The organism is Dietzia sp. Die43, from assembly GCF_024519835.1.
Taxonomy (GTDB): Bacteria; Actinomycetota; Actinomycetes; order Mycobacteriales; family Mycobacteriaceae; genus Dietzia; species Dietzia kunjamensis.
In genome coordinates, this window is the sequence record NZ_JALJRF010000023.1 from 1 (window position 1) to 56,526 (window position 56,526).

Here is a 56,526-nt window from a genome sequence, read left to right on the forward strand (position 1 = left end):
GAGTCCGCCCCGGCCAAGAAGTCCTCCGGAGGCGGGGGCGGCGGCAAGGGCACCGACGTCGTCATGCCCGAACTCGGCGAGTCCGTCACCGAGGGCACCATCACCAAGTGGCTCAAGTCCGTCGGCGACACCGTCGAGGTCGACGAGCCCCTGCTCGAGGTCTCCACCGACAAGGTCGACACCGAGATCCCCTCCCCCGTCGCCGGCACCCTGCAGAAGATCGTGGCCGAGGAGGACGAGACCGTCGACGTCGGCGCCACCCTCGCCGTCATCGGCGACGGCGACGCCGCGAGCGACTCCGACGACGACTCCGGCGATTCCGGCTCTGACTCCGGCTCCGCCGATGAGGCCGACGACTCCGACGATCAGGCCGACGAGGCCGACGAGTCGGATGCCGCGGACGAGCCCGTGGACGACGAGCCCGCCGAGGAGTCCGCCCCGGCCAAGAAGTCCTCCGGAGGCGGGGGCGGCGGCAAGGGCACCGACGTCGTCATGCCCGAACTCGGCGAGTCCGTCACCGAGGGCACCATCACCAAGTGGCTCAAGTCCGTCGGCGACACCGTCGAGGTCGACGAGCCCCTGCTCGAGGTCTCCACCGACAAGGTCGACACCGAGATCCCCTCCCCCGTCGCCGGCACCCTGCAGAAGATCGTGGCCGAGGAGGACGAGACCGTCGACGTCGGCGCCACCCTCGCCGTCATCGGCGACGGCGACGCCGCGAGCGACTCCGACGACGACTCCGGCGATTCCGGCTCTGACTCGGACGAACAGTCGGCCGAGGAGCAGAACGCCACCGACGCCAAGGACGAGGGCGTGGACGCCTCCGACGAGGACGAGGTCCCCGAGGACACCCCCGAGACCGAGAAGAAGGCCGCCGCCAAGGCGGAGTCCGGGTCCGGGTCGACGTCCGGGAAGAAGGCCGAGCAGAAGAGCAAGAAGAAGGCCGCGAAGCCGCGCGGGTCGGAGAAGTCCGACAGCGGGCCCTCCGGCGACCTGCCCGAGCGGGCCGAGCCCGCGGCGGCCGCCAAGTCCGGGAGCTCGCCGTACGTCACCCCGCTGGTGCGCAAGCTCGCGCAGGAGCACGGCGTCGACCTGGACTCGGTCAAGGGCACCGGCATCGGCGGCCGGATCCGTAAGCAGGACGTCCTCGCGGCGGCCGAGGGCTCGGGTTCCGACTCCGGTTCCGAGACCCCGGCCGAGGAGAAGGCGCCCAGCGGCGGCCCGTCGAAGGCCGGCGTCCGGCCCGAGCTCGCGGAGCTGCGCGGCACCACCAAGAAGGCCAACCGGATCCGCAAGATCACGGCGCAGAAGACCCGTGAGTCGCTGCAACAGACCGCTCAGCTCACGCAGGTCTTCGAGGTGGACATGACCCGGGTGGCGCAGCTGCGCTCGCAGGTCAAGGAGCAGTTCGCCGACAAGCACGGCGCCAAGCTCTCGTACCTGCCGTTCTACGCCAAGGCGGTCGTCGAGGCCCTGGTGTCGCACCCGAACGTCAACGCGTCGTACGACGAGAAGACCAACGAGATCACCTACCACGGGTCGGTGAACCTCGGGATCGCCGTGGACACCGAGGCGGGGCTGCTCTCCCCGGTCATCCAGAACGCGCAGGACCTGGACATCCCGGGGCTGGCCAAGGCGATCATCGACCTGGCCGAGCGGGCGCGGGCGTCCAAGCTCACGCCGGACGACCTCCAGGGCGGCACGTTCACCATCACCAACATCGGCAGCGAGGGGGCCCTGTTCGACACCCCGATCCTCGTCCCGCCGCAGGCGGCGATGCTCGGCACCGGCGCGATCGTGCGGCGGCCCGTGGTGGATGCCGACGCCGACGGCGAGTCGATCGCCATCCGGTCGATGGGCTTCATGCCGCTGACCTACGATCACCGCCTGATCGACGGCGCCGACGCCGGCCGCTTCCTCACCACGGTGAAGGACCGGTTGGAGAAGGCCGAGTTCGACGGTGACCTCGACCTGTGAAGCCGGCTGATCGGTAGGTTCCGCTGACCCCCGCGACGGGCGTCCTCCTTCACGGAGGGCGCCCGTCGTCGTCGTCACACCCCTCGGCCTACCCTGGGGACATGTCGCACACCGGTCAGTCCCTCCGCCGTGACCCGGCGCCCCCGGAGATCCGTCGGCTCGGCACCGTCGAGTACAGCCCCACCTGGGAGCTCCAACGTGCCCTCGCCGAGGAGCGCGCCGACGGGCAGCGGGGCGACACGATCCTCCTCCTGGAGCACCCCGCCACCTACACCGCCGGCAAACGCACGGAGCCGTCCGACCGTCCCACCGACGGGACCCCGGTCGTCGACGTGGACCGCGGCGGCCGGATCACCTGGCACGGACCCGGCCAACTGGTGGGGTACCCGATCGTCGCGCTGACCGACCCCATCGACGTGGTCGAGTACGTCCGTCGTGTCGAGCAGGCCCTCATCTCCACCTGCGCGCGACTCGGCGTGGAGGCCGGGCGCGTCGACGGGCGCTCCGGGGTGTGGTGTGCGGCCTCGGACGGCAGGCCCGAGCGCAAGATCGCGGCCATCGGGATCCGTGTCCAGCGGGGCGTGACGATGCACGGGTTCTCCCTCAACTGCGACTGCGATCTGACCGCGTTCTCGCGGATCGTCCCCTGCGGGATCGTCGACGCCGGGGTCACGTCCCTCAGCGCCGAACTCGGTCGCGTGGTGCCGGTGTCGGAGGTTCTCGACCAGGTCACCTCCGACATGGTGGAGGCGCTGGACGGCCGACTGCCCGTGGCGTGATTCGCGCGTAGGCTTGCGGCCGTGACTGTGACTCCTGAAGGCCGCAAGCTCCTCCGTATCGAGGCCCGCAACGCCGAGACGCCGATCGAGCGCAAGCCGTCGTGGATCCGTACGAAGGCCACCATGGGTCCCGAGTACAAGGAACTCAAGACGCTGGTCAAGACCGGCAGCCTGCACACGGTGTGCGAGGAGGCCGGCTGCCCCAACATCTACGAGTGTTGGGAGGACCGGGAGGCCACGTTCCTCATCGGCGGCGAGCAGTGCACCCGCCGCTGCGACTTCTGCCAGATCGACACCGGCAAGCCCAGCGCCCTCGATCGTGACGAGCCGCGGCGCGTGGCCGAGTCCGTGCGCGAGATGGGTCTGCGCTACTCCACCATCACGGGCGTCGCGCGCGACGACCTGGAGGATGGCGGGGCCTGGCTCTACGCGGAGACCGTCCGCAAGATCCACGAGCTCAACCCCAACACGGGGGTCGAGAACCTCATCCCCGATTTCAACGGGGACCCGGACCAGCTGGCCGAGGTGTTCGAGTCGCGTCCCGAGGTGCTGGCGCACAACCTCGAGACCGTGCCGCGGATCTTCAAGCGGATCCGCCCGGCGTTCCGGTTCGACCGCTCCCTCGACGTGATCCGCGCCGCGCGCGACTTCGGCCTCGTCACCAAGTCCAACCTCATCCTGGGGATGGGCGAGACCACCGACGAGATCGTCGACGCGATGCGCGACCTGCACTCCGCCGGCTGCGACATCCTCACCATCACGCAGTACCTCCGGCCCAGCCCGCTGCACCACCCGATCGACCGCTGGGTCAAGCCCGAGGAGTTCGTCGAGCTGTCCGATCAGGCCCGTGAGATCGGTTTCGCCGGCGTCATGGCCGGACCGCTCGTCCGCTCGTCGTACCGAGCCGGCCGCCTCTACGTCCAGGCGCTGGAGCACCGCGGGCAGGCGGTTCCGGAGCACCTGCAGCAGCTGACGACAGGAGGTTCGGCGTCCCAGGAGGCCTCGAGCGTCCTGGACCGCGAGCGCGCCCGCGTCTGACCCGCCCACAGTCGGCCGGGGCGGGGCACCCCTCGGGTCAGCCGCGGTTCCCGGACCGCGGTGGCGGGCACGTATCCTGATGACCATGGCGAAGAGCGAGCTCACCAAGGCGGACAAGAAGGCGGCCCGGGCCGCTCGGCGGCAGGCGGGCAAGGAACAGCGCGGCCAGATGTGGCAGGCGCTGAAGATCCAGTCCAAGCAGGACAAGCTCCTGTGGCCGCTGATGATCGGTGCGGTCGTCCTGTCGACGGTCGTGTTCTTCCTCCTCGGCATGCTGTGGGGCGGCGAGTGGTGGATGCTCCCCCTCGGTGTGCTCACCGGCCTCATGCTCGCGATGGTGATCTTCTCGCGCCGCGTGCAGAACACGGTGTACGGCAAGGCCGAGGGGCAGCCGGGCGCGGCCGCGTGGGCCCTGGACCAGTTGCGGTCCGGGTGGCGGGTCAACCAGGCCGTCGCCGCCACGACGAGTTTCGACGCGGTCCACCGCGTGGTCGGCCGGTGCGGGATCGTGATCGTGGGCGAGGGCGAGCCGCGCCGGCTCAAGCCGCTCATGGCACAGGAGAAGAAGAAGGTCGCCCGGGTCGTCGGCGACACCCCGATCTACGAGTTGATCGTCGGCGAGGAGCAGGACGCGACCCCCGAGCAGGTGCCACTGCGCAAGCTGAACCGCCGGCTCACCCGATACCCGATGAACATCAGCCGGGCGAAGGTCGACGCCCTCGACACCCGGCTCCGCGCGCTGAGCACCAAGACCGGCATTCAGAACCAGATGCCCAAGGGCCCGGTCCCCCAGGGCGCGAAGGTGCGCAACATCCAGCGCAGCGCCCGCCGCCGCGGCTGAGCCGTCCGCCGTCAGGCTGTCGCAGCCACCGGGCTCACGACGCCCGCCGCCCGTCCCGGGCGGCGGGCGTCGTCTCGTCAGCGGGTACGGATCAACGGGTACGGATCAGAGTGGTGCCGGTGGCGCGGTCGTGCATGCCGCGTCCGTCCTCGTCCTGGATGAGCGGGGGCAGCAGGAAGAAGATGAACACCACGCGCACCAGCGCACGGACGAAACCCACCCGCTCCTCGGCGTCGACCCGTGCCGTGCCGATGCCGACCAGCGCCTGCCCCGGCGTCTGGGCGAACAGCCACACGCAGACCACGCCGCTCACGCCCCACAGCAGCGGCACGGCCCAGCTGGAGACGGCGGAGAACGAGTCGCCCCCCAGCGTCTCCGGGCTGAGCAGCATCACGATGACGGCGACCAGCCCGTAGGCGAGGAACCAGTCCACCGCCAGCGCGCCGACACGAACGCCCAACGGGGCGATCGAGCCCGCGCCGGACGCCGGGAGACCGAGATTCTCACCCTTGTACTTCTGCTCCGGCCCACTGCCGGAGGTGGGGCCGGACAACCATGATCCCGCAACGTCACGCATACTGCCCAGGGTAGCCGGGCGACCTGCCGATCCCCATGTCGGCGATACCCCGCTTCGGGTGACTAAACTGACCCTATTGGGAGGGACCCACCCGGCCGGTGACGTAACACCAGCGAAACATTCGCTTGACGGCCGGGCAACACCTCGCCCATATCGTGAGGTCACCGCACGACGGGAGACACCGGTTTCCCGTCGCACTTCAGAGACGAGGAGCGAATCGTGGCATTCTCCACGCCGGACGAGGTCATCAAGTACGTCAAGGACGAGGGCGTCGAGTACGTCGACATCCGGTTCACCGACCTGCCGGGTAACGAGCAGCACTTCACGATCGCCGCAGCGGCGTTCGACGAGGACATGTTCGAGGACGGCCTGGCCTTCGACGGCTCCTCCATCCGGGGGTTCCAGTCGATCCACGAGTCCGACATGATGCTCCTGCCGGATGTCGCGACGGCCCGTCTCGACCCCTTCCGCAGGGCCAAGACGCTCAACATCAGCTGCTTCGTCCACGACCCCTTCACCCGTGAGGCCTACAGCCGCGACCCGCGCAACGTCGCCCGCAAGGCCGAGGAGTACCTGCTCTCCACCGGCATCGCTGACACGTGCTTCTTCGGGGCCGAGGCCGAGTTCTTCGTCTTCGACTCCGTCCGCTACGGCTCCGGCACGAACCACGGCTTCTACGAGGTCGACTCCAGCGCCGGCCACTGGAACACCGGTGCCTCCCAGGAGGCCGACGGTTCGGCCAACCTCGGCTACAAGGTCCGCGAGAAGGGCGGGTACTTCCCGGTCGCCCCGTACGACCACTTCGTCGACCTGCGCGACGAGATGTCGACCAATCTCACCAACGCCGGTTTCGAGCTCGAGCGTCTGCACCACGAGGTGGCCGGCGCCCAGCAGGAGATCAACTACAAGTTCAACACCCTGCTGCACGCCGCGGACGACGTCCAGCTGTTCAAGTACATCGTCAAGAACACCGCCTGGAAGAATGGCAAGTCGGCCACGTTCATGCCCAAGCCCCTCTTCGGCGACAACGGCTCGGGCATGCACGCCCACCAGTCGCTGTGGAAGGACGGCAAGCCGCTGTTCCACGACGAGTCCGGCTACGCGGGGCTGTCCGACATCGCCCGCTACTACATCGGCGGCATCCTGCACCACGCGCCGTCGCTGCTGGCATTCACCAACCCCACGATCAACTCGTACCACCGGCTCGTCCCGGGCTACGAGGCCCCGATCAACCTTGTGTACTCGCAGCGCAACCGCTCGGCGTGTGTCCGGATCCCGATCACCGGCAACAACCCCAAGGCCAAGCGCATCGAGTTCCGCTGCCCCGACTCGTCCGGCAACCCGTACTTCGCGTTCGCCGCGATGATGATGGCCGGCATCGACGGTGTGAAGAACAAGATCGAGCCGATGGCCCCGGTCGACAAGGACCTCTACGAGCTCCCGCCGGAGGAGGCCGCCGACATCCCGCAGGCGCCCACCTCGCTGCCCGCCGTCATCGACCGTCTCGAGCAGGACCACGAGTACCTCACCGAGGGTGGCGTGTTCACCGAGGACCTCATCGAGAACTGGATCTCGTACAAGCGCGAGAAGGAGATCGCCCCGGTGAACCTCCGTCCGCACCCGCACGAGTTCGAGCTCTACTACGACTGCTGACCCTCATGCCCGCCCTGACCTGCCCCGCGCAGGCCGGGGCGCGCATCGACTTCGGTCGTAGTGCCGGGCGCCGCCCGCGCGGTCATCACCTCGATGGCCGGGCGGGCGGCGCCTTTCTAGCTACTCGCGTGGCCGAAGGTCCACGCATCCACCGACGAGATCCGGACGCGCATGACCGGGATCGGAGCCTTCTCTCCCCTCTGCCAGGCGTCCGTGACGTGGATGAACGAGGCCACCCTGTCCTCCCCGTCCAGTGCCTCCTCGTACTTGGTGATGCCGATCTGCCGGAATGCACTGGCCTGGGCATCAGCCACCTGCTCGGACTTCTCATCACCCGTCAGCGCGTCGAAGGTGGCCGCCTGGATCCGCATGAACTCACCCTCGGTGGTGAGGTTCCCTTCCCAGGTGTTCCCGTCGATCACCAGGGTGATCGGGAAGTTCACGGGAGCCTGCTCGATGCCCTCTGCCATCTGGCGGAGCAGGTAGTCGAGGTCGGTTGCGCCTTCATTGCCGGTAGTCACAGCTCGAGTGTATCGGCGCCGGGCGGGCACACCGCCGGGACGCGGTCGTCCCGCACACCCCGCTACAGCTGCTGAGCCCCTCCGGAGCGCAAAACCCTGAACCGCCCGGCCGTCCCGGCCGGTACGCCTACGGTGGTGGCAGGTAAGCAGCCACTGCCGGGCAGGACGCCGGGAAGGAGCCGGACCACATGGACACCGACGAGTTCGACTTCCGGAGTTCCTCGCCCCGGGCCCGGCCGCTCAAGGTCGTCGCCGCAGCACTGGATCCCGGACACGACCCCGAGACCGACCGGCAGGGACAGGGGCAGGGCTATCCGGTCCTGCTCAAACTGTCGAGGGTGCTGGCCCCCGAGGAGGCGCGCCTGATCCTCGAGCGCAACCCCTTCCTCCACGCCGTGGCCGGTTCCCGGAAGCTCATCGCCATGGACACCTCGGTGGAGACGCTCCGTGAGCAGAAGGACCGACTCCAGCTCCTGCTCGCCGAGGTCGAGGCCGACGCCCTCGCCGAACAGGCGCGGATGCGGATGGAGGAGCACCGCGCGGCCGAACTGCGGCTGGCGGAACTGCGCCGTCGCAACGAGGTCCTCGGCGAGATCGAGTGGTGACAGGGTTCGAGTGGTGAATCCGCGGCGACGTGGGAGAGTTCACCCATGAACTCCCCGATACGTTCTGCCACCCTCTCCGGCGCCGCGCGCTCCGCCGCCGACCATCCCGCGCTCGAGTGGCTGGCCCGCGCCGGATACGTCATGAACGGCGTGCTCCATCTGCTCATCGGCTGGATCGCCGTCAGGATCGCACTCGGGTCGGGCGGCGGCGAGGCGTCCAACTCGGGTGCGCTGGCGGAGATCGCGAGCGCACCGGGCGGTCAGGTCATGCTATGGGTCGGCGCCGTGGGCTTCCTCGCGCTGGGTCTGTGGCAGATCACCGAGCTGGTCCTCGGGTCCGAGGAGACCTCTGACCGGATCAAGGCCGCGGCCAAGGCGGCCGTGTACGTGGTCCTGGGACTGACCACCGCGCGGTTCGCCTCCGGGGGCGGGGGGTCCGATTCCGCGACCGCCTCCGGCGCCACGGCCGGGCTGCTCGGCTCCGGGGTGGGGAAGATGGCCCTGGTCGTCGCCGGGATCGCCATCCTCGCGGTGGGCGGCTACCACGTCTACAAGGGGGCCACCACGAAGTTCGTCGAGGACCTCGACCGCACCGGGTCCGGGGAGGTCGGCCGGGCCATGATCATCACGGGCCGGGTGGGGTATGTCGCCAAGGGCATCGCCTTGGCGATCCTCGGGGGCCTGGTGATCGCGGCCGTCGTGACCGCGGATCCGGAGAAGGCCGGCGGGCTGGACGCCGCACTGCGGGCGGTCGGCGAGCAACCCTTCGGTCAGGTACTGCTGGTGCTCACCGGCGCGGGGATCGCCCTGTACGGCCTCTACTCGATCGGGCGGGCCCGGTACGGCCGGATGTGACCCGGCCGCGCAGGGCGTGACACGGCCGAGCACTCGCCCGCCGGGCGTGACCCGGCCCGGCGTGCCTCAGCCGAGCTTGGGGAAGTTCCCCGGGCAGTAGGTCCCCACCGCGGCGCCGAGGAAGAAACCCTGGCCATCCGCGTCGAGGCGGGCCCGCTCACCCAGCCATCCGGAGACCTCGTCCATCTGCTGCCCGCCGTCGAACCGGCCGCAGGCCTCGGTGGCCGTGGCGACCGGGTCCACGCCCTCGGGCAGGACGACACCCCGCCGCTCGAGCAGGGCGACGAAGTCCCCCGCACCCGGAGCCGGCGGGGCGGGCTCCGCGGGAGCGGGTTCCGGCTCGGGTCCGGGCGCGTCCTCGGGCGGAGGCAGTGGCTCGGGCTCCCCCGGCATCGGCTCCGGAGCCGGTGACTGCGGCGGAGGGGGCGGGACGGGACCGGTGGGCTTCTCCGGCCGCTCCTCGGCGAACGGCGACGACGAGGCGGCCGACGCGGCCGGGTCCGAGGACACCTCCGGGGCCTGACCGTCCACCGTCGCCCCGCCGCACCCCGCGAGGAGGGCCACCGCCGCGGCCGAGGTGACGCCGCTGGCGATCAGGCGGATGCGTGAACTCATGGTGCGCATGCTAGGTCACCGCGCCCGCGGCGCGGGCAGAAGCACCGTCGCGACCACGCCGCGATGGTCCGTCCTGGCCACCTCCACGGTGTCCGTGTCCCCCACCGCGACCGCCCCGCGGGCCAGCACGTGGTCGATCCCGATGAGCGGCGGGATCCGTCGACCCGCCGGCCAGGTGGGCACCCAGCCGTCACTCCCGCCGGAGACGGAGTCGGTGTACCCGAGGCCCCTCAGGTCACGGAACCGTACGTGATCCCAGGTGGCGTTGAAATCCCCGCCCACCACCACCGGCGCGGGTCCGGGAAGGCTGCCGAGGTACCAGCGCAGGCGATCGGCCTCCTCCACGGCGGCGGGGGCGTCGAACACCGGGGCCACCGGGTGCGCGGCCACCACCGTCACCGGGCCGCCCGGCCCCGCCATCTCGGTGCGTACCAGCCCGAGGCTGAAGCCCGGGACCCGCTCGGGCGGGGAGAGCGGGAACCGCGACCACACCGCGACCCCCTGCGTCGTGGGAGCGGTCGAGGCGGCCTCGTGCGGCAGCAGCCCCGTGAGACCCGCCGTGCGCAGCGCGTCCGCCGCCTCCGGGGTCGTCTCCACGGTCATGAGCAGATCGACCCCGCCGGTGCGGACTGCCCGGACCACGTCGTGTGGGGCGGCTCGGCCGAACTCGAGGTTCTGCACCATCACCCGCATCGGGATGCCCTCGTCGTCGTCGATCTGGCGTGGCGGTGCCACGAGGGGCCCGTACTGGACCACCCCGGCACCCACCAACACGACGGCGATGATCCCGAGCAGCACCGACCGCGCACGCAGTGCCGCGATCAGGGCCACCAGGGAGAACGCCCAGGCGGCGACCGCGAAGCTCGCCAGCACCGGTACGGCCGGGATCTCCGAGCGGGAGTGGTGTAGCGCCACACCCGCGCCGGCGACGAGCGCGGCGAGGACGGCGACGGCCCGGGCGACCGGGCGGCGAGGGCTCAACGCAGGAACTTGCGCAGGTCCCCCAGCGCGGCGATCACGCGGTCCAGGTCGTCGCCGTTACGCACCATCGAGCGCACCGTCTCGGCGACCGACGCCACGGTCGGTGAGGACGACGACGCAGCCCCGGGCGCGGCGGGACCTTCCACCGGCTGGCCCACCAGCGCGCCGGAGGCCGCACGGGCCGATCCCGCCCGACGGCGGTCCGGGCCGAGGTCCACCTCGAAGCGGTCGCCCTTGTCGTCGGAACCGAGGCAGCGGACCCGCTCGTCGGCCGGCACCCCGGCGGCGCGGACGGCGTCGACGAACTCGTACAGCTCGCCGTAGGTCACGCCGTCGAGGGTGAGGGTGAGGTTCATGGTCACAGGCATGGACCCAGGTTATCGGCGTGGGAGCCCCCGCCGCATCAGGGACGACCCTGGTCCCGGACCCGGCTCACCCCCGGGGCCGGCGTCAGTCCTCGCCCCAGAACACGTGATCGACCGCCTTGCGACCGAGACGGGTCACGCGCAGGTACTCGTTGAGGAACCCCGCGCCGTCGGCCGAACCGGTGCAGATCATCGCCACCGCCGCCAGGATCGAGCCCTGACCCGGCAGTTGGTCGACCGCCTTGCCGCGCGCCAGGACCAACGCGTTGCGGGCGTGGGCGGCCATGAGCCACGAGTCGACCAGCGCATCGCGCTCGGACTCCGGCAGCAACTCGGCCGAGGCGGCGGCGTCGAGTGCCTCGAGGGTCGACGTCGTGTGCAGCCCGGGCACCCTGGCGGCGTGCTGCATCGTCAACAACTGGGCGCTCCACTCCACGTCGGCCAGGCCACCGCGGCCGAGTTTGGTGTGGGTGGCCGGATCCGCGCCACGCGGCAGGCGCTCCGAGTCGATCCGCGCCTTCATCCGGCGGATCTGCTGCACGACCTTCGGGGGCACGCCCTGCTCCGGGTAACGGAACTCGTCGATCATGTGGAGGAAATCCAGCCCGAGCTCGCGGTCCCCGGCGGCGAACGAGGCCCGCAGCAGCGCCTGCAACTCCCACGTCTCGGCCCACTTGGCGTAGTAGGCACGGTAGGAGGCCAGGGTGCGCACGAGTGGGCCGTTGCGGCCCTCCGGGCGTAGGTCGGCGTCCAGGTCCAGCGGGGGATCCGACGACGGCGAGGCCAGCAACTTGCCCACCCGCTCGGCCACCTGCGTGGCCCACCTGACCGCCTCCTCCTCCTTGGCGCCCTCGACCGGGTCGCACACGATCATCACGTCCGCGTCGCTGCTGTAGGACAGCTCGTCCCCGCCGAGCCGCCCCATCCCGATGTAGGCGAGGCGAGCCGGCGCCGCACCGCCCTCGGGCATCATGTCGCGGACCACGGCGGCCAGGGACGCCTCGAGCACCGCCCGCCACACGGCCGACAGTCGCCGCCCGACATCGGGTACGGAGATCATCTGCAGGACGTCGGCGGCCCCGATCCGGGCCAGCTCGGCGCGGCGCAGCGACCGCGCCGTGGCGATGACCCGCTCGGGCGTGGGGTGCCGGGCGGCGGAGGCGGTGAGCGCGGAGGCGATGTCGGAGACCTTGGAGGCCACGAGCACCGGGCCCTGCGCGCCGTCGGTGAGGTCGGGGATCACCTCGGGGTTGCGCATGAGCAAGCCCGCGACGAACGCCGAGGTCCCCAGCACCCGCACGAGGCGGCGGGCCACGATGCTGTCGTCCCGCAGCGTGCGCAGGAACCAGGTGATCTCCTCGTTCTCCTCGCACAACCGCCGGTAGGCCAGCAACCCCGCGTCCGGGTCCGCGGTGTCCGCGAGCCACTCCATGAACGTGGGCAGCAGCAGCGCCTGGATACGGCCACGGCGACTGCTCTGTCCCGCCAACGCCCGCAGGTGACCCAACGCGTTGCGGGGCGCCGCGAAGCCGAGGGCGGCCAGCTGACGCTCCATCGCCTCCGTGCTGAGCGACAGGGCCTCGGCGTCGTACGAGGCGATCGAGTCCAGCAACGGGCGGTAGAACAGCTTGGAGTGCAGGCGGCGGACCCGGCGGCGCAGCTCGCGCAGACTCTGCCGCAGCACCTGGGCGGCGTCGTTGGGCCCGTCCGGCCGGATGTGCGCCGCGCGGGCCAACCAGCGGTAGGCCTCCTCGTCGTCGTCCTCCGGTAGCAGGTGGGTGCGCTTGTAGCGCTGCAGCTGCAGGCGGTGCTCGAGCAGGCGGAGGAACTCGTAGGCGGCGAGTAGTTCCGCGCCGTCCTCGCGGGCGATGTACCCGCCGTCGCGCAGCGCGCCGAGCGCCTCGACGGTGCTGGTGACGCGGAGGTCCTCGTCGGTGCGGCCGTGGACCATCTGCAGCAGCTGCACGGCGAACTCGACATCGCGGAGACCGCCGCGCCCGAGCTTGAGTTCACGCTCGCGCAGCGCCTCGGGAACGTTCTCCTCCACGCGTCGGCGCATCGCCTGCACGTCGTGCACGAAGTCGTCCCGCTCGGCGGCGGTCCACACCATCGGGTGGACGGTGTCGTGATACTCCACCGCCAGAGCCAGGTCGCCGGTCATGGGGCGCGCCTTGAGCTGGGCCTGGAACTCCCACGTCTTGGCCCACCGCTTGTAGTAGGCCGTGTGGGAGTCGAGGGTGCGCACCAGTTCGCCCGACTTGCCCTCCGGGCGCAGCGCCGCGTCGACCTCGAAGAAGGCCATGGACCCGATGCGCATCAACTCCCCGGCCACGCGGCCGGTCCTGGCGTCGGCCGGCTCGGCCACGAAGATGACGTCGACGTCCGAGATGTAGTTGAGCTCGCGCGCCCCGCCCTTGCCCATGGCCACCACGCCCAACCGCGCCGGCATCGGCGAGTCCGGGTGGACGGTGGCCACCGCGACCGCGAGAGCGGCCGTCAATGCCGCGTCCGCGAGGTCGGACAGGCGCCGGCCCACCTCGGTGAACGGCAGGACGGGCTCGTCGTCGTCGACCGACCCGGCCACGTCGTGCGCGGCGAGCAGCGCCACGTGGTCGCGGTACGTCGAGCGCAGCACGCTGACGGCGGCGCCGCCGGTGACCCCGGCGCGATACGTCCCGACGCTGCGCAGGTCCTCCCTCTGGGACGGCGGCGGCGCGCCCTCCACCGCCTGTTCGGGCACGGCCTCGACCGCCCCGAGCATGTCGGCCAGAACGTCCTCGAACGTCGGCAGTCCTCCGCGCAGCAGCGCCCACCGGGTGGGCTCGGCGACGAGGTGGTCGCCCAGCGCGCTCGAGGATCCGAGCAGCCCCAGCAGCCTCGCCCGGAGCCGCGAATCGGACCGTAGGGCGGCGTCCAATGCCGCGACCCCGGTGTCGGCCCCGGCGCGCGCGGAGGGGCCCTCATCGTGGGACTCGGCGGTGAGTGATTCGTGGAGCCGCACCAGGGCTCCCAGGGCGAGGTCGGGGTCCGGAGCCCGGGACAGCGACCACAGCACCGGGACCGCGTCGTCGTCGGTCCACCCCAGGTAGTCGAGCCAGTCCGCGGCCCGGTCGTCGAGCAGCCCGAGGCGGCCCGGGCTCGGTAACCGAGGGCGCGAGGAGTCCCTGCTCACGATGCCGCCCCCGGTCACAAGTTGAGGTAGTGCCGCAGCTCGTACGGGGTCACGTCGTTGCGGTACTCGCGCCACTCGCGCCGCTTGTTGCGCAGGAAGAACTCGAAGACGTGCTCGCCCAGCGCCTCGGCGACGAGCTCGGACTCCTCCATGGCGTCCAGCGCCTGCTCGAGGCTGCCGGGGAGGTCGGTGTATCCCATCGCCCGCCGCTCGCGCCGGCTCATGGTCCACACGTCGTCCTCGGACTCCGGCGGCAGTTCGTACCCCTCCTGGACGCCCTTGATCCCGGCGGCGAACATCACCGCGTAGGCCAGGTAGGGGTTGCAGGCCGAGTCCGGGCTACGCACCTCGATGCGGCGCGAGGACGCCTTGTTGGGCGTGTACATGGGCACGCGGACGAGCGCCGACCGGTTGGCCCGGCCCCAGGTGGCCGCGGTGGGGGCCTCGCCTCCGCCGATGAGTCGCTTGTAGGAGTTGACCCACTGGTTGGTCACCGCCGAGAACTCGGGCGCGTGGGTGAGGATGCCCGCGACGAACGACTTCGCGGTATCGGACAGCTGGTACTCGTCGTCCGGGTCGTGGAACGCGTTGGCGTCGCCCTCGAACAGGCTCATGTGGGTGTGCATGGCCGAGCCCGGGTGGTCACGCAGGGGCTTGGGCATGAACGACGCCCACACCCCGTTGTTCATGGCCACTTCCTTGACCACGTAGCGGAACGTCATGATGTTGTCCGCCATGCTCAGGGCGTCGGCGTAGCGGAGGTCGATCTCCTGCTGGCCCGGGGCGCCCTCGTGGTGGGAGAACTCCACCGAGATGCCCATCGCCTCGAGCGCCTCGATCGCGTGGCGCCGGAAGTGCGGGGCGGAGTCGTGCACGGCCTGGTCGAAGTAGCCACCGTTGTCGGTGGGCACCGGCTCCGCGCCGTCCGTGTCCAGGTCCTTGAACAGGAAGAACTCGATCTCGGGGTGGACATAGCACGAGAACCCGAGGTCGGCGGCCTTGCTGAGCTGGCGGCGCAGGACGTGCCGCGGGTCCGCCCAGCTGGGGCTGCCGTCCGGGTTGAAGATGTCGCAGAAGATGCGCGCGGAGTGCTGCTTGCCGTCGGCGTGGGCCCACGGGAGCACCTGGAAGGTCGACGGGTCGGGCTTGGCGACCGTGTCCGCCTCCGACACCCGGGAGAAGCCCTCGATGGCGGAGCCGTCGAAGCCGATCCCCTCCCCGAAGGCGCCCTCGAGTTCGGCCGGCGCCACGGCGACCGACTTGAGGGTGCCGAGGACGTCGGTGAACCAGAGCCGGACGAACCGGATGTCGCGCTCTTCCAAGGTCCTGAGAACGTACTCCTGCTGGCGGTTCATGCGGTCCAACCTAGTGCCTGTCGTGTTACGAGCGTGTGACATCCGCCCGCCTCGACGCCCACCGGACCCCTCCGTGCCGGTCGTGGCAGACTCGTCCGCGACAGCGCACGGATCCCGCCGCGCACGTCACCGCCCCCTGTCCACCCGGGTACCGGCGCTCCAGCCGGCCTCGAGGTCACCGAAGGAAGGCCACACTCCCATGAGCGACACCCCCGACTCCCCGGTCTACGGCGCCGGCGGCGCACCGGACCAGACGCCGAAGGGCGACGGGCCGCAGGGCCTGACCCGGGTCACCCGTCTGCACCACCTCGCCGAGCTCAAGGCCGCCGGCGAGCCGTGGCCGATGCTCACCGCCTACGACTTCGTCTCCGCGCGGTTGTTCCAGGAGGCCGGGATCCCGGTGCTGCTCGTCGGTGACTCGGCCGCCAACGTGGTCTACGGCTACGACACGACGGTCCCGGTGACCGAGGACGAGATGATCCCGCTGGTGCGGGCCGTCACCCGCGGCGCCCCGAAGGCGCTGGTCGTGGCGGATCTGGTGTTCGGCAGCTACGAGGCCTCGCCGACGCAGGCCGTGGCCGCGGCCACCCGCATGATGAAGGAGGGCGGCGCCCAGGCCGTCAAGCTCGAGGGCGGCGTGCGGATGGTCCCGCAGATCAAGGCGATCGTCGACGCCGGGATCCCCGTGATGGCGCACATCGGCTTCACGCCGCAGTCGGTCAACGGGCTGGGCGGGTTCCGGGTCCAGGGTCGCGGCGACGCGGCGGATCAGCTGCGCGCCGACGCCCGCGCCGTCCAGGAGGCCGGGGCGTTCTCCGTGGTGATGGAGATGGTGCCCGCCGACCTGGCGCGGGAGGTGACCGCCGAACTGGAGATCTCCACCGTGGGCATCGGGGCCGGCAACGGGTGCGACGCCCAGGTGCTGGTCTGGCAGGACATGGCCGGGCACAGCACGGGCCGCACCGCGAAGTTCGTCAAGCGGTACGCCGAGCTGGCCGACACGCTGCGTGACGCCGCCCGCGAGTACGGAACCGAGGTCCGCTCGCGGGCCTTCCCCGGCGCCGAGCACTCCTTCTGACCGTGGTGGCACCGACGACCGACCCCCGGCGCGGCGCCGCCCGCCGTGCCCCGTACCCGGCGATCGAGCCCCACGACAGCGGGATGCTCGACGTGGGCGACGGGCAGCACGTGTACTGGGAGTGCTCCGGCAACCCGGACGGCGCCCCCGTCCTGTTCGTCCACGGTGGACCCGGTGGCGGGACGACGCCCGAGCACCGACGCATGTTCGACCCGGCGGCCTACCGGATCATCCTTCTCGACCAGCGGGGGTGCGGGCGGAGCACCCCGCACGTCGCCGACGGCGCGGACCTGACGGTCAACACCACCTGGCACCTGGTCGACGATCTCGAGCGTCTGCGGGAGCACCTCGGGGTCGAGGAGTGGCTGGTCTTCGGCGGCTCGTGGGGCTCCACCCTGGCGTTGGCGTACGCCCAGGAGCATCCCTCCAGGGTCCGCGGTCTGATCCTGCGCGGCGTCTTCCTGTGCCGCCCGAGCGAGATCGACTGGTTCTATCGCGGTGGGGCCGCGCACCTGTTCCCGGACGTGTGGGAGGGCTACCTCGCGCCGTTGCTCGCCGCGGACGGCCCCGACGCCGTCCATCAGCCGGGCTACGACCACGTCGCGACCTACCACCGGCTCCTGCACTGCGGGGATCCGCAGGTCGAACTCGAGGCGGCCCGCGCGTGGACCACGTGGGAGACGTCCACCTCGACCCTGCTCCCCCGACCCGCCGGCACCGGCGGCGACCCCGATCGCTTCGCCCTGGCCTTCGCCCGGATCGAGAACCACTACTTCGTCCACGACGCGTTCCTGCGGGGCCGGGCGATCCTGGACCGGATGGACCGGATCGCCCACCTGCCGGCCGTGATCGTCCACGGCCGCTACGACGTGGTGTGCCCGGTCGCCAGCGCGTGGGAGCTGCACGCCGCGTGGCCGGGTTCGGAGCTGCACATCGTCCCCGACGCGGGGCACGCGATGGCCGAACCCGGCACGACGCACCACCTGCTGGAGGCCACGGACCGCTTCCGGCCCTGAGGAGCCCGGGCCGGGCGCGCTCCCGGCTCAGACCACCCCGAAGCGGCGCGTCATCGCGACCGTGCCCTTCTGGTAGCCGGTCGGGAACAGCCGGACCAGGGCGTCGAGCAGGTGGGCGTCGACCCCCACCAGCACGCGCGCCCTACGTCGCTCGACGCCGTCGAGGATCACCCGCGCGGCCGTCGACGCCTCGGTGCGCGCGAACTTCGCGTCGAAGATCGCGGCGAAGTTCGCGCTGTCCAGCCCCTCGGCCGCGCCGGCGCTCCGGGCGACGGCGGTCTTGATCCCGCCCGGGTGGACGCAGGTGACGTCGACGGGGTGCCCGGCCGCCATCATCTCCATCCGCAGGGACTCGGTGAACTGCTGGACCGCCGCCTTGGCCGCGTTGTAGGCGTTCTGGGTGGGCACGGACAGGAACGCGAAGATGCTGGAGATGTTGACCAGGTGGCCGTCGCCGGAGGCGATGAGGTGCGGGAGGAACTCCTTGGTGCCGTGCACGACGCCCCAGTAGTCGACGTCCATCACGCGGGCGATGTCCTTGTAGCCGGACTGCTCGACCGCCCCGGTGAACGCGATGCCGGCGTTGTTGACGACCAGGTGGACCACGCCGAAGTGCTCGGCGACCGCCCCCGCGTACTCGGCGACCATCGCCTGTTCTGTCACGTCGAGACGCTGCGAGTGCACGTCGGTCGCGCCGTCACCGCGCGCGAGTTCGACGGTCCGGGCCAGTCCGTCTGCGTCGATGTCGCTCAGTGCCAACCGCGCGCCGCGCCGCGCGGCCTCGCGCGCCAGTTCGCGCCCGATCCCCGAGCCGGCGCCGGTGACGACGACGACCTTGCCGTCCATCCGCCAGCGGGGGCGGCGGGCCAGCGACCCGACCGTGCCGAACAGTCTGCCGATCGGGGCGCTCACCGGAGGGCCTCCTGCCCGGTACGCGTCGCGGCCGTGGCGTCGGCCGCGGTCCGCCGGTAGGCGCTCAGGTCGAACTCCCGGGTCTGGTTGCGGAAGGTGAAGGTGTAGTCCGGCCACACGGCCGGCGCGTTGCCCTTGTCGTCGAGGTACCAGCTCCTGCAGCCGGTCACCCACACGGTCTCGCCGGTGCTGTCGCGCAGTTCGCGGTTGTACGCGTCCTGGACGGCCGCACGCACCTCGACGGTCTGCAGGCCGCGGTCGCGCATGGTGCGCAGCGCGTCCACGAGGTAGTTGAGCTGGGACTCGATCATGTAGATCATCGACGAGTGCCCGAGTCCGGTCGCGGGGCCCACCAGGACGAACAGGTTGGGGTAGCCGGCGACCGTGGTCCCCTTGTAGGCCTCCATCCCCTCGCTCTGCCACTTGTCCGCCAGGGTGCGCCCGTCCGTTCCGCGGACGCGCTCGAAGAACGGTGAATCAGTGACGTGGAAGCCGGTGGCCACCACCAGGACGTCGGCGGGGTGCTCGGTCCCGTCACCGGTGACGATCCCGCCCTCGGTGACGCGGGTGATCGGCTCGGTGACCACGTCGACGTTGTCCCGGGACAGTGCCGGGTACCAGGTGTTGGACAGCAGGATGCGCTTGCACCCGATCTCGAAGTGCGGGGTGAGCCGCGCGCGCAGGGCACGGTCGCGCACCTGCATCGCCAGGTGGGCGCGTCCGAGCGCCTTGATGGGCGCCAGCGCGGCGCGGGTGCGGGTCAGGCCCACCACCTGGAACTCGCGGCTGGCGTACTGCAGGGCCCGCACCGCGCGCTGCAACCCGGGCACCCGGCGGTACAGCGACCGCTCGAACCGGGGGTACTGCCGGTCCATCCGGGGCAGGACCCAGGGCGCGGTGCGCTGGTAGACGTCGAGGTGCGCCGCGGTCGGGGCGATGGACGGCACCACCTGGATCGCCGAGGCGCCCGTGCCGATCACCGCGACTCGCTTGTCGGCCAGCGTCACCGAGTGATCCCAGCGGGCGGTGTGGAAGACGGGCCCGGCGAAGTCGCCGACGCCGTCGATCTCCGGGAGCCTGGGCTCGCACAGTGCGCCGACGCCCAGCACCACCACGCGGGCGTCGTACTCCCCCTCGCTGGTGCGCACCGTCCACCGGCCGCGGGACTCGTCGTAGTCCACCGAGGTGACGTCGACGCCGAAGCGGATCTTCTCGCGCACGCCGGCCTCGTGCGTGACCTTCCGGATGTAGTCGTAGATCTCGCCCTGCGGCGAGAAGGCCCGTGACCAGTCGGGGTTGAGGGCGAAGGAGTACGAGTACAGGTGGGACGGGACGTCGCACGCCGCGCCCGGATAGCTGTTGTCGCGCCACGTCCCGCCGACCTCGGGGCCGCGTTCGAGGACGACGAGGTCGTCGAAGCCCTCCTGCGCGAGCCGGATGGCGGCACCGAGCCCGGAGAACCCCGCCCCCACCACCAGGACGTCGACGATTTTCGGCTGATCCACAGTCTCTCCCTTACGACGAATGTGTGACCGTAGCCACTTACCTTACCCGCCGGTAAGTCCGGAAGGGGCGGCGCTCACTGCCGGTGTTCATCCTTTACTGATACAACCGGACCATGACGATCAACGAGACTGTCGAGGTCGAGAGCAAGTTCGAGGTCGACGAGCACACCCCGCTGCCCACGGTCGACGCCCTGGCGCCTCTCGTCGCGGACGTCCCGGTGGAGCACCAGCTCTCCGCCACCTACTACGACACCGCCGACCTCTCGCTCACCCGGCACAAGGTCACACTCCGGCGCCGCACCGGCGGGGACGACGAGGGTTGGCACCTCAAACTGCCCGACCGGGCGGGACGCGTCGAACTGCAGGCCCCGCTCGGCGACGGCGACCCCCGTGACGACGTCGTCCCCGCGGAGCTCGTCACGGCCGTCGCCGGGCTGGTCCGCCGTCGGCCCCTCGAGCCCGTCGCCCGCATCGACAACCGCCGGCAGGTCCTCACGCTGCGGGACCCCGACGGGGCCGCGGTGATCGAGTTCTGCGACGACCGTGTCTCCACCGAGTCGTTCGTCGCCGGCGGATCAACGGCGGGATGGCGGGAATGGGAGACCGAACTGGTCGATCCGGCGCGACCCGATGCACACGATCTCCTCGCGACCGTCGCCGCCGCCTGCGCGGACGCCGGGGCTCACGCCTCGTCGTCGTCGTCCAAACTCGCCCGCACCATCGGCCCACTCCCCGACCTCTACGAGCGCGGCGTCTCGCCCGTGCGCGACGCCCTTGTCCAGGACCTGCAGCAACTCCTCGACCACGATCCGGCGGCCCGGCGCGTCACCGTGGTGGGCGTCCACCAGATGCGCGTCGCGGTCCGTGGCCTGCGGAGCACCATCAGCTCGTACGCCGACGAGCTCGGGGCGGAGACCGCCGGCACCGACATCGACCCGGCCGCGCTCCTCGCCGAACTCAAGGAACTCGCCGCGGTGCTGGGCAAGGCCCGGGACATCCAGGTGGTCGACCAGCGACTCGGGGCGCTGGCAGCCGACTACCCCGAGGACGTCGTGACCGCACGGACCCGGCATCTCCTGCGCACCGAGTTGGACTTCGAGGAGCAGCGCGCGGGCGAACGCGTCACCGCGGCGCTGCTCTCCGACCGGTACCTCGACGTGGTCGACCGACTCCACGAGCTGGTCCGCGTCGCCGGCACCGGCCCTGCCGCAGTGGGGGGCGGGGCGTCGTCGAAGGGCGGTGCTCGGTCGAAGGGCGGTAGGAAGCGGCGCGAGGCCGAGGAGACACTGCTGCGCGGGGTGGACCGGCAGTTCTCCAAGTTCACCAAGGTCCGCACTCGCACCGAGCGCGACCTGGACTCCCTCGATCTGACGCTGGCCCAGCGGGAGGAACTCACCCACGTCGTGCGCAAGCGCGCCAAGGCACTGCGCCGCATCGTCAGTGCGGTTCCGAACACGGAGGACCTCACGGTGGCCCCGCTGCGTACGGCCTGCGACCGGCTGCACACGGTGCTCGGGGAGGTCCAGGACAGCGTCACCACCCGGCAGTGGATCCGGCGCATCGCGCGGCGGGCCGAGTTCGCTGGTGAGTCGACGTTCGGCCTCGGGGTGCTCTTCGAGCACGAGCGAGGGTTCTCCGAGCGCACCCTCGAGGGGTTCGAGAGCGACGCCGCGGCGGTCACGGCCGCCTATCGCGAACTGTCCGAGTCACGGCGTGCGGCACGGCGGCGCCGGAAGAAGAAGGACAAGAAGAACAAGAAGAAGGGCGGGAAGAAGTAGGACGGCCCGGCTCAACCCCCCGGGCTCGTACTAGTCGTCCTGGGCGTCCCAGGCCTCGTTGCGGGCCTTCGCCTTGGCCAGCGCCGCCTCGGCCTCGCCGCGCGTGGCATAGGGGCCCATCCGGTTGTCCCAGTTGGTCACCTTGCCTTGCTGCGCCTGACCTGTGGCGATGTCGTAGTACCACTGTTCGTCCGACACGGTGGGCCTCCTCGGTTCGACGGGACGGGCTTGTCACCTCGGACACTACTATCCGGGTCCGGACCCGCCACCGCGCGCCGCGGTGGCGCCTGCCGGGGATGGGGCGAACGAGCCGGCCTGTAAGCCGGATCCTGTGCCCTCCGCGGGCGGAGGGCGACGACCATCCATCTGGGCACTCCGTCACCGGGTACCTCGAGCGGTCCACCCGCGGACTCGGGCGAGCAGCCCTCCCGTGCATCGCTGCACACAATCCGCGCAGCCGCACCGCGAGCGGTGCGACCTTTGACCTTGCTCCGGGCGGGGTTTACCTAGCCGCCCCGGTCACCCGGGGCGCTGGTGCGCTCTTACCGCACCGTTTCACCCTTACCGCGCCCGCAGGCGCGGCGGTCTGTTTTCTGTGGCACTGTCCCGCGGGTCACCCCGGGTTGCCGTTAGCAACCGCCCTGCTCTGTGGAGTCCGGACTTTCCTCGGGCCGGGGCCTGGTCGCCTGTGGCGCCGGTTCCCCTGTCCGCGGCCGTCCGGCCGACTCGTTCGCCCCAGGGAGTCTAGTCGCCCGCGCGGGTCGGTCGGGGTGCGGGCTCAAACGAGGTGGGAGGTGTCGTTGACCAGGTGCACCGAGGTGGGCCCGTCGGAGTAGAAACGCACGTCGGAGACGGAGGCGAGATCCAGGTGCAGCCGGAACAGCAGTTCGTCACCGGCGCCCAGGCCCGCCCGGATCGCCAGTTTGATGGGGGTGACGTGGCTGACGACGGCGACCACGCCGCCGGGGCGGTCGGCGACGATGCGCCGCAGTCCCCGCTCGACGCGCGCCCGCACCACGGCGAAGCTCTCGCCGCCCGGGGGCGCGGTGGCGGTGTCGCTCAGCCATTGCGAGTGGAGGTCTGGATCCTGCTCGGCGGCCTCCCGGAAGGTGAGCCCCTCCCACCCCCCGAAGTCGGTCTCGATGAGGTCCTCGTCCACCACCAGGGGCACGCCGGCGGCGTCGGCGGCCCGCTCGGCGGTGCCCAGGCACCGGCGCAGCGGGGAGGAGACCACCGCGGCGAGATCCGGCAGTGCCGCGAGCCGGGCGGCGGTGCGCTCGGCCTGCGTGACGCCCAACTCGGTGAGCTCGGGGTCGCCCTGGCCGGAATAGCGCCGGTCCACCGACAGCGGGGTCTGGCCGTGACGGGCCAGGACGATCCGGGTGGGGCGCCCGGTGGCGCCGGTCCAGCCCGGCCCGCCGGTGGAGCCCGGTCCGCCGCTCACGAGTTGTCGGTGCGGACCACGATCACGCCGCACTCGGGGCAGTTCAGGACCTCGTCCGCGGGAGCGGACCGGAACGCCGAGACGGTACTCCGGTCGAGGTCCATGGCACACGCCGAGCAGCGGCCTCCGTTGAGGATCGCCGCCCCTCGGCCCGCCTCCGCGGCGCTACGGGTGTAGTGATCGAGGAGGTCGGCGGGAACGGTCTCCGCGTCGCGGGCCCGCTCGGCCATCGTCTCGGTCACCGCGTCCTCGAGCTCGGCGAGAGCGGTGTCCCGCAGCGTCGCGGCCATCCCGATCCGCGCGTCCAGGTCGGTGACGATCGCCCCGGAGTGGCGGACGTCGGCCTCCATGGCCTCGTGGCGTTCGCCCAGCTCGCCCAGCTCGCCCTCGAGGGCCTCCTGGCGACGGGCCAGCGAACGCAGCTCGTAGTCCAGTTCGGTGGCCTGCCGCTCGGACAGGCCGCCCTTGGCCAGCAGGTCGGAGTCGGCGGCCCGGCGCCGGCGCACGGCCTCCAGATCGGAGCGCAGCTTGGTGAGGGCGCGGTCGAGATCCTCGAGGTGGATCCGGGCACGGGCGACGGACTCGGTGGCGGCCCGCCGCTCGGCCTCCAGCTCGTCCAGGGTCGTCTGCTCGGGTAGCTGCGACCGCCGGTGCTCGAGACTCGCCAGTCGCAGGTCGAGGTCGGCGATGTCGACGAGTCGACGCTGGTCGTGGGGATCGGCCTTCATGGTTGCCAAGACTACCGCTGCCCGCGCGCTCCCCCGGCGGCCACCGTCCAGGGGTCGGTCCGCTGCTCGCAGACCGTCGCGGTGAGATCCGCCCCCTCCTCGAGCAGGGCCGCGGCCTGTGCGCACCACGGGAACTCCAGCGCCCAGTGCGCGGCGTCCACGAGCATCGGCCCGCCCTCACGAAGGTGCTCGTCCACGACGTGGTGGCGCAGGTCCCCGGTGAGGTAGACGTCGGCGCCCGCGGCGCGGGCCGCGCCCAGCAGGGAATCTCCGGACCCGCCGCACAGCGCGACGCGCCGGATCTCGGCGTCGGGATCGCCCGCGGCGCGGACCCCCCACTCGGTGGTGGGCAGGCGCTCGGCCACGAGCTCGGTGAACCGCGCCAGAGTCATCGGTGCGTCGAGTTCGCAGATCCGCCCGAGCCCGGTGTCCTCGAATCCGGGTCCGGGTCCGGCGTGGTTGACGAACACGTCCATCGCGGGCACCTCGTACGGGTGCCCGGCCAGGACGGCGCGCCGCACCGCGGACCGCAGTTCCGGCGGCGCGACGAACTCCACCCGGGTCTCGGAGACCTGCTCGGGCTCCCCGATGCTGCCGATGGTCGGGTCGGTGCCGTCGCCGGGGCGGAACCGGCCCGTGCCCCGGACGGAGAACGAGCACTCGGTGTAGCCGCTCATCCGCCCGGCGCCGGCGGCGAAGACCGCGTTCAGCAGGTCGTCGAGGTCGTCGTCGGGCACGGTCACCACCCACCGGTCGACTGTTCCGTCGCCGGTGGGGGCCAGGGGGCGGCCGGGGGTCAGACCGAGCGAGTCGGCGAGGGCGTCGTTGACGCCGGGTCGGGCGGAATCGGCGTTGGTGTGTGCGGAGTACAGCGCACAGCCGCCCGCGATGAGCCGGTGGAGCAATCGACCCTTGGGGGTGTCGGCGGCCACGGAGTGCACGCCGCGCATCAGCGGCGGGTGGTGGACCAGTAGCAGGTCGGCGCCCTCGGCGAGCGCGTGGTCGACCACTGCGTCGGTGGCGTCCACCGCCACCACGACCCGCTCCACCTCGACCGCCGGGTCACCGGCGACCAGTCCCACGCGGTCCCACGATTCGGCCAGCCGCGGCGGGTAGGCGTGCTCCAACAGGTCGATCACGTCGGCCAGGGTGGGCCTGCCGGTGGTCATGGTCGCTCCCCTTCCTGTTCACCCGCCGCGCCGCGATCAGTCCGTGCCGCGATCTGCCCGTGCCGCCATCTGTCCGTGCCAGGCTCCGACGAGTTCGTCCACCATCGTGCCCGGCCGCACGGCCAGTCGCAGGTAGGTGGCATCGAGGCCGGGGAACGTGTCGCAGCGACGGGTGACGATCCCCCGGCGCACGAGCCCGGTTCGGAACGCGACCGGATCGATCCCGGCCGGGGTGCGGACCAGGACGAACGGCGCGGCCGGCGGCACCACCACCTCGATCCCCGCGGCGCCGAGTGCGCGGACCATCTCATCCCGCTCGGCCGCGACCTGCACCCGCGCGGCGTCGAGCTCCGGGTCCGCCTCCGGACCGACGCATGCCCGGACGGCCTCCAGCTGGAGGGTGCCCAGGGGCCAGTGCGGCCGGTGCGCGGCCAGATCGGCCAACACCGACGGGTCCCCGACGGCGTACCCCACTCGCAGGCCGGCCAGCGCCCACGTCTTGGTCAACGACCGCAGCACCACGAGGCCCGGCAGGTCGGCGCCGGCCAGGGTGTGGGCCGCCTCGTCCGGGAGGATGTCGCAGAACGCCTCGTCGACGACCGTCACCCGTCCGGGCCGGGACAGCGCCGCCACGGCGGACCGGGGGTGCACCACCGAGGTGGGGTTGGTGGGATTGCCGACGACGACGAGGTCCGCCTCCTCGGGGACGAGGCCGGGATCGAGGTCGAACGGAACCGGCAGGAGGACCCGCTCCACCGGAACGCCGGCCCGTCGCAGCTCGAGCTCCGGTTCGGTGAAGGACGGGTGCACCACCGCCGCTCGCAGCAGGTTCCGGGCCGCGTGCGCGGCGAGCAGGTGGAACCCCTCCGAGGCGCCGCCCAGCAGCAGGACGCGGTCGCGTCCGACCCCGTGACGGGCGGCCACGGCGGCCACCGCGGCGTCGTCGTCGTCGACCCCCGGATATCCCCCCAGGTCGGCGAGGCGGGCCGCCAACCTGTCGCGGAGCCAGCCCGGCGGCCCGGACCCGCGCACGTTGACGGCGAAGTCCAGGGCGCCGGGGACCAGCTCGGCGTCACCGTGGTGTCGCAGCGCCGCCCACGACGCCTGGTCGGGGCCCTCTCCGGGTTGTTCACTCATTCCCGGAAGCGTAGGACGACCGCGCGCGCCGCGCGGCGCCGGACGGGCGGAGGGGCCCGCCCGGCGGACTCTGGGAGGATGGCGGCATGACCGACCGCCCGATCCTCCTGGTGGACCTCGACGGCACCATCACCGACTCCCTCGACGGCATCGCCAAGTCCCTCCACCACGCGCTCGGCGTGGTGGGCACGCGCTGGGACGACACCCGCGACATCCGTTCCATCGCCGGCCCGCCCATGGTCGACACGTTGACCTCGCTCGGCCTCGCCGGGTCCGACCTGGACCGGGCCGTGGCCGCCTACCGGGAGCGCTACGACGAGGTGGGGTGGCTGGAGAACGCCGTCTTCACGGGGATGGACGCGCTGCTCGACCGACTCGCCGTCGACGGTTACCGGATGGCGGTCGCCACGAGCAAGGACCAGGTCGCCGCGCGCCGGATCCTCGGGCACTTCGACCTGGCCGCCCCCTTCGAGTTCATCGGTGGGGCGGACATCTCCGTCGGCCGGATGGCCAAGGCCGACGTCATCGCGCACTCGCTCTCCGCGATGGGCGTCGACCCCACGCCCGTCGACGGCGGCGGGACCGGGCAGGTACTCATGATCGGCGACCGCGAACACGACATCGAGGGCGCCGCCCGCTACGGCGTCCCGACCGCGATCGTGCGCTGGGGCTACGGGCGGCCCGAGGAGTGGGACCGCGCCCACTGGTCGGCCGTCGACACCGCGGCGCTCGAGGAGATCATCCGTGGGTGGTGAGTCGCGGGTGCGGGTGGTGTTCGTCTGCACCGGGAACATCTGCCGCTCCCCCATGGCCGAGGTCATGGCCCGCCGGGCGTTCCACGACGCCGGGCTCGGCGACCGGGTGACCGTCTCCAGCGTCGGCACCGGCGACTGGCACGTCGGCAACGGCATGGACGCGCGCGCCGCGGCAGAGCTCGCAGCCCACGGCTACGACACCGGGCACGTGGCCTCGCAGCTGTCCCCCGGCGACCACGACGCCGACCTGGTGGTGGCCCTCGACACCGGCCACCGCGACCACCTGCACCGGGCAGGGGTCGACCCGGCCCGGATCCGGCTGCTGCGGTCGTACGACCCCCGCGCACACGAGCACGGCGCCGACGGCGCGGACGTGGCCGACCCCTACTACGGAGACGACAGCGGCTTCACCCGCACCCGCCTGCAGATCACCGCGGCCCTGCCCGGGCTGGTCGCCGAGGTGCGCGAGCTCACGGGGTAGCGGGCACACCTGCCCCGGGACCCGCCGCGCCGGGACGGATACCCTGGGAGCATGCGGATACTGCGGCGTTTCCTGACCCCGGGATGGGTGATCGGCGTCCTCGCCGCGGCCCTGTTCGCCTGGGCGTGCTTCGCGCTGCTCGCCCCGTGGCAGCTGGACAAGAGCGACGATCTCGACGCCCGCAACGCCCGCCTGGCCGAATCCGTCGAGGCCGAACCCGCGCCGCTGGCGCAGGTGGTGGACGGCCCGCAGGCCTACGCCGAGCGCGAATGGCGCCTGGTCACCCTCACCGGGGAGTGGCGACCGGACTCCGAGGCACTGCTGCGACTCCGGTCGGTGGACGGCGAGCTGGTCTACCAGGTTCTCACGGTGTTCGACCCCGTGGACGGCGCGGACATGCTGGTCAACCGCGGATACGTGCTCGTCGGGGAGAACAACGCGGTACCGGACTATCCCGCCGCCCCCGGCGGCGAGGTCGAGATCACCGCCCGGCTGCGGGTCACCGAGCCGGGCGAGGCCGAGCCCGTCCCGATGGCCGGACTGCCCGCCGTGCGCGTGGTGGACCCGGTCGTCATCGGCGACACCCTCGGACACGACCTCGTGTCGGAGGGCTACCTGCAGCTGGCCGGGGGCCAGCCAGGATCGCTCTCCCCCGCCCCGATCCCCGGCATCGAGAACGGCCCGTACCTGTCCTACGGACTGCAGTGGCTGGCCTTCGGCGTGCTCGCCCCGGCCGCGCTCATCTACTTCGCCTGGGCGGAGATCCGGGCCCGGCGTCGCGACGCCGAGGTCGCGGCCGCCGACGCCGACCAGGGGGCCGGGACACGAGATGACGACGCCACGCCCACCGCGGGGACCGACGCCCGGGGTGGCGACACCGATGACCTCGGCCGCGACGGCGGCGGCGATCCCGCGAACGGTGACGCGTCTGGCGGCGGCTCGGACGGCGGCGGCTCGGACGGCGGCGGCTCGGACGGCGGCGGCTCGGACGGCGGCGGCCGGGGAGCCACCGAGCTCGACGAGGCGTCCGCCCGTGAACGCGCGATGCGGGCCCGTTACGGCGACCGCAACGACGCCGAGCAGCGCAGGGCCTTCCGCCGAGCGGACCGCCTCCGGACCTGACCCGCGCCGAGCCCTCGGCACCGGGTGCGGCCGGTCGTCATCGGCCGGTTGTCATCGGTCGGTCTTCGTCATCGGTGCGCGCGGAGGGAATCGAACCCCCGACCGCTGGTGTGTAAGACCAGAGCTCTAACCGCTGAGCTACGCGCGCGTGCGCACCGACGCGTCGATCGCGCCGGTGCGGTCAGACTATCCCACCCGGGACAGCGCCCCACCCCGGGGCGCACGAGGGGTCCGGGGTGCCGCGATCACTTGCGGGGCATGCTGTTTTTCCGCAGGGCGAGCCGGCTTCCGGCCCAGTCCCCGAGCGCGGCGGTGCGCGTCTGCAGCATCCCCGCGGTCTGGGCGGACTCCGCGATCACTGCGGGCACCACATGCCCGTCGAGCCCCGTCTTGGGGGTGAGGACCCACACCGAACCTTCGTCCGCCAGGGGCGTCATGACGTCCATGAGTCGGTCGACCAGGTCGCCGTCACCGTCCCTCCACCAGAGCAGCACCGCGTCGACCACCTCATCGGTGTCCTCCTCCAGCAGCTCCGATCCGACGGCGTCCTCGACGGCCTCGCTGATCGACTCGTCACAGTCGGAATCCCATCCGACCTCCTGAACGAGCATGCCCTCCGTCAGTTCGAGCTGACCAGCTACCTGGTCCGCTCCGTCCTGCTGGTTCGCCGCGGCGACCACCGTGGTGTTCCTCCCTCTACTCCGTCGTGCTACTTCTCGGGTCTTTCGCTGACCAGGAACACTACCCGCGCACACCCGCCGGGGAAACGACTACCGCCCATTTGTCGGTGTGTCGGCTCACGCGACGGTGTCGCGCGTCACGCTTTGGGGCACAATCGGAACCGGTGGGCCTACGGTGGCCCGCCCCGAGCCCGACGCGATCCGCCCCACACCTGCGCACCGCGGCCCGGGCCCGACGATGTACCACGACATGTGGTGGCCCCACCGGGCGTCCACGGTACGAATCACAGAAGTGAGGACGATACGCATGAGCGGAAACGAAGGCCCACGGGACGGGACCGCCCCCACCAACGTTCCGATTCTCCGGGAAGGGGTCGCCTCCTACCTGGCGGACTCCGACCCCGAGGAGACCCAGGAGTGGATGGACTCGCTCGACGGCCTGCTCGCCGAGGCCGGCCCCGAGCGCGCCCGTTACCTCATGCTCCGTCTGCTCGAGCGGGCCTCCAAGCAGCGTGTTCCGCTGCCCGCCCTCACGTCCACCGACTACGTCAACACCATCCCCACGAGCCTCGAGCCGGAGTTCCCCGGCGACGAGGCGGTGGAGCGGACATACCGTCGGTGGATCCGCTGGAACGCCGCCATCATGGTCCACCGCGCCCAACGGCCCGGGATCGGCGTGGGTGGTCACATCTCCACCTACGCCGGGGCGGCCCCGCTCTACGAGGTGGGGTACAACCATTTCTTCCGCGGCAAGGACCATCCCGGCGGCGGCGACCACATCTACTTCCAGGGCCACGCCTCCCCCGGCATGTACGCCCGCGCCTACCTCGAGGGCCGGTTGCGGGAGCAGGACCTCGACGGGTTCCGGCAGGAGAAGAGCCATCCGGGGCGTTCACTCCCCTCCTACCCCCACCCCCGTTCGCTGCCCGAGTTCTGGGAGTTCCCCACGGTCTCGATGGGCCTGGGGCCGATCAACGCGATCTACCAGGCGCGGTTCAACCGGTACCTCCACAACCGCGGCATCAAGGACACGTCGCAGCAGCACGTGTGGGCGTTCCTCGGTGACGGTGAGATGGACGAGGTCGAGTCGCGCGGCGCGCTCCAGATCGCCGCGAACGACGCCCTCGACAACCTCACCTTCGTCATCAACTGCAACCTCCAGCGTCTCGACGGGCCGGTCCGAGGGAACGGGCAGATCGTCCAGGAGCTGGAGTCGTACTTCAGCGGCGCCGGCTGGAACGTCATCAAGGTGGTCTGGGGTCGCGAATGGGACGCCCTGTTCGACAAGGACACCGAGGGCGCGCTCGTCTCGCTGATGAACTCGGTCTCCGACGGCGACTACCAGACCTTCCGCGCCAACGACGGCGCCTGGATCCGCGAGCACTTCTTCGGCCGCGACCCCCGCACCGCCAAGCTCGTCGAGGACATGACGGACGACGAGATCTGGGCGCTGCGCCGCGGCGGTCACGACTACCGCAAGATCCACGCCGCGTACAAGGCGTCGCTCGAGCACACCGGCCGGCCGACGGTCATCCTGGCCCACACCATCAAGGGCTTCGGACTGGGCCAGAACTTCGAGGGCCGCAACGCGACCCACCAGATGAAGAAGCTGACGCTCGACGACCTCAAACTGTTCCGCGACAAGCAGCAGATCCCCATCACCGACGAGGAGCTGGAGGCCGATCCGACCCAGCCGCCCTACTACAACCCGGGGCCGAACTCGCCGGAGATCCGCTACATGCTGGACCGCAGGTCCGCCCTCGGCGGGCACGTCCCCGAGCGGCGCCAGACCTTCACCCCCCTGGCCGTGCCGGGCATCGACGCCCTGAAGTCACTCCGCAAGGGGTCGGGTAAGCAGGCCGTCGCCACCACCATGGCGCTCGTGCGGACGGCCAAGGAGCTCATGCGCGACGAGTCCCTGCGCGACCGTTTCGTGCCGATCATCCCCGACGAGGCCCGCACCTTCGGCATGGACTCGTGGTTCCCCACCCTGAAGATCTACAACCCGCACGGGCAGAACTACACCTCGGTGGACCACGACCTCATGCTGAGCTACAAGGAGGCCAAGGACGGCCAGATCATGCACGAGGGCATCAGCGAGGCGGGGTCCGTCGCCGAGTTCACCGCCGCCGGGACCGCGTACGCGACCCACGGCCAGCCGATGATCCCTCTGTACATCTTCTATTCCATGTTCGGGTTCCAGCGCACCGGCGACGGCATCTGGGCCGCCGCCGACCAGCTCGCCCGGGGCTTCCTGCTGGGCGCCACCGCCGGCCGCACCACGCTCACCGGCGAGGGCCTTCAGCACATGGACGGCCACTCCCCGCTGTTGGCCGCGACCAACCCGGGGATCATCTCCTACGACCCGGCATGGGCGTACGAGGTCGCCCACATCATGCGCGCGGGCATCGAGCGCATGTACGGCCCCGGCGCGGCCCACGAGACCGAGACCGACGGCATCGACCGCAACGTGTCGTACTACATCACCCTGTACAACGAGCCCGTCCCGCAGCCCGCGGAGCCCGAGGACCTGGACGTCGACGCCCTCCTGCGCGGTCTGTACCGCTTCCGCGCGGCGGAGGCCGGGAGCCACAAGGCCTCCATCCTCGCGTCCGGCGTGGCGATGTATGCGGCGGTCGAGGCGCAGAAGATGCTCGCCGACAAGTGGGACGTCGCGGCCGACCTGTGGTCGGCGACCTCATGGACGGAGCTCGCCCGTGACGGGTTCGAGTGCGAACGCCACGAGCTCCGCCACCCCGATCAGCAGCCGCGCATCCCGTTCGTCACCGCGGCACTGGCGTCGGCCGAGGGGCCGAAGGTCGCGGTGAGTGACTTCCAGAAGGCGGTTCCGGACCAGATCCGCGCCTGGGTCCCCGGGGACTTCACCGTCCTCGGATGTGACGGCTTCGGGTTCTCCGACACCCGGCCCGCGGCCCGCCGCTTCTTCAACACGGACGCCGAGTCGATCGTCGTGGCCGTCCTCGCGGGCCTGGCCCGCGAGGGGACCATCGACAAGACCACCCTGCTCGAGGCGGCGCGTCTGTACCGGATCGACGACGTCATGGCCGCCCCCCGAGCCGACGACGGACCCCGGAGTGGCGTGACAGACATGGCCGACCCCGGGACCGGGGAGAGGGACGCACAACCCGTCCGGCGACGCTCCGCGACGCCGCCGGACGATCGTCCCGTCTCCGATGCCCTGCTCAAGCGCATCACCCGGTACTCGGGGACCCTGTCGACCGAGGCGGTCCGCGCGTTGGAACAGGATCTGGCGTTCTTCGCCGAGTTGTCCGCCGACCAGCGGGCCGAGATCCAGCTGATCATCCAGAGTGCGGTGCGCGACTTCGTCACCTGGATGCGCAACCCCGAGGCTCCGCACACGGACACCATCGCGGGGTTCAAGTTGCTCCCCAAGGGGCTCGGCCAGGGGCTGACCCTGCAGCAGACGGTCCAGCTCGTCCGGTCGACGTGTGAGTACTTCGAGCTGGTGATGCCCCGGATCACCCACAACGAGCGCCAACGCGGACTCATGATCACCGCGGTGCTCAAGTTCGGCCGTGAACTCGGCTTCACCGCGGCGGCGGTCTACGCCGCCGCCGCGGAGAACCGGGGAGCCTGGGATACCCGGATGGAGGCGATGCTGGTCGACGCCGTGGTCCGCGGTGATCGTCATGCCGACCTCGCCTCCGGGGCCTCGGCCCTGAACTGGGACCCGACCACCGCGGCGACGGTGATCGTCGGCAGGCCCCGTGAAGAACTGGGGCTGGCGTCGGTGCCCGCCGCGCACAAAGCCGCGGTCGCGGCCGGCCGGCACGCACTGGCCGTGGTGCAGGGCGCGCGCCTCGTCGTCATCCTCTCCGGGGAGCTCGAGTCCTCCTCCGCGGTCCCGGCCGAAGTCCTCGACTCTTTCTCACCCGACGCGCCGGTCGTCGTCGGGCACACGGTGAGCTCCCTCGCCGAGGCCCCGGACAGCGCGACCGAGGCGCTCTCCGGGTCGGCGGCCGTCTGCGGCTGGCCCGGCGCCCCCCGACCGGTCGCGGCGATCGATCTCCTGCCCGAGCGGGTCCTCGCCGGCGACCGGGGCGCGGCGACGATGTTGGTCGACCGGGTCGTCACACCGCTGAGGGGCGCAGACACCTCGGTCGAGAACACCCTCCGGGCCTATCTGGACTCCGGTGGGCACGTCGAGGCGTGTGCCCGCGAGTTGTTCGTCCATCCCAATACGGTGCGATACCGCCTCAAGAGAGTGAGTCAAATCACCAAATTCGATCCACTTAACGCGAGGGATGCTTTTGTCCTGAGAATCGCCCTCGTCCTCGGGAAGTTCGCCGACCGAAGCACTCAGGAGTCCTAATTAGTCACTTCTGTAACAGGGTGTAACGAAACCGCACAGAATGCAGATGGACGACCAGCCAGCTCGCCATTTGTGGGAAGCGCACAAAATCCTGGCTGTGTTTCTGGCTTGGGGAACATCATCCTAAGAGGGGCCGGGCGTGTTCTCTGATACCCGTGCTTTGCCTTACTGCCCCTGGACAAGGGTCTCAGAAAGCCGGGATGCTCGCGCCCTGGCTCGAGTTGCCCGGTGCCTCGGACCGTCTCGACGAGTGGTCCGCATCGAGCGGACTCGACCTCGAGCGTCTCGGCACGACTGCGACCCTGCAGGAAATCACCGACACCGCGGTGACCCAACCGCTCGTCGTCGCCTCGGCCCTGCTCGGTGCCGCGGAGCTGCGCCGGCGCGGCCAGGTGCCCTGCGACACGATGGTGGCCGGCCACTCGATCGGCGAGATCGCCGCGCTGGCGATCGCCGGGGTGGTGTCGCAAGCCGACGCCCTGCGTCTGGCGTCCGTCCGCGGTGCCGCGATGTCCCGGGCGTGTGCCGAGCGCCCCACCGGCATGATCGCGGTGCTGGGCGGGGTCGAGGCCGATGTCCTGCTGTCGCTGGACACCGCCGGGCTGCAGCCGGCCAACCGTAACGGCGCGGGCCAGATCGTGGCCGCCGGCCCGCTCGAGGCCTGCGACGCCCTGGAGCAGAATCCACCGAGCCGGGCGCGACTGCGCCGGCTGGAGGTCGCCGGGGCGTTCCACACCCACCACATGGCCTCCGCCGTCGACGAGGTCCGCGACCTGGCCGACACGATCGAGGTCAACGACCCGGAGCTGACGCTGGTCTCCAACGCCGACGGCATGGTCGTCACCTCCGGTCGCGACGCCCTCGACAGGGTCGTCTCCCAGATCACCCATCCCGTCCGGTGGGACCTCTGTACGCAGACGATGCTCAAGTTGGGCGTCGACGCGTTCATCGAGCTGCCGCCCTCCGGCTCACTCGTCGGGTTGGCCAAGCGCATGATGCGTGACGTTCCCCGGTACGGCGTGACCACCCCCGAGGACCTCGAACTCGCCCTCGAGTCGGTCCCCGCACTCAGCGGCGCCTGACCGCTCCTCCCACCCCCGATCGTCGGCCCCGGCCGGCGATCGCGACCAGACCATCCGTCGCGCCCGCCGGGCACGGCACCACCCATCAGAAAGGGACACCACATGGCACGCACCGAGGCCGAGATCATCGCAGGACTGGCGGAGATCGTCGAGGAGGTCACCGGGATCGAACCCTCCGAGGTGACCCCGGAGAAGTCCTTCGTCGACGATCTCGACATCGATTCGCTCTCCATGGTGGAGATCGCCGTGCAGACCGAGGACCGCTACGGGGTTGAGATCCCCGACGAAGACCTCGCCAAGTTGCGTACTGTTCAGGATGCGGTCGACTACATCCAGAAGCTCGACCAGAGCTGACATCCGGCCCCGTGTGCCGGGGCGGGGACGCAGTCAGGGCCGAAGGTGCGGTCGGTGCACCACGTCGAGCCCGCGTCCCCTCCCCCACACAGGGCCCAACAATGATCACCCCGCTCACGGCGGGGTGCCGGGCGAGAGGTCCGGACCGGGACGGGGGTCCCGATCCGAACGCCGATCGCCCACAAGCCAGTCCGGGGGTCCATCGCAGGCGCGCTCTCCCTTCCAGGGACACGCGCCGAGGAAAGGACTGCACATATGACCATCACCAGCCCTGTTGACCAGAACACCCAGATCGACCCTCGAGATCCCGTCGTCCGGCTCGAGAACCTCTTCGACCCGGCTTCGCTCGAGTTCATCACCGAGCCCGACGCCTCCGGCGCCATGGCCGCGCGCGGCCTGATCGACGGCGAACCCACCATCGCGTACGCGACGGACGCCACCGTCATGGGTGGTGCCATGGGCCTGGACGGGTGCCGGCACATCGTGCGTGCCATCGACGTGGCGATCGACGAGCATCTGCCCGTCGTCGGCGTCTGGCACTCGGGTGGGGCGCGACTCGCGGAGGGCGTCGAGGCGCTGCACGCGGTCGGCCTCGTATTCGAGGCCATGGTCCGCGCGTCGGGCCACGTGCCCCAGATCTCCGTCGTGCTCGGGCCCGCCGCCGGCGGCGCCGCCTACGGCCCCGCGCTGACCGACGTCGTCATCATGGCGCCGGCCGGCAAGATCTTCGTCACCGGTCCCGACGTGGTCCGCTCCGTCACCGGCGAGCAGGTCGACATGGAGGGCCTGGGCGGCCAGGACGTGCACCACCGCAAGTCGGGGGTGTGTCACATCGCCGCGACCGACGAGCGTGATGCCCTGCACCGGGCGCGTCGTCTGGTGACCCTGCTGTCCGCGCAGGGCGAGTTCGACCCGCGTGCCCTCGAGGGCGATCACACCGATCTTGCGGGCCTGCTCCCCGACTCACCGAAGCGCGCGTATGACGTCCGTCCTCTCGTCCACGGGCTGCTCGACTCCTCGGAGCTCGATGGCAGCACCACCTTCGAGGAGCTGCAGGCCAAGTGGGCGCCCAGCATCGTGGTGGGCTTCGGCCGGATGTCCGGCCGCACCGTGGGTGTCATCGCCAACAATCCGCTGCGGTTGGGCGGTTGCCTCAACTCGGAGTCCGCGGAGAAGGCCTCGCGGTTCGTCCGGCTCTGCAACGCCTTCGGCGTGCCGCTGGTCGTGATCGTGGACGTCCCCGGTTACCTGCCCGGCGTCTCGCAGGAGTGGGACGGCGTGGTGCGCCGCGGCGCCAAGCTGCTGCACGCGTTCGCCGAGGCCTCGGTCGCCCGGGTCACGCTCGTCACCCGCAAGATCTACGGCGGTGCCTACATCGCGATGAACTCGCGCGCTCTCGGAGCCTCCGCCGTGTTCGCCTGGCCCGACGCCGAGGTCGCGGTGATGGGCGCCAAGGCCGCCGTCGGCATCCTCCACAAGCGCACCCTCGCGGCGGCTCCCGAGGACGAGCGGGAGGCCCTGCACGACCGTCTGGCCGATGAGCACGCGGCCATCGCCGGTGGCGTGGGTCGCGCGGTCTCCATCGGTGTGGTCGACGAGGTCATCGAGCCCACCGACACCCGCCGACGGATCGCCGAGGCGCTGGACGCGGCCGCGCACACCCGCGGCCAGCACAAGAACATCCCGCTGTGACCTGAATCCGGCCGGAATACCTCCGGCAGGATCCGCACCCGACGACTGCGCCCCCTCCCCGATCTGACGGGAGGGGGCGCAGTCGTGTCCCGGAAGGGCGCGGTGGCCACCCGCAGCCGGTGTCGGGTGCCGCATGCGCTCCGGGTGCCGGGTGCCGCCCGCCGCCAGCGTGTCGCGCACACGAGTCAGCGCCCGCCCCGAGAGCTGGGCGGGCGCTGTCCGGAGTGAGCGCGGGAGTGCGGAGGTCCGGCGGGTCAGCCGACCCGGGAGAGCCAGGTGACCTCGGCGGCGGCCGGGTGGCCGCGCAGCGGTTCGAGGGCGCGGTCCCAGGCGGTGCCGAGCTCGTCCTCCACCGCGGCATGGAAGGCGGCGGGACCGGCCTTCATGAGATGCCGGAGCCGGTTCTCGCTGAGCACCACGTCGCCACTGGCGCCCGTCTGCCCCCGCCACATCCCGAGTTCGGGTGTGTGGGAGAAGCGTTCGCCGTCGACGAGGTCGCTCGGGTCCTCGGTCACTTCGAAGGACAGCATCGACCACTTGGCCAGCGAATCGGCCAGACGCGCGCCGGTGCCGACCGGGCCGATCCAGTCGACGATCGCTTTGCGAGCGCCCGGCTGGGCCGGCTGGTCCTCCCAGCGCATGGCTGAGTTGGCGTCGAGCGTGGCTGCGAGAGCCCACTCGACGTGAGGGCATAACGCGGTAGGCGCGGCATGGATGAACACCACGCCGGTCGTCGTATCCGCGAGATAGTTATGGTCAGACATCACTTCACTCCCGACTCACTGAGGGACGTCTTCCCCAACGACCTCACGAAATCGTGTGAATGATGTTGCTTCTGTTGCTTGTAGTTAACACTGTGCCTGAAGTGATCGAATTACACCAGCGACACTTCTCGACTCTCAGCAAAGTTACAGCACGGTGATTCCCGCGCCCGGCACGAGTGCGGGCGTGTCGCGGGTGGCGGACTCACCCGCCGAGCGAGTCCTCTTCGCGCGAACGCCGGGTTGCCGCATCGACCACCCTGTCGGACAGTTCCGGCCACAGCGGCTTGGCCCAGTCGCCGAAGTCGCGGTCGGTGAGCACGATCAGCGCCGTGGAGATCTCCGGTTCGACCCACAGCAGGGTCCCGGACTGCCCGAAGTGCCCGAAGGTCGCGGGCGAGTTGTGCTGCCCGGTCCAGTGGGGATGCTTGGCGTCGCGGAGTTCGAAGCCCAGCCCCCAGGGGCACGGCTTGTGCATGCCGTACCCGGGCACGATCCCGTCGAGGCCGCGGAACTGTTCGGTCACGGCCTCCTCGAGGGTCTCGGTCGCGAGCAGCCGCGGGGCCACGAGCTCGCGGGCGAACGCGATGAGGTCGGCCAGGCTGGCGGAGGCCCCGTGCCCGGCGGAGCCCTCGAGCGTGGTGGACTCCATGCCCAGCGGCTGACACACAGCCTCGTGGAGGTAGTCGCCGAACGCGATCCCGGTGGCGTCGGCGATGTGGTCGGCCAGCACCTCGAACCCGGCCGAGGAGTAGATCCGCCGTTCCCCCGGCTCCGCGCGGACCTTGTCGCGGTCGGCGAAGTCCAGCCCCGAGGAGTGGGCGAGCAGGTGACGCACCGTGGACCCCTCGGGCCCCGCGGGGTCATCGAGGCCGATGGCCTCCTCCTCGACGGCCAGGAGCGCGGCCACCGCGACGAGGGGCTTGGTCACCGAGGCCAGGCGGTACACGCGGGTGTCGTCGCCGTGGACCGCGAGGGCGCCGTCGGGGCCGACCACCGCGGCCGAGACGGTGCCCACCGGCCAGTCCGTGACCACCGACAGCGCGGTGGAGAGCCTGTCTCGATCGAACTCGTCCGACATCGGTTCCTCCCTGGTTCGCCTGCGACCGGCGGCGCCGGTGTCCGTGACGGCCGCGCCGGTGAGGCGTGGCGGCCGTGCGAGCCAGTCTGTCAGGTCGTGTCGGGTGCCGCGGTCAGGTCCGCGGCACGTCGCGACGCCGAAAGCCGGCCAGCCCCACGGCGACCAGCACGACCGTCACCGTGAGGAGCACGGCCACGCCGATCGCGTTGACGGGGCCGACGGGCGCGGTGCCCACCGCGCCGAACGGGGACAGGCGCATCTGGTCCTCGTCGAGCCGGAGCGTGGGTCCCATGAGGGTGACGACGACGGCGAGGGCGAACGGCGCCCAGGCCAGGACCTGCAGTCTCGGGGATGCGCCGAACAGGCCGATCGAGATCGCGCCGAAAACCAGCGCGGCGGGCACATACCACGCCCCGGCGCCGATGATGCGTCCCGCCAGGTCCGGGTCGTCGAGCACGGCGGCGGCGGTGATCCCGAACGCGGCGGCGCCGGCGAGGACCACGACGACGGTGCCGACGGTGACGACCGCGGTGTGGGCGGCGAGCCACGACCACCGCGAACGCCCCGTGGACAGTTCCATCTCGAGTCGCCCGGCGGTCTCCTCGCCGCGCAACCCGGTCAGGGTCTGCAACGCGAACCCGGCCCCGAGGAATCCGCTGAACGCCACCAGCATCTGCACGATGGAATCGACCACGGTGCCCGAATCGCCGAGGAACACGGCGAGGTCGGGGTTGGACATCATCGTCTCGACCACCACGTTCATCAGCGCGCCGTACATGGCCATCAGTGCCACCACGCCGATCGTCCAGCCCGTCAGCGCGCCCAGGTGCTGGTGTACGGCGGTCCCGGTCCGGGACGCCCGCCACCGGGACGCGGTGGCGGGGCCGGTCCGGGCCGGGACCATCCCCTGGCCCACGTCGCGGCGCGCGGCGAGCCACAGCGCGGCCGCGGCGAGCCCGGCCGCGGCGACGACGGCGACGAACAGGGGCACCACGGAGGACTCGCCGAACGGCCGGGTCAGGCCGTGCCAGCCCAGCGGCGAGGTCCAGCTCAACCAGTTGCGGTTGACGTCGCCGATCCCGCGGGTGATCAGGGTCAGTCCGGCCACGGACATCGCCGCCGCCCACACGGTCCGGCTGTGGGCGAACACCTGCGCGAGGACGGCGGTGCCGGCCGCGTACACCCAGCCGGCGGCGACGATCGAGGCCACGTACAGCGCCGCGCCCGCGCGGTCGAGGTCGACGGTGAGGGTCGCCGCCCACAGCGCAAGGCCGAGGACGGTGAAGACCCCGACGACGACGACGAGGGCGGCCGCCGTCGGGGCGAGCCGGCCGACCCGGCCCGCCAGGAGCAGTTCGGACCGTCCGGACTCCTCCTCCTTGCGGGTGGCGCGCGCGGTCAGGGCAATCGCCATGACGGGGATGCCGAAGGCGACCATGAACGAGTACTCGTTCATCATCACGCCGCCGAGGGTGTCGAGCCCGGCCACCCGGCCGGTGAGCATGATCATCGACTCGCCGACCGAGGCGCCGTACGTGGCGAGTTCCTGCGGGGTGTCGTACAGGGCTGCGATCGACAGCCCGGTGACGAGGTACAGCGCGGCCAGGCCGAGGACCCAGGCGGCCGCGGCCCGCCACCCGGCGCGCAGGGCGATGCGTGCCAGCAGGCCGGTGTCGGCGAACGGCGAGGTCATCGCCGGTCCCCTGTCCGCTCCTCGCCCCCGGTGGCCGCACCGGCACCGGAGTAGGCGTTGAGGAACAGGTCGTCCAGGCTGGGCGGGGTCGCGGTGAGCGTGTGGATGCCGGCCGCGTGAAGGAGGCCGGTGACCTCCCCCAGCTGCGGGGCCGGCACGTGGCAGCGGACCTCGAACCGACCGTCGGCGGCCTCCTCGATCCGCAGGCCGTCGACCCCCGTCACGCGCCCGAGTGAACCCGGATCGGCGTCGGTGACGGCGTGGACCTCGGTCGTGGTGTGGCGCCGCAGATCGGCCAGCGTCCCCGAGGTGACGGTGCGGCCCTCGCGGATGATGCTCACACGGTCGGCGAGCGCCTCGACCTCGCCCATGATGTGGCTGGACAGCAGCACGGTGGCGCCACCGTCGACGGCCTCGCGGACGCACTCCTGGAACGTCTGCTCCATGAGCGGGTCGAGGCCGGAGGTGGGCTCGTCCAGGACGAGCAGCTCCGCGTCGGACGCCAGCGCGGCGATCAGTGACACTTTCTGTCGATTGCCCTTGGAGTAGTCGCGCGTGCGCTTGGTGGGGTCCAGGCGGAAGCGGTCGATCAGTCCGTCGCGCCTGTCGGGGTCGAGTCCTCCGAGCGCCCGGCCCAGCAGGTCGATGCACTGGCCGCCCGTCAGCCGCGGCCACAGGGTCACCTCACCGGGGACGTAGGCCAGCCGGGCGTGCAGCTGGACCGCGTCTCGCCACGGGTCGCCGCCGAACACCGTCACCCGGCCGGAGTCGGCGCGCATGAGCCCGAGCAGGATCCGGATCGTGGTGGATTTTCCCGACCCGTTGGGGCCGAGGAACCCGTGGACCTCCCCCCGGCGCACGTCCAGGTCGAGCTCGTCCAGGGCCCGGGCCCGGCCGAAGGTCTTGACCAGGCTCTCGACCCGCACCACGCTCTCGTCTTCTGAACGCATGACCAGCTCCTTCGTCCGATTACCCTGATCATCCCAGGGATCCGCGTCACAATGTGGGCATGCGCTCTCCCATGTCCGGCCACCGTGCCTTCTCCCCGTCGATCGCGGATCGCGTCACCAAATCGGTCATGACCGCTGCGGGGTTCCTGCCCGGCCGGCTGCTCCGAGTAGTGGGTGGGACCCCGAGGCGGCTGGACGGCCAGGTTCTCGACCCGCACTTCCAGGCCGGGCTCCGGGTCATCTCGATGACGTCCGAGGGTGAATACGAGGACCTCACCGTCGACAGGGCACGTTCGGCTGTCGAGCGGTCGGCGTTCACGGTCTCGGGCAAGAAGATCGACCTCGCCGTCGTCTCCGACATCGTCCTCCCGCTCGGCGGCACCGGTCCGGACCGGGCCGACCTGCCCGCTCGCCTCTACTCGCCGGTCGAGGGGGACGAGCCGCTGCCGGTGCTGGTGTACTTCCACGGCGGCGGCTGGGTGCTCGGCAGCGTCGACTCGCACGACGCGACCTGCCGCTACATCGCACGGGCGGGCCGACTCAAGGTGATCAGCGTCGACTACCGGCTGGCACCGGAGTTCCGGTTCCCCACCGCCGCCGAGGACGCCCTCGCCGCGTTCCGGTACGTCCGCGACCACGCCGACGAATTCGGCGTGGACCCGACGCGCATCGCGGTGGGCGGTGACAGCGCCGGCGGCAACCTGGCGGCGGTGGTGTGCCAGCAGACGCGCGACGCCGGGGAGAAGATGCCGGACTTCCAACTGCTGTTCGTCCCCGCCACCAACATGTCCGCGCGGACCCGCTCGTACGAGCTGTTCGGCGACGGCTTCTTCCTCACCCGGGCCAACATGGACTGGTACGAGGAGACCTACATCCGGTCCGACGAGGACCGGCTCGACCCCCGCGCCTCCCCCCTGCTGGCGGAGGACTTCTCGGGACTGCCGCCCGCCCACGTGGCCACGGGCGGGTTCGACCCGCTGCGCGACGAGGGCGAGGCGTACGCCCGGAAGATGGCCGACGCCGGTGTCCCGGTCTCGCTGCGCCGCCACGATTCGCTGGTCCACCCGTTCGTCAACGCCGTCGGGGCCACCCCGCTCGCGCGCTCGGCACTGTCCGAGGCGGTGGGCGCGATGCGGATGGGGCTGGCGTACTGACCCCGGAGCGCGTGTTACCTTGTGATCGCCAGCGAGACCGATCGGTCGCGGGAATCCGGTGCGAATCCGGAACTGACGCGCAGCGGTGAGGGTGATGGCGGGGCACTATGCCACTGGGCCGCGAGGTCTGGGAAGGCGCTTCCGTCCAGGTGATCCCGAGTCCGAATACCGGCTGGCCCTCGCGGTGACAACCGCCAGGTCATCACCGGGCTTCGCGTTCCAGGCCCGCGACCTCGGAGCACACCCATGCGTTCTTCCACCCTGGTCGCCCTCGCCGGCGTCACCCTTCTCACCCTGACCTCCTGCACCGCCCACGACCCGGCTGCGATCGCCGGCCCGGGCACCGATCCGATCGAGAACTGCGGGGAGCAGGTCCAGCTCGACGCCCCGCCCGAACGGGTCGTCTCGCTCAACCAGGGCTCCACCGAGATCCTGTACGCCCTCGGCCTCGGCGACCGGATGGTCGGCACCGCCACCTGGACAGACCCGGTCCTGCCCGAGTTCGCCGAGGTGAACAGGTCGGTCCCCCGCCTGGCCGACAACGCGCCGTCGATGGAGGCCGTCCTCGACGTGGAACCGGACTTCGTCACCGCCTCCTTCGGCAGCACCCTCGGGGAGGGCGGGGTCGCCGCCCGCGAGCAGTTCCACGAACTCGGCGTGGGTACGTACCTCTCCCCCACCGACTGCGTGGGCAAGGTCGCCGACTCCGGGGACGGCGTCCGCGAGACCCCGCTCACCCCGGACCTGCTCTACCGCGAGATCACCGAGCTCGCCCGGATCTTCGACGTGGAGCAGGCCGGTGACGAGCTGGTGGCGGACCTCCAGCGCAGGCTCGATGAGGCCGCCGAGAGCGTCGATGCCCGCGGTGTCTCCGCGATGTACTGGTTCGCCAACTCCGAGTCCCCGTACCTGGCCGGCTGCTGCGGTGCCCCCGGCCTCATCTCGATCACCCTGGGCCTGGAGAACGCCTTCGACGACACCACCCAGGAGTGGCCGCAGATCAGCTGGGAGGTCGTGGCCGAGCGCGACCCGGACGTCATCGTCGTGGGCGACCTGACCCGCAAGAGCCAGACCGCCGAGACCGCGGAGGCCAAGATCGCCTACCTCGAGTCCAACCCCGTCACCCGGGAGATGGCGGCGGTCCGGGAGAAGCGGTTCATCGACATCACCGGCGCCGAGATGAACCCGTCGCTGCGCACGATCTACGGGGTGGAGACCGTCGCGGCGGGGCTCACCGAGCTGGGCCTCATCACGCCGGGGGCCGGCGCGCCGGACCCGGCCAACTGACCCGATGACCCTCGCACCCGAGAGGACCACCGCCCCGGTGGTCCCGGCGCCACCGCGCCGGCGGCCGGCTCTGCGGCGACCGTCCGCACTGGTCACCCTGTGGCTCGGTGGCCTGGGGCTGCTGGCGGTGTCGACGGCGCTCGTCATCACCATCGGCCCGTCCGGACTCACCGCCGCCGACGTTATCCAGTCCGCGCTGGCCCGACTCACGGGAGCCGACTCCGGGCTCACGCGGATCGAGGAGGGGATCATCTGGAACCTGCGGCTTCCGCGCACTCTCATGGCGGCCCTGGCCGGGGCGGGGCTCGCACTGTGCGGCGTCATCCTGCAGTCGCTGCTGCGCAACCCCCTGGCCGACCCGTACATCCTCGGCATCTCCTCGGGCGCATCCACCGGGGCGGTCCTCGTGGTGGTGCTCGGGGTCGGCGCGGGCGCGGTCGGGCTCACCACGGGGGCGTTCGTCGGGGCGCTCACCGCGTTCGGCTTCGTCCTGGTCCTGGCCTTCGCGTCCGGCGGGACGCCCGACCGGGTGGTGCTGGCGGGGGTCGCGGCGACCCAGCTGTTCTCCGCGGTGACCTCGTTCGTCGTCTACATCGCCGCCGACGCCGAGCAGACCCGCGGCGTGCTGTTCTGGCTGCTCGGCTCGCTGGCCTCCGTCCGCTGGTCGGACGTGGCGGTGTGCGGCGTCGTGGTCCTGCTCGGGCTGGTGGCGTGCCTGCTGCACACCTCCAGCCTCGACGCGTTCACCTTCGGCCAGGACGCCGCGGCCGCCCTCGGCGTCAACGTGGCCCGCACCCGGCTGGTGCTCATGGTGGTGACGGCGCTCGTCACGGCCGTCATCGTGAGCACCTGCGGGGCGATCGGCTTCGTGGGTCTGGTGCTGCCACACGCCGCGCGAGCCCTGGTCGGCGGCCGGCACCGGGTCCTCGTCCCGACGGCGGCGCTGATGGGCGCCGTGTTCGTCGTGTGGATCGACGCGGTCTCCCGCACCGTGATCGCGCCCCAGGAGTTGCCGATCGGGGTGGCCACCGCACTCATCGGCGTCCCGGCCTTCGTCGGGCTCCTCCTCCGCCGGGGACACGGCCGATGACCGCCGCCCCGTCGACCCTCGAGGCTCGAGGCGTCTCGTGGTCCGTGCGCGGCCGGACCATCCTCGACGACGTCACCGTAGCTCCCGCCCCCGGCACAATGGTCGGGGTGCTGGGGCCGAACGGATCCGGCAAGTCGACGCTCCTGCGCATCCTGACGGGCGTGCTCCGGCCCGACACCGGATCGGTGCACCTCGACGGCACGGACATCCGATCACTCCCCCGCAAACGCCTGTCCCGGCGCCTGGCACTGGTGGCGCAGGAGGCGACCACCGACCAGAACCCCACGGTCCGGGAGGTCATCGAACTCGGCCGCATCCCCCATCGCGCGGCCTGGTCGGGTCCAGGTCCCGGGGACGACGGGGTGGTGCGGCGCGCGGCGGCCACGACCGGCCTCGGCGACCGCCTGGACCAGCGGTACGCGACCCTGTCCGGCGGCGAGCGGCAGCGGGTGCAGATCGCGCGGGCCCTGGCCCAGGAACCCGGTGTGCTGGTCCTCGACGAACCGACCAACCACCTCGACATCCGCCACCAACTCGACCTGCTGGCCCTGGTCCGCGCCACCGACACCACGGTGATCGCGGCCCTACACGATCTCACCCTGGCGGCCACGTTCTGCGACCATCTGATCGTATTGTCCGGTGGGCGACTCGTGACCGGCGGCGCGCCCCACGAGGTGCTCACCGCCGACCTGATCCGGGAGGTGTACGGAGTGGAGGCCGAGGTGACCCACGACGGGCGGGGGGCGCATGTCCGCTATCTCGCGCGCTGACCCCCACCCGCACCGCGCGTCGTGCACGCGCCGCCGCGGTGACGGGTACGCGCTTGCCGCCCGCGCGGCGGGCATCGCGGCCGGGTTCGCCCTCGATCGCCTCGTCGGCGACCCGCGACGGTTCCACCCCGTCGCGGGCTTCGGCCGGGTCGCGCTCGCCGTGGAGTCGCGGCTCCTCCGGCCCGGCCGGACGCCCAACGCGCAGCGGGCGGCGGGCCTGCTGTTCACCGGCGTCCTCGTGGGGGGCACCGCCGCTGCAGTGACGGGCGTCGGACGTCTCGCCGGACGGAACCGCGTCGCGGCAGTGGCGTGGGACGCGGCCGTGGTGTGGTCGTGCCTGGGCGGGTCCTCGTTGCTCGCGGTCGCGGGGCGGCAGGGTGACCTGCTCGCCCGGGGCGATCACGCGGGTTCCCGGGACCTGTTGCCGTGGTTGTGCGGACGGGATCCGGCCGCGCTCGGCCCGGAGGATCTCGCGCGGGCTGTCGTCGAATCCGTCGCGGAGAACACCTCCGATGCGGCGGTGGCGACGCTGTTCTGGGCCGCGGTGGCGGGTTCGCCCGGCGCCGCCGTCCACCGCGCGGCCAACACGCTCGACGCGATGGTGGGTCACCGTTCGGAGCGGTACCGCCACTTCGGCACCGCCGCGGCGCGGTTCGACGACGTGCTGGGGTTCCTGCCGGCCCGGGTGGCCGGCGCGCTCGGGGTGGTCTGCGCCCCGACCGTGGGCGGGAGTCCCGCCGGGGCCCTGCGGGCGTGGCTCCGTGACGCACCGGCGCACCCGAGCCCGAACGCCGGGGTCGTCGAAGCCGTGTGCGCGGGCGCCCTGGGGGTCCGGCTTGGCGGGCCCACGCCGTACCCGTACGGCGTGGAGGACCGGGCGGTCCTCGGTGACGGCCGGTCGGTCCGGGACGACGACATCCGCCGCGCGATCCTCCTGCACGACCGCGTCCAGGTGGGCACCGTCGCGCTGGCCGTGCTGGGCGTGGTCGTGCGTCGCGCCGTCCTCGGGCGTAGCCGGGCCACGAAGCGCGGGTGGTCGGCTCCGCCGAGCCGGGGTACCTGCACCGCACGCGGACGCGGTGTGCCTATCCTGAGGGCGTACTGCTGACATCCGGAACGAGCAGGGGAAGACCGGTGGGAATCCGGCGCTGACCCGCAACGGTGTGTGGCCACTTTCGTGACCGCGAGCCCGATTACCTGCCCGGATGTTCGCGACTCCGAGTACATCGCCGAGGTCTGCGATCCGGGGTCCTGTCAGGTGACGTGGTGTCGTCGTCGACTCCTACCCTCCTGCGGGTCTCACGTGTCGTCGACCGCACGACACGATCCGAGGACTGATCATGTTCCGTCGCCACCCCAGAATCACGCTCGCCACCCTCCTCGTCGCGGGGGTCGCCCTCACCGGCTGCTCCCGCGGCGAGGCGCTCGCGGAAGGCGGCCCGGTCGAGTCGTTCGCCGACCCTGTGACCGTCACCAACTGTGAGCGCGAGACCACCTACACCGCTGCGCCCCGGCGCATCATCTCGATGAATGACCACGTCACCGAGACCCTCATCCAGATGGGGGCCGGCGACCGGATCGTCGGCATGGGCTACGGCGAGCAGGACGATGTCCTGCCGGAGGTCGCCGAGCAGTTCGAGGCCATTCCGTCCCTCTCGGAGGAGTACCCCACCTGGGAGCAGATCGTGGACCTCGAGCCGGACCTCGTGGTGGCCGGGATGCGCAGCGCCTTCGACGACAAGGAAGGCCGCAGCCGCGACGCCCTCGAGACCGCGGGGATCCACACCTTCCTGTTCTCCGAGTACTGCGGAGAAGGCTTCGGCGACCTGTCGATGCTCGAGACCGACTTCTCCCAGCTCGGCCGGATCCTCGACGTCGAGCCGGGGGCACGGGACCTGACCGACCGGATCACCGGCGAGATGAGGGAGATCCGAGAGACGCTCGATGCGTCGGGTGTCACCGGCACCCCCACGTTCTTCTACGACGGCGGCGAATCAGAACCGACGACGATCGGCGGCGTGGGCATCGGACAACTGATCGGCGAGTACGCGGGCGCGGACAACATCTTCTCCGAGGGCGACCGCCCCTATCTCACGTCCACATGGGAGATCCTGGGCGAGCGTCAGCCCGAGGCGATCGTGGTACTCGACTACGGCGCCACCAGCGCGGAGGACAAGATCGCCTACCTGCGCGCGCAGCCCATCATGTCCACGACGCCGGCGATCCGTGAGAACCGCATCGTGGTGGTCCCGCTGTCCGACTTCTTCGAGAGCTCGCGGATGACGACCTCCACCGAGACCATCGCCCGTGAGCTGCACCCGCACGCGTTCGGGCAGTGACATGACGACCGTCGCCGAGAACACCGGCGGGCGCGTTGACCGCGCCGGCACGGGCATCGATCCCCGCCCCGGCTCCGGGCGCATCGCCGATGCCCCGCCCACCGGGCGGCGGTCGCTGTGGCTCATCTGTCTCCCGCTCGTGGCGGTGCTCGCGATGACGATCGCGGCCGGGGTCTCCCTGGGCTCGGTGTCCATCCCGATCGGGGACGTGTGGGCGATCGTCGCGCACCGCCTGGCGCCGGGGGTCTTCGACCCGTGGTGGACCGACGCCCGCGAGGCGATCGTCCTCGAGTCGCGACTGCCCCGGGCGCTCATGGCGGCGGCCGTGGGCGCGTCGCTGGCCGTGGCGGGTGGCGTCGCCCAGGCGGTCACCCGAAATCCTCTCGCCGACCCGTATCTGCTCGGCGTCTCCTCGGGCGCGGGCTTCGGCGTCGTGGTGCTCACGGTCCTCGGCGTGGGCGCCGGGATGTGGGGCGTGTTCACCCTGCCGATCGCGGCGTTCCTCGGCGCGCTGCTCCCGCTGGCGGGCGTCGTCCTGGTGGCCCGCCGCGCCCATGACACGACCGCCATCGTGCTGGTCGGGGCGGCCATGACGATGGTGTTCGGTGCGCTCAACACGTTCACGTTGCTGGTCCTCGGCGACGACCATCAACTCGGTACCGTCATGCGTTGGCTCGCGGGCGGGTTCGGTGACGCCGGGTGGACCATGCTGTGGGCGCCCGTTGCTATCCTCGCCGTCGCCGGCACGGTGGTGATCCTGTGCAGCCGCCACCTCGACCTGCTTCTCACCGGTGACGACGGCGCCACCGCGATGGGCGTGAACGTGCCCCGGTTCCGGGTGCTCATGCTGCTGCTCGTCTCCCTGCTCACCGCGGGCGCGGTGGCGGTCTCCGGGACGATCGGCTTCATCGGCCTGCTCATCCCCCACCTCGCGGGGTTCTTCACGGGCCGCACCGCGGCGCGCCTGCTTCCCGCGGCGGCCCTGCTCGGCGCGGTCGCGTTGGTGCTGGCCGACCTCGCCGCCCGCGCGGTGAGCGAGGGCACCGAGCTGCCGGTGGGCGTGGTCACCGGCGTCGTGGGCGGCCCGGTGTTCCTGCTGATGTTGTGGCACCGCTACGGGAAGGCGTCGCGATGAGCACCCTCTCCGCGCACGGCGTCTCCGCCCGGCTCGGCGGTCGGCGGATCCTCCACGGTGTCGACCTCACGGTCGCGCCCGGGCGGGTCACCGCACTCGTCGGCCCGAACGGCAGCGGCAAGACCACGCTGCTGCGCACCTGCTATCGCGCGCTGCCGTCCGCCGCGGGGATGGTGACGCTCGACGACGCCGACATCGCCTCGCTGCGTCGCCGCACGCTGGCCCGCGCGGTGGGGGCCAGTACGCAGGAACCGGTCTCGTTGGGCGGCATCACGGTCCGCGAGTCGGTGCGCCTGGGCCGGACGGTCACACGGGGACTTCTCGAGCCCTTCGGCGCCGACGACGCGGCGGTCGTGGAGGATGTCCTCGCCCGGGTCGGGTTGACCGAGCTGGCCGAGCGAGACGTGGTGGCACTGTCGGGCGGCGAGAAGCAACGCGTGTCGATCGCGCGCACCCTCGCCCAGCGGCCCGAGGTGCTCCTGCTGGACGAGCCGACCAATCACCTCGACCTGCACCAGCAATTGTCGGTTCTACGCCTGCTCCGCGAGTTGGCGGCCGACGGGCTGGCGGTGCTGCTCACGATCCACGATCTGCGGATGGCCACCGAGTACTGCGACGTCATCGCGGTCCTGCACCGCGGTCACCTCGTCGCGACCGGTGCGCCGGAGCAGGTCCTGGACGCCGCGGTGCTGCGGGAGGTGTTCGGGGTGCGTGGCGAGGTGCGGGCGGGGCCGGACGGCCGCCGCACGCTCGACGTGGCGGGGCTCGCCGATGCGTGACGGGACCGTGGGTGACGACGGCGACGACGACGAGCTCCGCGCCCCCGAGACCGTGACAGCCGCGTACTCGGGCGTCTCGGACCTCCTCGGCGACTTCGTCCGCACCATCGAACACGGCCCGGAGGTCCTGCCCGGATCGGTGCTGACGGACCCGCGGTGGCTGGCCCGGCGGGTGGAGGACACCGGCCGGCGCTGGAACCATGGCGATCCGCGGGTGAATGGCACGCTGTGGTGGTACTCGGCCAGTTCGACGCTGGTGGCCGCGCCGCTGGTCATGCTGCTCGCGATCGGCCGCGCGCCCGATCCCCGACCGCAGCGGCTCTCCGTCTCGCTGCAGCCGAACGGCTATCTCCACTCGGCGCTGTCGGAACACCTCCTGCCGTCGACCGCGGCCTACGCCGACGCGCTGCTGGAGGCCCACGGCGAGGTGATCGCCGCCCTCGCGGAGGTCTCGGGCGCAGCACCGCGGGCGCTGTGGGCGATCGCGACCGACTCCATCGCGAACCGCGCGCTCGAGGCGGGTCGCGCGGCGGGCGACCCGAATCGCGGCTCCGAGCTCGCACACGCCGTGTGCCGCCCGCCGCTGCTACCGGCTCGGTACATCGATGTGGAGGGCCCCGAGCGGACCCGCCGGTTCGTCCGCCGCAGCTCCTGCTGCCTCATCTATCTGGCCACCGACGGCGGCACGTGCGCGAGCTGCCCGCGCCGTGCCCCGGAGGACCGCCGAGCCGAGCTCGTCCGTCGGACGTAGTTTCGCGATCCGCGCATCCGCGACCACTCGTCGAGGGCGGACCCGGCCGGCCGACTACCCACAGCTCGCTCCGGCGGACAGCTGCCCTGCCAGCCCGGCGACCGCCCCGATCACGGTGATCGCGGGCGGCGCGACCTGAGCCTCGGCCGCCTGCCGCGCGATCGTCGCCAGCGTCCCGTGCAGGACGCGCTCCGCCGGGGTGGAGCCGTTCTCGACCAGCACAGCCGGGGTGTCCCCGGGCATCCCCTCGGCCAGGAGTTCCGCGGTGATGGCGGGCAGGGTCGTGACCGCCATGAGCAACACCAGCGTGGTCCCGGACCTGGCGAGCGCGCCGTAGTCGAGGGTCGAGTGCGGGCTGTCGGGCGGGACGTGCCCGGAGATCACCGACACGCCCTGCGAGAGTCCGCGGTGGGTGGCCGGGACGCCGGCGAGGGCCGGAACCGACAGGGCCGAGGTGACGCCCGGGATCACGGTGACGGGCACCCCGGCCGCGGTGCACGCGAGGTGCTCCTCGGCGCCGCGGCCGAACAGGAAGCTGTCGCCGCCCTTGAGTCGGACGACGGTGCGCCCGCGCCGCGCGTGCTCGACGAGGATCCGGTTGATCTCCTCCTGCGGGGTCGCCGGACCGAAGGGCACCTTGCCCACGTCGATCACCTCGATGCCGGGGTCGAGCTCGTCGAGGATCGACACCGGTCCCAGGCGGTCGGTCACCACCACGTCGGCGGTGCGGACTGCGTCGAGGCCGGCCACGGTCATCAGCCCCGGGTCCCCCGGCCCGCCGCCGACCAGCACGACCCGGCCCGCGCAGTCCCGCGCGACCGTGGCGCCGGCGCTGTCCTTCCCGCCGGTCGTCCCGGCCGTCGCCCCGGCGGTGTCCTTCTCAGCCGTCATCGGGCCGTCGTCCCTTCTCCGCGTCGCAGTAGATACACGTCCATCACCCAGCCGTGCTCGTCGCGCAGCCGCTCGCGGTGCGCGCGCAGGTCCGGCAGGACGTCGCCCACGCGGCCCGCGACGAGCGTCTCGCCGGCGTCGCCGAGGTTCCCGCCCCACCAGATGTGCCAGTCGGCCAGGTCATCGAGCGGCAGATCGCCGTTGAGCATCACCACCACGTTGTCGGCGCCGGCGGCCACGACCTCGCGCAGCCGGCGGCCGGTGGTCACGGTGACCGTGCCGCCGATCTCGTGCAGGACCAGACGGTGGCGCGCGGCCAGAACCTGGAGCGCGGAGATCCCGGGCACGACCTCCACCTCCAGGTCCAGCGCACCGCGCTCGGCGATCCGGTCGAGGATCCTCAGCGTGGAGTCGTAGAACGCCGGGTCGCCCCACACGGGGATCGCCACATCGCCGGGCCGGGAGGCCACGACGCGTTCCCAGGCCAGGGAGCGGGCCTCGTGCCAGTCCGTCACCACCCCGCGATACCCGGCGTCGGAGGAGGTCGACGACGACGAGCGGTCCCTCTCCGGATCGGGCACACCCACCAACTCGACGCCCGGCGCGTGGCGGGCGAGCAGCTGCGCGCGGAGATCGACCAACGGGTCGGCCGGGCCTTTGACGGCCGCGAGGGCGTAGTCGCTGGCGCGCAGGGCCCGGGCGGCCTCGACCGTGATCTGGTCGAGCCCGCCCGAGCCGATGCCCACGACCCGCACCCGCCTGCGGCCGGTGGGGAACTCAGTCACCGTGGGACTCCTCGAGATCGCCCTCCACATCGAGGTAGACCTGCCGCATCCGGTCCATGATGCCCGCATCGGGCTCGGCCCACATCCCGCGGTCGGCGGCCTCGGAGAGCCGCTCGATCATCCCGCGCAGCGCCCACGGGTTGGACCGGCGCAGGAACTCCTGGTTGGTCTCGTCCAGGACGTACTCGCGGGCGAGCGAGTCGTACATCCAGTCGTGGACCACGCCGGCGGTCGCATCGAACCCGAAGAGGTAGTCCACCGTGGCCGCCAGCTCGAACGCCCCCTTGTAGCCGTGCCGCTGCATGGCCGCGATCCACCGCGGGTTCACCACTCGCGCGCGGAACACCCGCGTGGTCTCCTCCGCCAGCGACCGGGTGCGGACGGCGTCGGGCGTGGTCGAGTCGCCCACATAGGCGCGCGGCTCGGCGCCGGTGAGGGCGCGGACGGTGGCGATCATCCCGCCGTGGTACTGGAAGTAGTCGTCCGAGTCGGCGATGTCGTGCTCGCGGGTGTCGATGTTCTTGGCCGCCACCGCAATGCGCCGGTAGTTGGTGCGCATGTCGTCGGCCGCGGGGACTCCGTCGAGGTCGCGGCCGTAGGCGTACCCGCCCCAGCGGGTGTAGACCTCGGCCAGGTCTCGGTCGTCGCGCCAGTTGCCCGCCTCGATGGTCTGCAGGATTCCCGCCCCGTACGAGCCGGGCGCGGAGCCGAAGATCCGGGTGGTGGCGCGGCGTTGATCCGAGTGCTCGGCGAGGTCGGCCCGCGTGTGGGCGGCGACGAAGTTGTGTTCGTCGGGCTCGTCCAGCTCGGCGACCATCCGCACGGCGTCGTCGAGCATCCCGATGACGTGCGGGAACGCATCGCGGAAGAAGCCGGAGATGCGCACGGTCACGTCGACGCGCGGGCGGCCCAGTTCCTCGGACGGGACCACCTCCAGGCCCGTGACCCGGCGGGAGGCCTCGTCCCACTCGGGGCGGACGCCCAGCAGGGCCAGGACCTCGGCGATGTCGTCCCCGGAGGTGCGCATGGCCGAGGTGCCCCAGATCGACAGCCCCACCGAGCTCGGGTACTCACCGGTCTCGGCGACGTGCCGGTCCAGCAGCGAGTCCGCCATGGCCTGACCGGTCTCCCACGCCAGCCGCGACGGGACGGCGCGCGGGTCCACCGTGTAGAAATTCCGGCCCGTGGGCAGCACGTTGACCAGACCCCGCAGCGGGGATCCCGAGGGCCCGGCCGGGATGAACCCGCCGTCCAGGGCGTGCATGACGGCGTCCAGCTCATCGACAGTGGCGGCCAGTCGCGGCACCACCTCGCGGGCGGCGAACTCGAGCACCTGCGCGACCTCGTCGTCGTCGCCCTCCGGCGCGCCGTCACCCGCGCCGCCGTCACCCGCCCCACCCGCGGTGAGGCCCGCGGCGGCGAGAACGTCGGGCACCGCGGCGACGTCCCACTCCCGCGCGTCCATGCCCTCGACCAGCGCCTTGGCCAGCGCCTCGACGCGGTCGACCTCCTCGGTCGGCGCGCCCTCGGCCAGCCCGAGTGCGCGGCGCAGGCCCGGAACCGCCCCGGACTCGCCGCCCCACACCTGCGAGGCCCGCAGGATCGCCAGCACCAGGTTGACGCGCGCCTCGCCCGCGGGCGCCTGGCCCAGGACGTGCAGGCCGTCGCGGATCTGGACGTCCTTGATCTCGCAGAGCCAGCCGTCGACGTGGAGCAGGAAGTCGTCGAACTCCTCGTCCCCGGGCCGTTGCTCGAGGCCCAGGTCCTCGTGCATGTGCGCGGACTGCATGAGCGTCCAGATCTGCGCGCGGATGGCCGGGAGCTTGGCCGGGTCCATCGACGCGATGTTCCCGTACTCGTCGAGCAGCTGCTCCAGGCGGGCGATGTCCCCGTACGACTCCGCGCGGGCCATCGGCGGGACCAGGTGGTCGACGATCGTCGCGTGCGCACGGCGCTTGGCCTGCGCGCCCTCGCCGGGGTCGTTGACGAGGAAGGGGTAGATCAGCGGCAGGTCGGCGATCGCCGCGTCGGTGGCACAGTCCGCCGAGAGCGCGGCGTTCTTGCCCGGCAGCCATTCGAGCGAGCCGTGTTTGCCGATGTGCACCAGCGCGTGGGCGCCGAAGCCGCGGGCGAGCCAGCGGTAGGCGGCCAGGTAGTGGTGGGACGGCGCGAGCTCCGGGTCGTGATAGATGGCGACCGGGTTCTCGCCGAACCCGCGCGGCGGCTGGATCAGCAGCACCACGTTGCCGGCCTGGATGGTGGCCAGGACGATCTCTCCGGCGTCGTTGACGAACAGCTCGCCCGGCGCGGGCCCCCACGCCTCGACCATCTCCGCGCGCAGCGCCTCGGGCAGGTCCGCGGTCCAGCGCAGATAGTCGTCGGTGGAGATCCGCACGTGGCTGTCGGTGAGCTGGGCGCTGGTGAGCCACTCCTCGTCCTGCCCGCCCGCGGCGATGAGCGCGTGGATCAGGGCGTCGCCGGCGGCGGTGTCGTCGGCGTAGTCCCCGGCTGTGTCCAGGAACCGGGCGATGGGGCCGTCGTCCGGGCCCAGGTCGTAACCCTCGTCGCGCATCCGGCGCAGCAGGCGGATGGTCGAGACCGGGGTGTCCAGACCGACGGCGTTGCCGATGCGGGAGTGCTTGGTCGGATAGGCCGACAGGACCAGCGCGACCTTGCGGTCGGCGGGCGCCACATGGCGCAGCCGCGCGTGGGCCACGGCGATCCCGGCGACACGCGCGCACCGCTCGGGATCGGCCACGTAGCGGGGCAGTCCGTCGGCGTCGATCTCCTTGAACGAGAACGGCGCAGTGATGATCCGGCCGTCGAACTCGGGGATCGCGATCTGGTTGGCGGAGTCCAGCGGGTTGACGCCGTCGTCGGAGGCCGCCCAGTCCTCGCGGCTCCACGTCAGGCACAGGCCCTGCAATACGGGAATGTCGAGCGCGGCGATGCGCTCGACGTCCCACGTCTCGTCCTCGCCGCCCGCGCTCACCGTGCCGGGAGTGGTGCCGCCGGCGGCGAGAACCGTCACGACCAGCGCATCGAGAGTGCCAAGGGCGTCGAACAACTCGTCGGGGGCCGAGCGCAGGGAGCCGGCGAAGACCGGCACTCCCACCGCGCCAGCGGCGTCGATCGCGTCGGCCAGCGCGTGGGCGAACCCGGAGTTCCCGCTCACCTCGTGGGCGCGGTAGTAGAGCACGCCCACGCGGGGCAGGCCGGGGGCTTCCGTCGTGTCCGGCCGCGGCGGCATACCCCACACCGGCACGTTCTCCGGCGGCTCGAACCCGGCGCCGGTGAGCAGCACGGTGTCGGCCAGGAACGCGTGCAGCTGCGCGAGGTTGCCCGGGCCGCCCTCGGCGAGATAGCGGTGCGCCTCGGCCGCGATGCCGATCGGGACCGTGGACAGCTCCATCAGGTCGGCGTCGGGGGTCTGCTCCCCACCCAGGACCACTACCGGGACGCCCGCGCCGAGCACGGCGGCGAACCCGGCCTCCCAGGATCGTCGGGAGCCGAGAATGCGGACCACCACCAGGTCGGCGCCGTCGAGCAGTGCGGGCAGATTCGCCTCGACGTCGAGTCGAGACGGGTTGCCGAGCGCCCATGCGGCGCCGGAGGCCCGGGCGCTGAGCAGGTCCGTGTCGGAGGTGGACAACAGGGTGATGCGGGGCACGTCTGAGCGTGCCGAGGCGTCGTCAGGGGACGCCGAACGCCGGTCGGGGCGCATGTTCTTCTCCAAACCCTCGTGGAACATGTCGCCGTGGCCGGTCTCCTGGCTTTCGCATCGACGCCGTGCGACCGACCTTCCCGGACCCGTGGATCCAGTGGTCTCCGACCCGTGAGGGACGGACGAGGGCCGCGTGACTCCGCGACTACAGTGGCGAGGGCCGCGCCGGCTTTTCCTCCGGCTTCCCGAACACCACGGCACCGGCGAGCCTATCCGGCGCACCTCGCCCGTGGCCGCCCGGCTGCCGCGCGAGGGTCAGGAGCGCCCCGACCGGCTGCCGCGCGTCAGCCGGGGCCACCGCCCCAATCAGGGGAAGTCCACCACCGCGAGGTTGAGCGGCAGCTCGTTCATCCGCGGTTCCGGCGAGAGGGTCGCCTCGTCCACGAAGACGCCGGACAGGTAGTCGTCGGCGTCGGCGATGCGCTGGGGCGGGACCTGACCCGCGTAGTCGAACCCCTTCAGCTCGTACGGCAGCGAGTCGGCCTCCAGCAGGCTCGGCCCGTCCATGAGCTGGAAGTGCAGGTGCGAGGCGTTGGCGTTGCCGGTGTTCCCGAGCTTGCCCAGCACCTGGCCCTCGGTCACCGTGTCGCCGGGTTTCACCGTGACCGAGCCGGAGATCATGTGTGCGTACATCGCGTACACGCCGTCACCGAGGTCGAGCACCACGTGGTTGCCGTCCACGTTCTCGACGGTGAGCTTGGAGGCCAGTTCCGGG

The 56,526-nt window shown here is 71.7% G+C and carries 48 protein-coding genes, 1 tRNA gene, 1 other RNA gene, 2 pseudogenes and 3 riboswitches (1 of these 55 only partly in view); of the genes and pseudogenes, 27 read left to right on the forward strand and 25 right to left on the reverse strand.

Going from position 1 to position 56,526, the window contains the following annotated elements; all coding sequences use genetic code 11:
- The first annotated feature begins 63 nt into the window (after positions 1–63).
- From sucB to NR111_RS16710, 4 genes are all read left to right on the forward strand, one after another.
- Positions 64–1,977 carry a 2-oxoglutarate dehydrogenase, E2 component, dihydrolipoamide succinyltransferase gene (gene sucB, locus NR111_RS16695; protein WP_256821487.1) on the forward strand — a complete coding sequence of 638 codons (1,914 nt, stop codon included), beginning with the start codon at positions 64–66 and terminating at the stop codon, positions 1,975–1,977.
- Between the two features lie 101 nt (positions 1,978–2,078).
- Positions 2,079–2,756 (forward strand): lipoyl(octanoyl) transferase LipB, encoded by a 678-nt coding sequence (lipB, locus tag NR111_RS16700; protein WP_067714178.1) that lies wholly within the window; start codon positions 2,079–2,081, stop codon positions 2,754–2,756.
- Between the two features lie 21 nt (positions 2,757–2,777).
- On the forward strand, positions 2,778–3,794 hold the full coding sequence (gene lipA / locus NR111_RS16705; RefSeq protein WP_067714180.1) for a lipoyl synthase: 1,017 nt from the start codon (positions 2,778–2,780) through the stop codon (positions 3,792–3,794).
- An 85-nt stretch (positions 3,795–3,879) separates the two neighbouring features.
- On the forward strand, positions 3,880–4,635 hold the full coding sequence (locus NR111_RS16710) for a DUF4191 domain-containing protein (protein WP_067714310.1): 756 nt from the start codon (positions 3,880–3,882) through the stop codon (positions 4,633–4,635).
- A gap of 91 nt (positions 4,636–4,726) precedes the next feature.
- Here the strand turns inward: NR111_RS16710 and NR111_RS16715 are convergent, their stop codons facing one another.
- Positions 4,727–5,212 carry an RDD family protein gene (locus tag NR111_RS16715; protein WP_067714182.1) on the reverse strand — a complete coding sequence of 162 codons (486 nt, stop codon included), beginning with the start codon at positions 5,210–5,212 and terminating at the stop codon, positions 4,727–4,729.
- Between the two features lie 219 nt (positions 5,213–5,431).
- Between NR111_RS16715 and glnA (NR111_RS16720) the strand changes: the two genes are divergently transcribed.
- Positions 5,432–6,865: a type I glutamate--ammonia ligase gene (glnA, locus tag NR111_RS16720; RefSeq protein WP_067714185.1), complete on the forward strand. Its 1,434-nt coding sequence runs from the start codon at positions 5,432–5,434 to the stop codon at positions 6,863–6,865.
- A 116-nt stretch (positions 6,866–6,981) separates the two neighbouring features.
- On the opposite strand, the gene NR111_RS16725 is transcribed toward glnA (NR111_RS16720), so the two are convergent.
- Positions 6,982–7,386, reverse strand: a complete 405-nt coding sequence (locus NR111_RS16725) for a hypothetical protein (protein WP_067714186.1) — start codon at positions 7,384–7,386, stop codon at positions 6,982–6,984.
- Between the two features lie 188 nt (positions 7,387–7,574).
- Between NR111_RS16725 and NR111_RS16730 the strand changes: the two genes are divergently transcribed.
- Positions 7,575–7,991 carry a hypothetical protein gene (locus NR111_RS16730; protein ID WP_067714187.1) on the forward strand — a complete coding sequence of 139 codons (417 nt, stop codon included), beginning with the start codon at positions 7,575–7,577 and terminating at the stop codon, positions 7,989–7,991.
- 45 nt (positions 7,992–8,036) lie between these two features.
- Positions 8,037–8,846, forward strand: a complete 810-nt coding sequence (locus NR111_RS16735) for a DUF1206 domain-containing protein (protein ID WP_067714189.1) — start codon at positions 8,037–8,039, stop codon at positions 8,844–8,846.
- Between the two features lie 66 nt (positions 8,847–8,912).
- On the opposite strand, the gene NR111_RS16740 is transcribed toward NR111_RS16735, so the two are convergent.
- The 5 genes from NR111_RS16740 to glnA (NR111_RS16760) form a co-directional block, all read right to left on the reverse strand.
- Complete coding sequence (locus NR111_RS16740) at positions 8,913–9,461, reverse strand: DUF732 domain-containing protein (protein ID WP_256821472.1); 549 nt, start codon at positions 9,459–9,461, stop codon at positions 8,913–8,915.
- A gap of 15 nt (positions 9,462–9,476) precedes the next feature.
- Positions 9,477–10,442 carry an endonuclease/exonuclease/phosphatase family protein gene (locus NR111_RS16745; protein WP_096905679.1) on the reverse strand — a complete coding sequence of 322 codons (966 nt, stop codon included), beginning with the start codon at positions 10,440–10,442 and terminating at the stop codon, positions 9,477–9,479.
- A complete protein-coding gene (locus NR111_RS16750) occupies positions 10,439–10,810 on the reverse strand; it encodes a hypothetical protein (protein WP_241504659.1) in 372 nt (123 codons plus the stop codon). The genes NR111_RS16745 and NR111_RS16750 overlap by 4 nt, the downstream gene beginning before the upstream one ends.
- An 82-nt stretch (positions 10,811–10,892) precedes the next feature.
- Entirely contained in the window at positions 10,893–13,982 is a 3,090-nt protein-coding gene (locus NR111_RS16755; protein ID WP_067714313.1) for a bifunctional [glutamine synthetase] adenylyltransferase/[glutamine synthetase]-adenylyl-L-tyrosine phosphorylase, read from the reverse strand.
- A gap of 11 nt (positions 13,983–13,993) precedes the next feature.
- Entirely contained in the window at positions 13,994–15,334 is a 1,341-nt protein-coding gene (gene glnA, locus NR111_RS16760) for a type I glutamate--ammonia ligase (RefSeq protein ID WP_067714196.1), read from the reverse strand.
- A gap of 199 nt (positions 15,335–15,533) precedes the next feature.
- Between glnA (NR111_RS16760) and panB the strand changes: the two genes are divergently transcribed.
- Both panB and pip read left to right on the forward strand, forming a co-directional pair.
- Complete coding sequence (gene panB / locus NR111_RS16765; RefSeq protein ID WP_067714199.1) at positions 15,534–16,412, forward strand: 3-methyl-2-oxobutanoate hydroxymethyltransferase; 879 nt, start codon at positions 15,534–15,536, stop codon at positions 16,410–16,412.
- Positions 16,413–16,417: 5 nt separating this feature from the next.
- Entirely contained in the window at positions 16,418–17,428 is a 1,011-nt protein-coding gene (gene pip, locus NR111_RS16770) for a prolyl aminopeptidase (RefSeq protein ID WP_371517324.1), read from the forward strand.
- Positions 17,429–17,455: 27 nt separating this feature from the next.
- Here the strand turns inward: pip and NR111_RS16775 are convergent, their stop codons facing one another.
- Both NR111_RS16775 and NR111_RS16780 read right to left on the reverse strand, forming a co-directional pair.
- A complete protein-coding gene (locus NR111_RS16775; RefSeq protein ID WP_067714319.1) occupies positions 17,456–18,274 on the reverse strand; it encodes an SDR family oxidoreductase in 819 nt (272 codons plus the stop codon).
- A gap of 62 nt (positions 18,275–18,336) precedes the next feature.
- Positions 18,337–19,845, reverse strand: coding sequence for an NAD(P)/FAD-dependent oxidoreductase (locus NR111_RS16780; protein ID WP_067714201.1), 1,509 nt, complete (start codon positions 19,843–19,845; stop codon positions 18,337–18,339).
- 113 nt (positions 19,846–19,958) lie between these two features.
- Here NR111_RS16780 and NR111_RS16785 point away from each other — a divergent pair, with 113 nt between their 5' ends.
- A complete protein-coding gene (locus NR111_RS16785) occupies positions 19,959–21,623 on the forward strand; it encodes a CYTH and CHAD domain-containing protein (RefSeq protein ID WP_067714204.1) in 1,665 nt (554 codons plus the stop codon).
- 30 nt (positions 21,624–21,653) lie between these two features.
- Here the strand turns inward: NR111_RS16785 and NR111_RS16790 are convergent, their stop codons facing one another.
- The 6 genes and pseudogenes from NR111_RS16790 to cobC form a co-directional block, all read right to left on the reverse strand.
- Positions 21,654–21,821, reverse strand: coding sequence for an SPOR domain-containing protein (locus NR111_RS16790; RefSeq protein WP_132061872.1), 168 nt, complete (start codon positions 21,819–21,821; stop codon positions 21,654–21,656).
- A 104-nt stretch (positions 21,822–21,925) separates the two neighbouring features.
- Positions 21,926–22,352, reverse strand: an RNA gene (gene rnpB / locus NR111_RS16795) — RNase P RNA component class A.
- A 49-nt stretch (positions 22,353–22,401) separates the two neighbouring features.
- Positions 22,402–23,037, reverse strand: a pseudogene (locus NR111_RS16800) (histidine phosphatase family protein); the annotation flags it as partial.
- A 26-nt stretch (positions 23,038–23,063) separates the two neighbouring features.
- Complete coding sequence (locus NR111_RS16805) at positions 23,064–23,795, reverse strand: zinc ribbon domain-containing protein (RefSeq protein WP_206473620.1); 732 nt, start codon at positions 23,793–23,795, stop codon at positions 23,064–23,066.
- 11 nt (positions 23,796–23,806) lie between these two features.
- Positions 23,807–24,964 carry a Nif3-like dinuclear metal center hexameric protein gene (locus NR111_RS16810; protein WP_256821473.1) on the reverse strand — a complete coding sequence of 386 codons (1,158 nt, stop codon included), beginning with the start codon at positions 24,962–24,964 and terminating at the stop codon, positions 23,807–23,809.
- Between the two features lie 36 nt (positions 24,965–25,000).
- A complete protein-coding gene (gene cobC / locus NR111_RS16815; protein WP_206473611.1) occupies positions 25,001–26,101 on the reverse strand; it encodes an Rv2231c family pyridoxal phosphate-dependent protein CobC in 1,101 nt (366 codons plus the stop codon).
- Positions 26,102–26,187: 86 nt separating this feature from the next.
- Here cobC and NR111_RS16820 point away from each other — a divergent pair, with 86 nt between their 5' ends.
- The 3 genes from NR111_RS16820 to NR111_RS16830 are packed head-to-tail and all read left to right on the forward strand — an operon-like array spanning position 26,188 to position 28,459.
- A complete protein-coding gene (locus tag NR111_RS16820) occupies positions 26,188–26,856 on the forward strand; it encodes an HAD hydrolase-like protein (RefSeq protein ID WP_206473610.1) in 669 nt (222 codons plus the stop codon).
- Positions 26,846–27,337, forward strand: coding sequence for a low molecular weight protein-tyrosine-phosphatase (locus NR111_RS16825; RefSeq protein WP_256821474.1), 492 nt, complete (start codon positions 26,846–26,848; stop codon positions 27,335–27,337). Before NR111_RS16820 ends, NR111_RS16825 begins: the two co-directional genes overlap by 11 nt.
- A gap of 51 nt (positions 27,338–27,388) precedes the next feature.
- Entirely contained in the window at positions 27,389–28,459 is a 1,071-nt protein-coding gene (locus tag NR111_RS16830; RefSeq protein ID WP_256821475.1) for an SURF1 family protein, read from the forward strand.
- A 75-nt stretch (positions 28,460–28,534) separates the two neighbouring features.
- On the opposite strand, the gene NR111_RS16835 is transcribed toward NR111_RS16830, so the two are convergent.
- Positions 28,535–28,607, reverse strand: a tRNA-Val gene (locus NR111_RS16835).
- A gap of 97 nt (positions 28,608–28,704) precedes the next feature.
- Entirely contained in the window at positions 28,705–29,139 is a 435-nt protein-coding gene (locus NR111_RS16840; RefSeq protein ID WP_256821476.1) for a DUF3052 domain-containing protein, read from the reverse strand.
- A gap of 307 nt (positions 29,140–29,446) precedes the next feature.
- Here NR111_RS16840 and aceE point away from each other — a divergent pair.
- The 5 genes and pseudogenes from aceE to NR111_RS16865 all read left to right on the forward strand — a co-directional run.
- Positions 29,447–32,209, forward strand: a pseudogene (gene aceE / locus NR111_RS16845) (pyruvate dehydrogenase (acetyl-transferring), homodimeric type); the annotation flags it as partial.
- A gap of 567 nt (positions 32,210–32,776) precedes the next feature.
- Entirely contained in the window at positions 32,777–33,493 is a 717-nt protein-coding gene (locus NR111_RS16850) for a CdaR family transcriptional regulator (protein WP_256821488.1), read from the forward strand.
- A gap of 155 nt (positions 33,494–33,648) precedes the next feature.
- Entirely contained in the window at positions 33,649–34,575 is a 927-nt protein-coding gene (locus tag NR111_RS16855) for an ACP S-malonyltransferase (protein ID WP_256821477.1), read from the forward strand.
- A 102-nt stretch (positions 34,576–34,677) separates the two neighbouring features.
- Complete coding sequence (gene acpM, locus NR111_RS16860; RefSeq protein ID WP_067714230.1) at positions 34,678–34,929, forward strand: meromycolate extension acyl carrier protein AcpM; 252 nt, start codon at positions 34,678–34,680, stop codon at positions 34,927–34,929.
- 255 nt (positions 34,930–35,184) lie between these two features.
- On the forward strand, positions 35,185–36,621 hold the full coding sequence (locus NR111_RS16865; RefSeq protein ID WP_096905695.1) for an acyl-CoA carboxylase subunit beta: 1,437 nt from the start codon (positions 35,185–35,187) through the stop codon (positions 36,619–36,621).
- A 254-nt stretch (positions 36,622–36,875) separates the two neighbouring features.
- Here the strand turns inward: NR111_RS16865 and NR111_RS16870 are convergent, their stop codons facing one another.
- From NR111_RS16870 to NR111_RS16885, 4 genes are all read right to left on the reverse strand, one after another.
- On the reverse strand, positions 36,876–37,385 hold the full coding sequence (locus tag NR111_RS16870; protein WP_067714234.1) for a DUF3145 domain-containing protein: 510 nt from the start codon (positions 37,383–37,385) through the stop codon (positions 36,876–36,878).
- Positions 37,386–37,587: 202 nt separating this feature from the next.
- Positions 37,588–38,463 carry a serine hydrolase gene (locus tag NR111_RS16875; RefSeq protein WP_206473605.1) on the reverse strand — a complete coding sequence of 292 codons (876 nt, stop codon included), beginning with the start codon at positions 38,461–38,463 and terminating at the stop codon, positions 37,588–37,590.
- Positions 38,464–38,575: 112 nt separating this feature from the next.
- Positions 38,576–40,156 (reverse strand): ABC transporter permease, encoded by a 1,581-nt coding sequence (locus tag NR111_RS16880; RefSeq protein WP_256821478.1) that lies wholly within the window; start codon positions 40,154–40,156, stop codon positions 38,576–38,578.
- On the reverse strand, positions 40,153–41,106 hold the full coding sequence (locus tag NR111_RS16885) for an ABC transporter ATP-binding protein (protein ID WP_256821479.1): 954 nt from the start codon (positions 41,104–41,106) through the stop codon (positions 40,153–40,155). The genes NR111_RS16880 and NR111_RS16885 overlap by 4 nt, the downstream gene beginning before the upstream one ends.
- A 59-nt stretch (positions 41,107–41,165) precedes the next feature.
- On the opposite strand from NR111_RS16885, the gene NR111_RS16890 reads away from it, so the two are divergent.
- From NR111_RS16890 to NR111_RS16930, 9 genes are all read left to right on the forward strand, one after another.
- Positions 41,166–42,260 (forward strand): alpha/beta hydrolase, encoded by a 1,095-nt coding sequence (locus NR111_RS16890; protein WP_256821480.1) that lies wholly within the window; start codon positions 41,166–41,168, stop codon positions 42,258–42,260.
- A 12-nt stretch (positions 42,261–42,272) separates the two neighbouring features.
- Positions 42,273–42,452: riboswitch (cobalamin riboswitch) on the forward strand.
- Positions 42,453–42,506: 54 nt separating this feature from the next.
- Positions 42,507–43,547, forward strand: a complete 1,041-nt coding sequence (locus NR111_RS16895) for an ABC transporter substrate-binding protein (protein ID WP_206473602.1) — start codon at positions 42,507–42,509, stop codon at positions 43,545–43,547.
- A gap of 4 nt (positions 43,548–43,551) precedes the next feature.
- Positions 43,552–44,637, forward strand: a complete 1,086-nt coding sequence (locus NR111_RS16900) for an iron ABC transporter permease (RefSeq protein WP_206473601.1) — start codon at positions 43,552–43,554, stop codon at positions 44,635–44,637.
- Positions 44,634–45,407, forward strand: coding sequence for an ABC transporter ATP-binding protein (locus tag NR111_RS16905; RefSeq protein WP_206473600.1), 774 nt, complete (start codon positions 44,634–44,636; stop codon positions 45,405–45,407). The genes NR111_RS16900 and NR111_RS16905 overlap by 4 nt, the downstream gene beginning before the upstream one ends.
- Entirely contained in the window at positions 45,385–46,515 is a 1,131-nt protein-coding gene (locus NR111_RS16910; RefSeq protein ID WP_206473598.1) for a cobalamin biosynthesis protein, read from the forward strand. Before NR111_RS16905 ends, NR111_RS16910 begins: the two co-directional genes overlap by 23 nt.
- A riboswitch (cobalamin riboswitch) is annotated at positions 46,485–46,627 on the forward strand. (Overlaps the previous gene by 31 nt.)
- A 120-nt stretch (positions 46,628–46,747) precedes the next feature.
- Positions 46,748–47,746 carry an ABC transporter substrate-binding protein gene (locus tag NR111_RS16915; protein WP_206473596.1) on the forward strand — a complete coding sequence of 333 codons (999 nt, stop codon included), beginning with the start codon at positions 46,748–46,750 and terminating at the stop codon, positions 47,744–47,746.
- Between the two features lies 1 nt (position 47,747).
- Entirely contained in the window at positions 47,748–48,881 is a 1,134-nt protein-coding gene (locus tag NR111_RS16920; protein WP_374210750.1) for a FecCD family ABC transporter permease, read from the forward strand.
- Complete coding sequence (locus NR111_RS16925; RefSeq protein ID WP_256821481.1) at positions 48,878–49,660, forward strand: ABC transporter ATP-binding protein; 783 nt, start codon at positions 48,878–48,880, stop codon at positions 49,658–49,660. Before NR111_RS16920 ends, NR111_RS16925 begins: the two co-directional genes overlap by 4 nt.
- Positions 49,653–50,411 (forward strand): (2Fe-2S)-binding protein, encoded by a 759-nt coding sequence (locus NR111_RS16930; RefSeq protein ID WP_206473592.1) that lies wholly within the window; start codon positions 49,653–49,655, stop codon positions 50,409–50,411. The genes NR111_RS16925 and NR111_RS16930 overlap by 8 nt, the downstream gene beginning before the upstream one ends.
- A gap of 54 nt (positions 50,412–50,465) precedes the next feature.
- Here NR111_RS16930 and cobA read toward each other — a convergent pair whose 3' ends face one another.
- The 4 genes from cobA to NR111_RS16950 all read right to left on the reverse strand — a co-directional run.
- Complete coding sequence (gene cobA / locus NR111_RS16935; RefSeq protein WP_241261238.1) at positions 50,466–51,302, reverse strand: uroporphyrinogen-III C-methyltransferase; 837 nt, start codon at positions 51,300–51,302, stop codon at positions 50,466–50,468.
- Positions 51,299–52,087: a precorrin-6A synthase (deacetylating) gene (gene cobF, locus NR111_RS16940; protein ID WP_256821482.1), complete on the reverse strand. Its 789-nt coding sequence runs from the start codon at positions 52,085–52,087 to the stop codon at positions 51,299–51,301. Before cobF ends, cobA begins: the two co-directional genes overlap by 4 nt.
- On the reverse strand, positions 52,080–55,757 hold the full coding sequence (gene cobN / locus NR111_RS16945) for a cobaltochelatase subunit CobN (RefSeq protein WP_256821489.1): 3,678 nt from the start codon (positions 55,755–55,757) through the stop codon (positions 52,080–52,082). The genes cobF and cobN overlap by 8 nt, the downstream gene beginning before the upstream one ends.
- Before the next feature lie 71 nt (positions 55,758–55,828).
- Positions 55,829–56,023: riboswitch (cobalamin riboswitch) on the reverse strand.
- 94 nt (positions 56,024–56,117) lie between these two features.
- Positions 56,118–56,526, reverse strand: partial view of a M23 family metallopeptidase gene (locus NR111_RS16950; protein WP_256821483.1) — the 3' portion only. It continues 917 nt past the right edge of the window; 409 of the gene's 1,326 nt are visible here — the last part of the coding sequence; its start codon lies off the right edge, out of view; its stop codon occupies positions 56,118–56,120.

What these genes read in the sequence shown, in the direction of transcription:
- NR111_RS16730 (WP_067714187.1), top strand. Translation starts at nt 7,575, where the DNA reads ATGGACACCGACGAGTTCGACTTCCGGAGTTCCTCGCCCCGGGCCCGG.
- NR111_RS16810 (WP_256821473.1), bottom strand. Translation starts at nt 24,964, where the DNA reads ATGACCACCGGCAGGCCCACCCTGGCCGACGTGATCGACCTGTTGGAG.
- cobA (WP_241261238.1), bottom strand. Translation starts at nt 51,302, where the DNA reads ATGACGGCTGAGAAGGACACCGCCGGGGCGACGGCCGGGACGACCGGC.
- NR111_RS16925 (WP_256821481.1), top strand. Translation starts at nt 48,878, where the DNA reads ATGAGCACCCTCTCCGCGCACGGCGTCTCCGCCCGGCTCGGCGGTCGG.
- NR111_RS16880 (WP_256821478.1), bottom strand. Translation starts at nt 40,156, where the DNA reads ATGACCTCGCCGTTCGCCGACACCGGCCTGCTGGCACGCATCGCCCTG.
- NR111_RS16915 (WP_206473596.1), top strand. Translation starts at nt 46,748, where the DNA reads ATGTTCCGTCGCCACCCCAGAATCACGCTCGCCACCCTCCTCGTCGCG.
- NR111_RS16900 (WP_206473601.1), top strand. Translation starts at nt 43,552, where the DNA reads ATGACCCTCGCACCCGAGAGGACCACCGCCCCGGTGGTCCCGGCGCCA.
- NR111_RS16775 (WP_067714319.1), bottom strand. Translation starts at nt 18,274, where the DNA reads ATGGACGGCAAGGTCGTCGTCGTCACCGGCGCCGGCTCGGGGATCGGG.
- NR111_RS16805 (WP_206473620.1), bottom strand. Translation starts at nt 23,795, where the DNA reads ATGAAGGCCGATCCCCACGACCAGCGTCGACTCGTCGACATCGCCGAC.
- NR111_RS16710 (WP_067714310.1), top strand. Translation starts at nt 3,880, where the DNA reads ATGGCGAAGAGCGAGCTCACCAAGGCGGACAAGAAGGCGGCCCGGGCC.
- NR111_RS16785 (WP_067714204.1), top strand. Translation starts at nt 19,959, where the DNA reads ATGACGATCAACGAGACTGTCGAGGTCGAGAGCAAGTTCGAGGTCGAC.
- NR111_RS16885 (WP_256821479.1), bottom strand. Translation starts at nt 41,106, where the DNA reads ATGCGTTCAGAAGACGAGAGCGTGGTGCGGGTCGAGAGCCTGGTCAAG.
- NR111_RS16750 (WP_241504659.1), bottom strand. Translation starts at nt 10,810, where the DNA reads ATGCCTGTGACCATGAACCTCACCCTCACCCTCGACGGCGTGACCTAC.
- acpM (WP_067714230.1), top strand. Translation starts at nt 34,678, where the DNA reads ATGGCACGCACCGAGGCCGAGATCATCGCAGGACTGGCGGAGATCGTC.
- NR111_RS16905 (WP_206473600.1), top strand. Translation starts at nt 44,634, where the DNA reads ATGACCGCCGCCCCGTCGACCCTCGAGGCTCGAGGCGTCTCGTGGTCC.
- NR111_RS16875 (WP_206473605.1), bottom strand. Translation starts at nt 38,463, where the DNA reads ATGTCGGACGAGTTCGATCGAGACAGGCTCTCCACCGCGCTGTCGGTG.
- glnA (WP_067714196.1), bottom strand. Translation starts at nt 15,334, where the DNA reads ATGAACCGCCAGCAGGAGTACGTTCTCAGGACCTTGGAAGAGCGCGAC.
- NR111_RS16930 (WP_206473592.1), top strand. Translation starts at nt 49,653, where the DNA reads ATGCGTGACGGGACCGTGGGTGACGACGGCGACGACGACGAGCTCCGC.
- NR111_RS16895 (WP_206473602.1), top strand. Translation starts at nt 42,507, where the DNA reads ATGCGTTCTTCCACCCTGGTCGCCCTCGCCGGCGTCACCCTTCTCACC.
- NR111_RS16890 (WP_256821480.1), top strand. Translation starts at nt 41,166, where the DNA reads ATGCGCTCTCCCATGTCCGGCCACCGTGCCTTCTCCCCGTCGATCGCG.
- lipB (WP_067714178.1), top strand. Translation starts at nt 2,079, where the DNA reads ATGTCGCACACCGGTCAGTCCCTCCGCCGTGACCCGGCGCCCCCGGAG.
- NR111_RS16865 (WP_096905695.1), top strand. Translation starts at nt 35,185, where the DNA reads ATGACCATCACCAGCCCTGTTGACCAGAACACCCAGATCGACCCTCGA.
- NR111_RS16910 (WP_206473598.1), top strand. Translation starts at nt 45,385, where the DNA reads ATGTCCGCTATCTCGCGCGCTGACCCCCACCCGCACCGCGCGTCGTGC.
- sucB (WP_256821487.1), top strand. Translation starts at nt 64, where the DNA reads ATGCCCGAACTCGGCGAGTCCGTCACCGAGGGCACCATCACCAAGTGG.
- NR111_RS16715 (WP_067714182.1), bottom strand. Translation starts at nt 5,212, where the DNA reads ATGCGTGACGTTGCGGGATCATGGTTGTCCGGCCCCACCTCCGGCAGT.
- NR111_RS16830 (WP_256821475.1), top strand. Translation starts at nt 27,389, where the DNA reads ATGCGGATACTGCGGCGTTTCCTGACCCCGGGATGGGTGATCGGCGTC.
- NR111_RS16735 (WP_067714189.1), top strand. Translation starts at nt 8,037, where the DNA reads ATGAACTCCCCGATACGTTCTGCCACCCTCTCCGGCGCCGCGCGCTCC.
- NR111_RS16920 (WP_374210750.1), top strand. Translation starts at nt 47,748, where the DNA reads ATGACGACCGTCGCCGAGAACACCGGCGGGCGCGTTGACCGCGCCGGC.
- NR111_RS16870 (WP_067714234.1), bottom strand. Translation starts at nt 37,385, where the DNA reads ATGTCTGACCATAACTATCTCGCGGATACGACGACCGGCGTGGTGTTC.
- cobC (WP_206473611.1), bottom strand. Translation starts at nt 26,101, where the DNA reads ATGAGTGAACAACCCGGAGAGGGCCCCGACCAGGCGTCGTGGGCGGCG.
- panB (WP_067714199.1), top strand. Translation starts at nt 15,534, where the DNA reads ATGAGCGACACCCCCGACTCCCCGGTCTACGGCGCCGGCGGCGCACCG.
- NR111_RS16850 (WP_256821488.1), top strand. Translation starts at nt 32,777, where the DNA reads ATGCTGGTCGACGCCGTGGTCCGCGGTGATCGTCATGCCGACCTCGCC.
- NR111_RS16740 (WP_256821472.1), bottom strand. Translation starts at nt 9,461, where the DNA reads ATGAGTTCACGCATCCGCCTGATCGCCAGCGGCGTCACCTCGGCCGCG.
- NR111_RS16820 (WP_206473610.1), top strand. Translation starts at nt 26,188, where the DNA reads ATGACCGACCGCCCGATCCTCCTGGTGGACCTCGACGGCACCATCACC.